The 57,671-nt window shown below is 35.8% G+C and carries 49 protein-coding genes and 1 pseudogene (2 of these 50 only partly in view); 20 read left to right on the top strand and 30 right to left on the bottom strand.

What is annotated here, in order from left to right:
- The 7 genes from serS to MHHB_RS03795 form a co-directional block, all read right to left on the bottom strand.
- Positions 1-369, bottom strand: the beginning of a protein-coding gene (serS, locus tag MHHB_RS03765) for a serine--tRNA ligase (protein WP_131007271.1). It extends 1,170 nt beyond the left edge of the window; the window shows 369 of its 1,539 coding nt (coding positions 1-369); its start codon is at positions 367-369; the stop codon falls past the left edge of the window.
- 144 nt (positions 370-513) lie between these two features.
- Positions 514-1,047: an acetolactate synthase small subunit gene (gene ilvN, locus MHHB_RS03770; protein ID WP_131007272.1), complete on the bottom strand. Its 534-nt coding sequence runs from the start codon at positions 1,045-1,047 to the stop codon at positions 514-516.
- An 11-nt stretch (positions 1,048-1,058) separates the two neighbouring features.
- Entirely contained in the window at positions 1,059-2,909 is a 1,851-nt protein-coding gene (locus MHHB_RS03775; RefSeq protein WP_131007273.1) for an acetolactate synthase large subunit, read from the bottom strand.
- A gap of 467 nt (positions 2,910-3,376) precedes the next feature.
- Positions 3,377-4,159 (bottom strand): class I SAM-dependent methyltransferase, encoded by a 783-nt coding sequence (locus MHHB_RS03780; RefSeq protein ID WP_131007274.1) that lies wholly within the window; start codon positions 4,157-4,159, stop codon positions 3,377-3,379.
- A gap of 35 nt (positions 4,160-4,194) precedes the next feature.
- Positions 4,195-5,049 (bottom strand): carboxylating nicotinate-nucleotide diphosphorylase, encoded by an 855-nt coding sequence (gene nadC / locus MHHB_RS03785; protein ID WP_131007275.1) that lies wholly within the window; start codon positions 5,047-5,049, stop codon positions 4,195-4,197.
- Positions 5,050-5,285: 236 nt separating this feature from the next.
- Entirely contained in the window at positions 5,286-5,474 is a 189-nt protein-coding gene (locus MHHB_RS03790; protein ID WP_131007276.1) for a 4Fe-4S dicluster domain-containing protein, read from the bottom strand.
- A 500-nt stretch (positions 5,475-5,974) separates the two neighbouring features.
- Positions 5,975-7,381, bottom strand: a complete 1,407-nt coding sequence (locus tag MHHB_RS03795; protein ID WP_131007277.1) for an FAD-dependent oxidoreductase — start codon at positions 7,379-7,381, stop codon at positions 5,975-5,977.
- Positions 7,382-7,784: 403 nt separating this feature from the next.
- Between MHHB_RS03795 and bioD the strand changes: the two genes are divergently transcribed.
- Positions 7,785-8,432 carry a dethiobiotin synthase gene (gene bioD / locus MHHB_RS03800; protein WP_131007278.1) on the top strand — a complete coding sequence of 216 codons (648 nt, stop codon included), beginning with the start codon at positions 7,785-7,787 and terminating at the stop codon, positions 8,430-8,432.
- On the opposite strand, the gene MHHB_RS06655 is transcribed toward bioD, so the two are convergent.
- Positions 8,421-10,466 (bottom strand): magnesium chelatase subunit D family protein, encoded by a 2,046-nt coding sequence (locus tag MHHB_RS06655; protein ID WP_394342769.1) that lies wholly within the window; start codon positions 10,464-10,466, stop codon positions 8,421-8,423. The genes bioD and MHHB_RS06655 overlap by 12 nt on opposite strands.
- Before the next feature lie 165 nt (positions 10,467-10,631).
- Between MHHB_RS06655 and cobN the strand changes: the two genes are divergently transcribed.
- The 5 genes from cobN to pssA all read left to right on the top strand — a co-directional run bounded on the left by cobN (position 10,632) and on the right by pssA (position 17,356).
- A complete protein-coding gene (gene cobN / locus MHHB_RS03810; protein WP_131007279.1) occupies positions 10,632-14,258 on the top strand; it encodes a cobaltochelatase subunit CobN in 3,627 nt (1,208 codons plus the stop codon).
- 16 nt (positions 14,259-14,274) lie between these two features.
- Positions 14,275-14,934, top strand: a complete 660-nt coding sequence (thiE, locus tag MHHB_RS03815) for a thiamine phosphate synthase (RefSeq protein ID WP_131007280.1) — start codon at positions 14,275-14,277, stop codon at positions 14,932-14,934.
- 127 nt (positions 14,935-15,061) lie between these two features.
- Positions 15,062-15,922, top strand: coding sequence for an ATP-binding cassette domain-containing protein (locus MHHB_RS03820; RefSeq protein WP_131007281.1), 861 nt, complete (start codon positions 15,062-15,064; stop codon positions 15,920-15,922).
- An 11-nt stretch (positions 15,923-15,933) separates the two neighbouring features.
- Positions 15,934-16,716: an ATP-binding protein gene (locus MHHB_RS03825; protein WP_131007282.1), complete on the top strand. Its 783-nt coding sequence runs from the start codon at positions 15,934-15,936 to the stop codon at positions 16,714-16,716.
- 1 nt (position 16,717) lies between these two features.
- A complete protein-coding gene (pssA, locus tag MHHB_RS03830) occupies positions 16,718-17,356 on the top strand; it encodes a CDP-diacylglycerol--serine O-phosphatidyltransferase (protein ID WP_131007425.1) in 639 nt (212 codons plus the stop codon).
- A 400-nt stretch (positions 17,357-17,756) separates the two neighbouring features.
- On the opposite strand, the gene MHHB_RS03835 is transcribed toward pssA, so the two are convergent.
- The gene (locus MHHB_RS03835) at positions 17,757-19,082 is read right to left on the bottom strand and encodes an ornithine cyclodeaminase (protein WP_131007283.1); all 1,326 of its coding nucleotides are present in this window, start codon (positions 19,080-19,082) and stop codon (positions 17,757-17,759) included.
- A gap of 110 nt (positions 19,083-19,192) precedes the next feature.
- Here MHHB_RS03835 and MHHB_RS03840 point away from each other — a divergent pair, with 110 nt between their 5' ends.
- On the top strand, positions 19,193-19,795 hold the full coding sequence (locus MHHB_RS03840; protein WP_131007284.1) for a TIGR00296 family protein: 603 nt from the start codon (positions 19,193-19,195) through the stop codon (positions 19,793-19,795).
- 14 nt (positions 19,796-19,809) lie between these two features.
- Positions 19,810-20,889, top strand: coding sequence for a THUMP domain-containing protein (locus MHHB_RS03845; RefSeq protein WP_131007285.1), 1,080 nt, complete (start codon positions 19,810-19,812; stop codon positions 20,887-20,889).
- Here the strand turns inward: MHHB_RS03845 and MHHB_RS03850 are convergent.
- Both MHHB_RS03850 and MHHB_RS03855 read right to left on the bottom strand, forming a co-directional pair.
- The gene (locus MHHB_RS03850; RefSeq protein ID WP_131007286.1) at positions 20,879-21,223 is read right to left on the bottom strand and encodes a DUF192 domain-containing protein; all 345 of its coding nucleotides are present in this window, start codon (positions 21,221-21,223) and stop codon (positions 20,879-20,881) included. The two genes, MHHB_RS03845 and MHHB_RS03850, sit on opposite strands and share 11 nt — an antisense overlap.
- A complete protein-coding gene (locus tag MHHB_RS03855; RefSeq protein ID WP_131007287.1) occupies positions 21,204-22,040 on the bottom strand; it encodes an SDH family Clp fold serine proteinase in 837 nt (278 codons plus the stop codon). Before MHHB_RS03855 ends, MHHB_RS03850 begins: the two co-directional genes overlap by 20 nt.
- 284 nt (positions 22,041-22,324) lie before the next feature.
- Here MHHB_RS03855 and MHHB_RS03860 point away from each other — a divergent pair, with 284 nt between their 5' ends.
- Positions 22,325-23,443, top strand: coding sequence for an AAA family ATPase (locus MHHB_RS03860; RefSeq protein ID WP_131007288.1), 1,119 nt, complete (start codon positions 22,325-22,327; stop codon positions 23,441-23,443).
- 89 nt (positions 23,444-23,532) lie between these two features.
- Here the strand turns inward: MHHB_RS03860 and trxR are convergent, their stop codons facing one another.
- The 8 genes from trxR to hisF form a co-directional block, all read right to left on the bottom strand.
- Positions 23,533-24,447: a F420-dependent thioredoxin reductase gene (trxR, locus tag MHHB_RS03865; protein ID WP_131007289.1), complete on the bottom strand. Its 915-nt coding sequence runs from the start codon at positions 24,445-24,447 to the stop codon at positions 23,533-23,535.
- A gap of 219 nt (positions 24,448-24,666) precedes the next feature.
- Positions 24,667-27,792, bottom strand: a complete 3,126-nt coding sequence (gene ileS, locus MHHB_RS03870) for an isoleucine--tRNA ligase (protein WP_131007290.1) — start codon at positions 27,790-27,792, stop codon at positions 24,667-24,669.
- A 16-nt stretch (positions 27,793-27,808) separates the two neighbouring features.
- Positions 27,809-28,843, bottom strand: coding sequence for an AmmeMemoRadiSam system radical SAM enzyme (gene amrS / locus MHHB_RS03875; RefSeq protein ID WP_131007291.1), 1,035 nt, complete (start codon positions 28,841-28,843; stop codon positions 27,809-27,811).
- Between the two features lie 12 nt (positions 28,844-28,855).
- Positions 28,856-29,362, bottom strand: a complete 507-nt coding sequence (locus MHHB_RS03880) for a chorismate--pyruvate lyase family protein (RefSeq protein ID WP_131007292.1) — start codon at positions 29,360-29,362, stop codon at positions 28,856-28,858.
- Positions 29,363-29,702: 340 nt separating this feature from the next.
- Positions 29,703-30,299 (bottom strand): adenosylcobinamide-phosphate guanylyltransferase, encoded by a 597-nt coding sequence (gene cobY / locus MHHB_RS03885; RefSeq protein ID WP_131007293.1) that lies wholly within the window; start codon positions 30,297-30,299, stop codon positions 29,703-29,705.
- Positions 30,300-30,529: 230 nt separating this feature from the next.
- Positions 30,530-31,933, bottom strand: a complete 1,404-nt coding sequence (gene bioA / locus MHHB_RS03890) for an adenosylmethionine--8-amino-7-oxononanoate transaminase (protein WP_131007294.1) — start codon at positions 31,931-31,933, stop codon at positions 30,530-30,532.
- A 288-nt stretch (positions 31,934-32,221) separates the two neighbouring features.
- A complete protein-coding gene (gene rpiA / locus MHHB_RS03895; RefSeq protein ID WP_131007295.1) occupies positions 32,222-32,941 on the bottom strand; it encodes a ribose-5-phosphate isomerase RpiA in 720 nt (239 codons plus the stop codon).
- Positions 32,942-32,951: 10 nt separating this feature from the next.
- Positions 32,952-33,776, bottom strand: a complete 825-nt coding sequence (hisF, locus tag MHHB_RS03900) for an imidazole glycerol phosphate synthase subunit HisF (RefSeq protein WP_131007427.1) — start codon at positions 33,774-33,776, stop codon at positions 32,952-32,954.
- A 212-nt stretch (positions 33,777-33,988) separates the two neighbouring features.
- On the opposite strand from hisF, the gene MHHB_RS03905 reads away from it, so the two are divergent.
- Entirely contained in the window at positions 33,989-34,462 is a 474-nt protein-coding gene (locus tag MHHB_RS03905) for a YqaA family protein (RefSeq protein ID WP_131007296.1), read from the top strand.
- Between the two features lie 118 nt (positions 34,463-34,580).
- Entirely contained in the window at positions 34,581-37,658 is a 3,078-nt protein-coding gene (locus tag MHHB_RS03910) for a HEAT repeat domain-containing protein (protein ID WP_131007297.1), read from the top strand.
- Here MHHB_RS03910 and pdxT read toward each other — a convergent pair.
- From pdxT to MHHB_RS03940, 6 genes and pseudogenes are all read right to left on the bottom strand, one after another.
- Positions 37,648-38,211 carry a pyridoxal 5'-phosphate synthase glutaminase subunit PdxT gene (pdxT, locus tag MHHB_RS03915; RefSeq protein ID WP_131007298.1) on the bottom strand — a complete coding sequence of 188 codons (564 nt, stop codon included), beginning with the start codon at positions 38,209-38,211 and terminating at the stop codon, positions 37,648-37,650. The two genes, MHHB_RS03910 and pdxT, sit on opposite strands and share 11 nt — an antisense overlap.
- A 427-nt stretch (positions 38,212-38,638) precedes the next feature.
- Positions 38,639-38,776, bottom strand: coding sequence for a flavodoxin domain-containing protein (locus MHHB_RS06550; protein ID WP_394342773.1), 138 nt, complete (start codon positions 38,774-38,776; stop codon positions 38,639-38,641).
- Positions 38,777-38,894: 118 nt separating this feature from the next.
- On the bottom strand, positions 38,895-39,548 hold the full coding sequence (locus MHHB_RS03925; protein ID WP_131007429.1) for a peroxiredoxin: 654 nt from the start codon (positions 39,546-39,548) through the stop codon (positions 38,895-38,897).
- Between the two features lie 59 nt (positions 39,549-39,607).
- A pseudogene (locus tag MHHB_RS03930) lies at positions 39,608-39,792 on the bottom strand (rubredoxin-like domain-containing protein).
- 11 nt (positions 39,793-39,803) lie between these two features.
- On the bottom strand, positions 39,804-39,959 hold the full coding sequence (locus MHHB_RS03935) for a rubredoxin (protein WP_131007299.1): 156 nt from the start codon (positions 39,957-39,959) through the stop codon (positions 39,804-39,806).
- 111 nt (positions 39,960-40,070) lie between these two features.
- Positions 40,071-40,385: a carboxymuconolactone decarboxylase family protein gene (locus MHHB_RS03940; RefSeq protein ID WP_131007300.1), complete on the bottom strand. Its 315-nt coding sequence runs from the start codon at positions 40,383-40,385 to the stop codon at positions 40,071-40,073.
- A 210-nt stretch (positions 40,386-40,595) separates the two neighbouring features.
- On the opposite strand from MHHB_RS03940, the gene MHHB_RS03945 reads away from it, so the two are divergent.
- Positions 40,596-42,332 carry an ATP-dependent DNA ligase gene (locus MHHB_RS03945; protein ID WP_131007301.1) on the top strand — a complete coding sequence of 579 codons (1,737 nt, stop codon included), beginning with the start codon at positions 40,596-40,598 and terminating at the stop codon, positions 42,330-42,332.
- 345 nt (positions 42,333-42,677) lie between these two features.
- Here the strand turns inward: MHHB_RS03945 and ilvC are convergent, their stop codons facing one another.
- Complete coding sequence (ilvC, locus tag MHHB_RS03950; RefSeq protein ID WP_131007302.1) at positions 42,678-43,676, bottom strand: ketol-acid reductoisomerase; 999 nt, start codon at positions 43,674-43,676, stop codon at positions 42,678-42,680.
- A 537-nt stretch (positions 43,677-44,213) separates the two neighbouring features.
- On the opposite strand from ilvC, the gene MHHB_RS03955 reads away from it, so the two are divergent.
- On the top strand, positions 44,214-45,029 hold the full coding sequence (locus MHHB_RS03955; RefSeq protein ID WP_131007303.1) for a DUF63 family protein: 816 nt from the start codon (positions 44,214-44,216) through the stop codon (positions 45,027-45,029).
- Here the strand turns inward: MHHB_RS03955 and MHHB_RS03960 are convergent.
- A complete protein-coding gene (locus MHHB_RS03960) occupies positions 45,026-45,409 on the bottom strand; it encodes a metal-dependent transcriptional regulator (protein WP_131007304.1) in 384 nt (127 codons plus the stop codon). The genes MHHB_RS03955 and MHHB_RS03960 overlap by 4 nt on opposite strands.
- Before the next feature lie 466 nt (positions 45,410-45,875).
- Between MHHB_RS03960 and eno the strand changes: the two genes are divergently transcribed.
- From eno to MHHB_RS03980, 4 genes are all read left to right on the top strand, one after another.
- Positions 45,876-47,156 (top strand): phosphopyruvate hydratase, encoded by a 1,281-nt coding sequence (gene eno / locus MHHB_RS03965; RefSeq protein WP_192893822.1) that lies wholly within the window; start codon positions 45,876-45,878, stop codon positions 47,154-47,156.
- A 156-nt stretch (positions 47,157-47,312) separates the two neighbouring features.
- Positions 47,313-48,194 carry a radical SAM protein gene (locus MHHB_RS03970; RefSeq protein ID WP_394342770.1) on the top strand — a complete coding sequence of 294 codons (882 nt, stop codon included), beginning with the start codon at positions 47,313-47,315 and terminating at the stop codon, positions 48,192-48,194.
- Positions 48,195-48,213: 19 nt separating this feature from the next.
- Positions 48,214-48,486 carry an ACT domain-containing protein gene (locus MHHB_RS03975; RefSeq protein ID WP_131007306.1) on the top strand — a complete coding sequence of 91 codons (273 nt, stop codon included), beginning with the start codon at positions 48,214-48,216 and terminating at the stop codon, positions 48,484-48,486.
- A 293-nt stretch (positions 48,487-48,779) separates the two neighbouring features.
- Positions 48,780-49,931, top strand: coding sequence for an inositol-3-phosphate synthase (locus tag MHHB_RS03980; RefSeq protein WP_131007307.1), 1,152 nt, complete (start codon positions 48,780-48,782; stop codon positions 49,929-49,931).
- A 501-nt stretch (positions 49,932-50,432) separates the two neighbouring features.
- On the opposite strand, the gene MHHB_RS03985 is transcribed toward MHHB_RS03980, so the two are convergent.
- Both MHHB_RS03985 and MHHB_RS03990 read right to left on the bottom strand, forming a co-directional pair.
- Positions 50,433-52,313, bottom strand: coding sequence for a threonine--tRNA ligase (locus MHHB_RS03985; RefSeq protein ID WP_131007308.1), 1,881 nt, complete (start codon positions 52,311-52,313; stop codon positions 50,433-50,435).
- 134 nt (positions 52,314-52,447) lie between these two features.
- Positions 52,448-52,903, bottom strand: a complete 456-nt coding sequence (locus MHHB_RS03990) for an adenylyltransferase/cytidyltransferase family protein (protein ID WP_131007309.1) — start codon at positions 52,901-52,903, stop codon at positions 52,448-52,450.
- Between the two features lie 320 nt (positions 52,904-53,223).
- On the opposite strand from MHHB_RS03990, the gene mobB reads away from it, so the two are divergent.
- A complete protein-coding gene (mobB, locus tag MHHB_RS03995; protein ID WP_131007310.1) occupies positions 53,224-53,916 on the top strand; it encodes a molybdopterin-guanine dinucleotide biosynthesis protein B in 693 nt (230 codons plus the stop codon).
- Here the strand turns inward: mobB and MHHB_RS04000 are convergent.
- Positions 53,897-54,112: a hypothetical protein gene (locus MHHB_RS04000; RefSeq protein WP_131007311.1), complete on the bottom strand. Its 216-nt coding sequence runs from the start codon at positions 54,110-54,112 to the stop codon at positions 53,897-53,899. The genes mobB and MHHB_RS04000 overlap by 20 nt on opposite strands.
- A gap of 214 nt (positions 54,113-54,326) precedes the next feature.
- Here MHHB_RS04000 and MHHB_RS04005 point away from each other — a divergent pair, with 214 nt between their 5' ends.
- Together MHHB_RS04005 and MHHB_RS04010 are read left to right on the top strand one after the other, a co-directional pair.
- Positions 54,327-57,242 (top strand): DUF1156 domain-containing protein, encoded by a 2,916-nt coding sequence (locus MHHB_RS04005; RefSeq protein WP_192893815.1) that lies wholly within the window; start codon positions 54,327-54,329, stop codon positions 57,240-57,242.
- Positions 57,243-57,608: 366 nt separating this feature from the next.
- Positions 57,609-57,671: the start of a DUF499 domain-containing protein gene (locus MHHB_RS04010; protein WP_131007313.1), read on the top strand. Its footprint extends 3,342 nt past the window's final position; the window shows 63 of its 3,405 coding nt (coding positions 1-63); its start codon is at positions 57,609-57,611; its stop codon lies off the right edge, out of view.

The following is a 57,671-nucleotide window of genomic DNA, read 5'->3' on the forward strand; positions in this document are numbered from 1 at the left end:
CTCCTCACATTCAGGTACTTTTATATCTTTCACTGTATTGCTTTCAACAGGTATGGATATCTCGTAGTTCTCAATGAGAATACTTCTAATACCTATTCTGTGTTTTCTCCCAATCTTCTCTACAATAGGTTTTTTCAACCTTATAAGGGCGTCATGTGCTCTAGTGTATCTACCTGATACAATATGTAGCACAAGTTCGTTACCTTGAAATACATAATCCACTATCTTAGATGCTTCCTCTTCCTTTCCCTTAGGGACACCTTTTAGGAAAAACTCTCTACTACTTTTGAGAACCTCTTCTATATCCTCTATTATCTCACTGTTTAACTCTTTACTAAATATAATTTTCCCCCTTAGATCAAACCTCACTCTTTCACCTATTATAAGTTATAAAAACGGTTTAAATCCTTATACCTTAAAGCAAGTACTATCTACATTAATTACACTGTTCTCCCAGTATCTAAATTTTAATATATTTTTAAAATTATCATAATAATAAAATTTATTAAAAAATTAAGACTTCTTAGACTTCAATACCTTAGGCCCTCTCATAAGTGCAGTTAATCCAGTACGTGCTATCTCCTTAATTCCAAAGGTTCTAACTAAATCTATAAATGCATTTATCTTATCACTACTTCCCGTTATCTCCACAGTTAAGGACTCTTGGCTTAGATCCACTATTTTACCTCTGAATACGTTGGTGTATTGTATTACCTGAGATTTACTGCTCTCATCTGGCGTGTGGATTTTTATAAGACAGAGTTCTCTCTTTACACACTTATTTACATCTAAATCACTTACCTTAATAACCTCTATAAGTTTGTTAAGTTGTTTTACCACCTGTTCAAGTATCTTATTATCCCCCTTAACTACTATTGTCATCCTTGCTATATGGGGGGTCTCTGTAGTACCAACTGTTATGGAAGATATGTTATAACCTCTTCTACTGAAAAGTCCTGCTATCCTCTGAAGGACTCCTGGATTGTTCAACACAAGTACTGATATAATATGGGTAGAAATTTCTTCCTTTTTTGGATGTCTTCTCATGAGATCACCTTTTAATATATCTCCCTCTCTACAGGAGAGTTGAGATCCTGAAGAGTTTCCTTAGTGTTATCCCTTTCTTTAGAATCCTCCAATAACTTACTCTTTATCTCATTGAAACATGGGATCTTCTCCTTAGGACGTTCCCTAACTGGATCTATTATATTCTTCAATTTTCCACCTGGGGGTACCATAGGTAGACCTTCTGCAGGATCTATAATAAAATCTATAAGGTAAGGTTCATCGCTGAGAAGGGCCTCCTTAAGTGCCTCCTTTATATCCTTAGGATCTGTCACCTTCTGGGCCTTTATACCGTAGCCCTTTGCAACCTTTACAAAGTCTGGACTATCTCCAAAGTTAACATTACACTGTCTCTTTCCATAGAAGAGATTCTGCCACTGATAAACCATTCCTAACGTCCTATTGTCAAATACACATATTACAACAGGTATCCCATAGTCTGCAACAGTTCCTAACTCCTGGATATTCATCATCAATCCTCCATCCCCAGTAACACATATAACTTTGGAATCTGGCTTTGCTATCTTAGCCCCTATTGCAGAAGGTAGTCCAAAGCCCATAGTACCTAAACCTCCAGAAGACAGAAATGTCCTTGGTAGATGTACCTTGAAGTAGTGGGCCATCCACATCTGATTCTGTCCAACATCTGTTGTTATAATATATCTATCCTTTAACTTCAACTCCTCGATTACATTCATAAGCTCCTTTACGATTCTCTGGGGCTTTATTGGAATGTCGTCGTAGTTCATCTTTGGAATTTTGGATCTCTTCAGGGATTCCAGATACTCCAACCACTCTCTCCTACCGTCATTACTTAATTCCTTACCACCTTCCCTACACATCTTAAGGAAGTAGGATATCATATCCCCCAATACAACTTTTGCATCCCCTACTATCGGTATATCAACATCTACGTTTTTCCCGATCTCGGCGGGATCTATATCTATATGTATGATCTTTGCATAGGGTGCAAAACTACTGATATCCCCAGTTATCCTATCTGAGAACCTACAACCTATGGCTATCAGTAGATCACACTCTGACACTGCATAATTTGCAGGTTTTGTTCCATGCATTCCAACCATTCCAAGAGAAAGTGGATGATCCTCGGGAAAACTTCCCTTTCCCATTAAGGTAGTACATACAGGGATACTACATAACTCTGCAAGTTTTAAAAGTTCTTCTGTTGCATTGGCTATATTTACACCACCACCTGCTATAATTACAGGCCTCTCCGCAGTCATGATGGCATTTACAGCCATTTTAATTTGCTTAGGATGTCCCTTTATAGTAGGTTTGTATCCAGGAAGATCTATCTTTGCAGGTATTGGGTTTTCTTCTATATCAAACTCCTCCTCCTGGACATCCTTCGGTAGATCTATATGTACCGGTCCTGGTCTTCCAGTTTTTGCTATCTCAAAGGCACTCCTAACTATTGCAGGTATATCCTTGCTCCTCCTTATCTGGAAGTTATGCTTTACTATTGGCATAAATATACCTAAGGCGTCTATCTCCTGAAAGGCATCGTTTCCTATTAACCTTGTAGGTACCTGGCCAGTAATTGCAATTATAGGAGAAGAATCTGCATAAGCTGTGGCAACACCAGTTACTAAGTTTGTAGCTCCTGGGCCTGAGGTTCCAACACATATCCCTACCTTTCCACTAGCCCTGGCGTATCCATCTGCTGCATGGGCTGCCCCTTGCTCATGCCTTGTAAGTATATGTATAAGATCACTGTCGTAGAGTGCATCGTAGAAGGGAAGTAGAGCTCCACCTGGATATCCAAATATAACCTTTACTCCTTCATACTCCAGTGCCTTTATAAGGGCTTCTGCTCCTCTCATGACATCACCGTTGATATTTAAAAGATTGAAAAATAGAGTTATTGTATAACTTATAAATAAGTTACTTTACTGACTAACTCATTATATCCATAATTCTTTTTTATATATTGATCCAATTTTTTTATAATTACTACACTACCACTGGAAAGGAAGAAATATAAATATTCTCCCTGCTACCCTGGACACTAGAATGATAAGGGAACTTTTCTTAACACGATTAGGTACTATGAACTCTGTTTATACTCATCAAATAATCTTTAAAATAATAAATCTATAATAAAAATAAACAATAAAATAACCATAATAGCGATTAAATTAATAACAAAAGAGACAAAAAACTTCTAAGAATGGATAAGAAAGATTAATAAAAATCCTATCCAATTTCCCAGTGCCCAGTGTAATCCAGAAAATAAAAGTTTATTTTACTTTATTTACTTCTTTTTTTAATTTTAATTATTTTTTATTTATTATTTTTTATTCAAAATCTCGACAGTTGTTTGTTTTTTATTATTATTTTTAGGTTTATTGTACTGACTTTTTCTTAAAACCACACATAGGAACTGCCCCTTACCTTTAAAAAGATCTCTTAATCTGTATTCTAACTTTAAGTATATTTTATCTATGAAACAATTAAGGATAAACACTGGAAGTATCTTAAAGATAGGTGGTAGAAAATAAAATGTAGTATATTTTACTATCTCAAAACCATCAACTTCGAAATTCTTAAGAGATAGCCCCCTATGGTATATCCTAAACTCGTTGAATATCTCTTCCCTTATTATACTTTCTCTATTGACTACTACCACTAAAAGAATACCTTTATCTTTTAACACCCTATGAAATTCCTTCAGCGCTCTATCGATATCCTTCACATGCTCCAAGACGTTTATACAGAGAAGAAGGTCAAATGTATTGTCTTTAAAGGGAAGATTTAATATATCGCCACAGATTCTATTACTACGAAGTCCATATATCTTCCCAAATCTTTTAAGCTGGTTGTAAGATAGATCGAGATAGAGGGTATTTAGATCCTTAGTTAGGGAGTAATAAGATCCGAATCCGCAGCCACAGTCCAATACCATACCTCTTTTCCTTTTAATATCTCTATACTCCTCTAAATTTTCTATAATACCCACTACCAACATCTCTTCCAAATTCATAAGGGTTTTAATATAACCTGGAAATGTTTCAGGAAACCAGGTGTCGTAAAACTTTCTTATATCTTCTCTGATACTCTTTTTTCTATTCATAGTAGCTAAGATGTGAAGAAGTATATATGTTGTCGTTATTCTCTTTTAAAAATGCTTAAACTTATATCCACCGCTGGAGCAGAGTGTATAAGGCATCCCATAGATATTATATCCACCTCGTATTTCGCATACTCCAAGATGTTATTTTCCTTAATACCTCCACTAACCTCAACTAAGGGCCTATATCCCACTTTATCCTCGAAGGCACCTATCACTTCTAAGGCTTCCTCTACCTCTTTAGGTTTGAAGTTGTCCAAGAGCACTATATCAGGTCTGTAGGGAAGCACCTTCTCCAATAGATGTATACTATCTACCTCTATCTCTACCTTCTTTGTGAAACTAACCTTCTTCACTCTCTTGAAACATTCCTCCACTCCAAGGGCTTCTATATGGTTATCTTTTATCATCACCATATCGTCCAACCTGAATCTATGACTATCCCCTCCTCCCACAACTACAGCGTACTTTTCAAGGGGCGAAAGTAGAGGTAGTGTCTTTCTAGTACAGGCTATTCTAACTTTCTTATTTATCTCCCTTACCTTCTTCACAACTCTATAGGTCTTAGTTGCTATACCTGATAAGTGCATCAAAAAGTTTAGAATAGTTCTTTCAAGTGTTAATATTTTTCTTGTGTTGCCTTCTATCTCCATAACTTTACTGTCTCTCTCTATAAACTCTCCTTCCTTTACACGTAGATTACACTTTAAGTGATAATCCTTTAAAAAATCTAAGATGAAATTTAAACCACAGATTACAGCGTCCTCCTTAATAACTATCTCTCCCTTGGAGTTATGATTTTCTGGAATAACCAACTCTGTAGTGATATCTCCATACCCTACATCGTTTATAAGAGATTCATTTAGTACCTTTTTGGCGTATAGAGAGAGCATAGAATCACCAATCTTCAAGTGCACAGTTTCCTATCACTCTTAAAGTGAGTGATCTTAGTCCTATCTAAGATCTTATATTTAGTTTTGTTTTTTAGCACTGGGAAACATTCCAGAGAACAACAATAGAAACAAAAAGATATTTCTATCTTTAATGTGTTTTTGCTTCTTTACATTTATTAAAGGCTGTATTATCTCCAAGGGTTTTAAAAAATTTAAAATATAATAAAAATATAGTATTACTCATCTCTAACCTCTATGGCGTTCTCTAAACACACGTCTTCACAAACCCTACAGAAGGTACAGACATCCTCGTTTGATACTACAACTTTATCTTTCTCTATTTTAAACACCTCCATAGGACATACATTTACACACTCTGCACAATCTAACCCTTTACACTTACTGTAGTCTATTATTACAACCACTTACATCACCTTAATTTTTATTGCAATATATCGTATTATTTTTTATTTTTTTATAATTTTACACTAAATGGTCTTCACTAAAAATCCTATTTAGGAATCCTTGCTGTGATATCTAAATATTTAGTATTTTTTCAATCTTCTTCTTTTAAAATTTTATATTTAGGATTTTTTATTATGAAATGTTTTTTTATTCTAATTTTTATTTTAATATATTATTATAATCCCTAACATTAACATAACTTTTTAAACCAACAATAAAAAATAATAATCATAACTATAAAAGTATAAAAAATAATAAAACAAAAGAAAAAAACAGAAAAGATAAGAAGAGATCCAACAGGGATCTTACATATTTTCCCAATATTGGTGTAGTCTGGGAAAATAATAGATATACTTGCCTTTCATCCATAGTGTATTACTTTATTTAGGTGTTTTAATATTTTTTATCTAATTTTTGGTCTCTATAGTTATTATTACCTTTGATGGAAACTATAGTAATTCTATTTTTTCAATAATGATCTCTCAAACTCAGATAGCATCACTTCGACAGAGTACGCTGCCCTTGTGATACCCATACTCCTCGGATCTGCATCTGTACCTACAACATAGAAGTCATCCCTTATCTTGGGATATACGAAATACTGCCCTACAACACATGACGCCTGCTCGGGGACACACTCCTGAAAATGTATCATGTGAGCCTTATCTATATCTATGTTTAACTTGTTCTCGATAATACTTAAGGACTCCTTTTTCTTAGTATTTACAAAGGAGAAACCTAGGAGATGTTTTCCAGGAGGTGCCAAACTTTTATCGTAGTTGGTTACGCAGGTCGCCCAGCAGGGATGATCTATCCATATCTCTGAACCTAAGTAAGGAAGAGGATTCTCATCGTATCCTATCCATACCGTGAGAGACTTTGTAAATTTTATACTCCTTAACTTATCCTCCCTTTCCTGGATCTCAGGAATATCTGTAATATCTGGAAGAAACTTTGAAGGGGCGGAATATATAACCACATCACAGTAGTAACTGTTATCTTGGGTATAGATGATATAACCAGGGTTTTTCTCATCTTCCCTGTATTGAGATATCTCTACAACCTTTTCTCCTTCTATGATCTCTGTTCTATCTAAGGAGTAAAGTATAGAGTTGCATATTGATTGGACCCCTCCGAGAGGGTATCCCTGGGTCCAATATTTTGGCCTCTTTATAAATTTACTTAAGTACTTTTTAGATTCGTTCTTTATCGAATATAGAAAACCATCCTTCAGGATTTTTTTAATCTTCTCCCCCCTTATCTTTTTAAATAGTACCGTCTTTAATGGGTTTATCTTCAGATCTTCGTAATATATGAAAGGTAGAATATCGTCTTCTGGAATATATCCTGCTCCTGTAAATAGTCTCCAGAGAGGAGTTTTTTTCATATCTTCTCCACTTAGGAAATAACAGATAGTGTTGAAAAAGTCTATAGATACCTTACTTAGGTTCATATCCTTTATAACATCGTAAACAGAAGTATCTTTAGAGAATCCAGAAGTCATAAGATCTATCATCTTACTTATGACAAGAACCTTATCCCTATTGGGAATTATAGAAGTAGATGTCCACTCCTGCATAGAGATTGGGATACTGTAAAGTTTATCTAACCTAACGTAGTAGTCTCCATAGGGCCTAAAGTTTGGGATATATTTTGCATATTTCTTCAGTAGTCTTATAAGGGGTCCGTCGTTCAACATGGTAATTGCATGAACTCCTATATCCACTGTGTAGCCGTCGATATACTCGCTTCTACAGAGGCCTCCTACCTTATTTTTCTCTATAACTGTAACATCATGTCCCATTTTTTCCAGTGCTAATGCAGAGAGTAATCCAGATGTCCCTCCTCCAACGATCCCTATTTTCATCATATCACCTTTTTGATAGTAAGTTTTCTATCGAAGTATATTTAGAATAAAAACTGTTTATAACAACAACATCTCGAAGAGTACTACACCTAAAATGAGAGGAGTAAATGGCGTAAAAGAGTGGAGATTTCTGTGTTCTCTTTTCAGGATACCCTAAATACTGGAGAAAAGATAATATCTTCCATCATGAATAGACTTAACACCTTTCTCCATGGAAGAGAAAACCCAGAGTTATCCGGGAAGGATAACAGTGGGATTTTGTCTTTCTTAATATTTATCAGTAATCTTAGAGATTTTTCTATTTTTTCTATTTTTATTATTTTATTATATGGCTTTATTAAGTATTCTTAATTTATTAATAATTTATTAAATAATTATAACACTTATCATAAGGTGAAATCCCATGATATTCATCACAGGAACAGATACCGGAATTGGAAAAACTTACGTCTCTTCTATAATTGGAAGCCATTTAAAATATAAAGAAAATGTGGATGTAGGTTATTTAAAACCTATAGAAACTGGAGGCATGGAAGACACCTTAACACTTAAAAACACATTAAACTTAGAAGAAGATCTAAGTATTCTAAATCCCATAAACCTGAAGAGCCCCTTATCTCCAAATATAGCCTTTGAGATCGAAGGATACGACATAACCTTAGACGAAATAAAAGAGAGAATAAAAATGTCCTTCGATGTACTAAGTAAAAAATATCGATACCTCATAGTTGAAGGGGCAGGAGGTGTTGCAGTACCTATAAAGGATAACTTCGTAATGTCAGATTTGATAAAGTTCTTAGATCTCCCTGCACTTATCGTCTCTAAGCCTAACTTAGGCACTATAAACCATACACTCCTTACAGTTGAACATCTGAGGAATAAAGGAATTGAGGTTAAAGGAATTGTCATCAACTGTATAACTAAATTGGAGGATGTTTTATACTATGAAAAAACCTTTGAAACGATTGAAAAATACGGGGACGTAGAGATACTGGGAATAGTAAAGAGTAAAGAGGATTATAACATCCAGTTTAAAAAATTACTGGAGTAACGCCAGTATACTTTCAGAGGTAAGTTTATCTATATGGTAGTATGGAAAACCAAATTTTTCCCCTATTTTCTTTCCAATACCTATCTTCACAAAGGAATCAGCTTCTGTATCTATAAGTATAACGTTTATACCATCTTCTACAAATTTTTCACATACTTGGTATATCTCCTCCAGATAGTCCTTACCGACAGCTACGTTAGGCTTGAAATCACTTATAAATATAACTATAGGTATAATATTTGGATCCCTCCTGATGGCACTTTTAATAACCTCGTAGGATTTTAAGAAGGCCTTTGAAAGGGGTGTCCTACCTCCAGTAGGAATATCCCTTAAACACTTCTCTGCCAGCTCCACCGAAGAGGTAAAGGGTAATATTATCTCGGCGTCTTTACCCCTAAATGCTATCATACCTACTCTGTTCCTCTTCTGATAGGCATCCATGAGAATGGAGAGAATAGTCCCCTTAACAGCCTCCATTCTCTTCATGACTCCCATGGAACCACTTGCATCTACAACGAAGAGTATATTTGTAAGTATCTTCTTCTTTCTAACTTTCTCCCTTATATCCTCTTCTTTGATTATTAATTTCACATCTTTTCGGGATTTCTCTAACCTACTTCTCTGACAGGGAGCACTTGCCTTGATGGTGGCATCTAATGCTATATCTCTTACCTTACCTTTAGGTATCCTATAACTTACATACCTCCCCCTTCTACTTAGACTATCCACATGTCTCCCTTGGAAGTTTCTAAGGGTGTCGTCCCTAAGTTTAACCTTTAGTATATTCCTGGGATCTATCCCACCTTTGGCATCAAATACTCTTTCAGAGGAGCCTTTTTCATCTTCCCTATCCTTCCCTCCTTGAATATCCCTGTATCCCTCACCTCTATCCCCTTCACCCTCTCTATCCCTTTTATCCCCTTCATGCCCTCTACTTTCAGTACTTTCAACTTCTACACTTTCAGAGGAGTTTTTTTTTAGATCCTTCTCACTATCTTTATTCCCTGGATCATTTCTATTTTTAAAATCTTCAATTATCTCATTTATTCTCTCATGGTTCAACTGTGGAGGTTCAAAAGGTTTTCTCCTCATCCTATGAGGTAGTGCCAACTCACAGGCCTCCTTAATATCATCGATATTTACGTAAGTTCTTCCATTGAAGGCTGCTATTGCCTTTGCAGTTCTCGCCACCGTTATATCTGCCCTACTTGTTGGAATGTTCAACTCAATACAGATCCTGGCGATCAACTCCAATAGATCATCTTTAATTATAACATCCTTTAGAATTTTCCTCCCATTTTCAATCTTTTTTCTTAGTTTGTTCTGTTCTTCCTCAAATTTCTTATAGAACCCCTCCGGGTCTCTGTTAAACTTTTCAACCCTCTTAACAACCTCCACTCTATCTTTAACATCCTCTAAACCTTCTACATCAACCATTAAACCGAACCTATCCAGTATCTGAGGTCTAAGTTCCCCCTCTTCGGGATTCATAGTACCTACAAGTATGAACCTTGAAGGATGCCTTATCTTTATACCTTCTCTTTCTATGATATTCCAACCCATAGCTGCAACATCCAACAGGATATCTACTATATGATCATCTAAGAGATTTACCTCGTCTATGTAGAGTATATTACCGTTAGCTTCTGCAAGTATTCCCGGTTCTAATGCTTTTACACCCTCTTTTATAGCCCTCTCTATGTCTAATGTGCCTATTACCCTATCTTCTGTACAGCCTATCGGCAGATCTACAACTTTCATCTTCCTTTTAACAGTTTTTAGATTTCCCTTTTTAATATTCTCCCTACAGATATCACATAGGTCTCCATCAATAGTACAGTTAAATGGACAATTTTCCACAACCTCTATCTCCGGTAGAAGATCTGCCAGAGCTCTAACTGCAGTGGATTTTGCAGTACCCTTTTCACCTCTTATTAAAACTCCACCGATCTTTGGATTAATAGCATTTAGGATTAACGCCTTCTTCATCTTCTCCTGTCCAACTATTGCAGTAAATGGAAATACCTTGTTCATACCCTCCCTCTTTTTATTCTTTTTATGATATTTTTTATATGTATTTGTAATAATTAATAATTAACAATATTACTTTTTTGTATATTTTAATATTACTATAATAAAAATTAATATTATTATAATATTTAATAATTATTTAAAATCAAAATTAAACTGGTGATTAGTATGAAGAGTATTAAAATCACCACCTTAATGTGGGCCTCTTACTGCTCCATACTGGATAGGGCCTATAAATCTCTAAAGAAGTTCTTGAGGGATAACTACAATGTAGATCTCCAAATGAAGATATACTCTACAAGGGATATAGAGGAAAAATTTGAGAGATTTTTAAGAGATACTAAAGAATCTCATCTAGTACTTATCTATAGGATATCTTCAGAGATTTACGATAGAATACCTATTTTAGAGAATTCTATAGTTATAGGACAGGATCCTCAATACTGGAACTCCAAGCTGTCTCCAAAGGCATATCTATATACTGTGTATGGGGGAATTGAGAACTTCAAGAATCTTATACTTTATTTATTAGCTAACAGTAGTGTGGTGGAAAGTATTGAATACAGTGAACCTCTGAAGTTTCCCTTCCAAGGTATATATCTAAAGGAAGATGGGAATATTAAAATATATGAGAATCTCCAGGACTTTTTAAAGGATAAAGAATTTAACAAGAAATACACTGTTGGAGTTTTATTCTCAAGGCACTACTTGATAAACGAGGATATGGAAGTTATAGATATGTTAATAGATAAGTTAGAGGAACACTTCAACGTTATTCCTGTATTTACCTATGGAGCGAAGGATGAAGATTTAGGGGCATGGGGTAGTGGTGAATGTGTAATGAGATACTTTTTTAAAGATAATAAACCTGTTATCGATGCTCTAATCAACTTGCTGTCCTTTCCTTTAGGTACTACGAAAGAGGGAGGAGCACTTAAAAAGATGGATGGTGTAGATATTCTAAAGAAGTTAGATGTTCCAGTTTTTCATCCAGTTGTAAGTTATTATAAATCCTATGAGGAGTGGGAAAGAGATAAAAATGGGCTGTCCTTTGAAATAGGTTGGAATGTTGCACTTCCAGAGTTGGAAGGTGTTATTGAACCTATAATAGTGGGAACTACTGAGAAGGTAGGATGTTTAGAGAAGAAGAAACCTATTGAAGATAGAATAGATAAGTTAGTTAGAAGAATAAAGAGATGGACAGAGTTAAAGTATAAGGATAGGAGTGATAGAAAGGTAATATTTATACTCCACAGTAATGCCTGTGCCTCCCTCGAGGCTACCGTTGGTAGTGCTGCCCATTTAGACACCTTTCAGAGTCTAATTAACATTATGAGGAGATTGAAGGAGAATGGTTATACTGTAGAGAATATTCCAGAGAGTGGTGATCAACTGGCAAAGATGATACTGGAAAAAAAGGCTATCTCTGAATTTAGATGGACATCTGTAGAGGAGATAGTATCTAAGGGGGGAGCTCTCTACCTCATGGATGAATCTGAGTACTGGAAGTACTTCAACAGTCTCCCTGAAGAGGTTAAAAGGAAAGTGTTGGAAACCTGGAAGGATTTAAATACTGGAGGTATGGTGTATAGGGATAGGGATGGTAGGAAGAAGATAGTAATTACCGGTTTAAGATTTGGAAACATCTATGTTGCTGTACAGCCAAAGAGAGGCTGTGTAGGTGCTAGATGTGATGGAAGTGTATGTAAGATACTCCACGATCCAGAGTGTCCTCCAACCCATCACTACATCGCTACCTACAGGTACTTCAACGAAATTGGGGATGTAATTGTCCATGTGGGTACCCATGGAAGTTTGGAATTCCTACCTGGTAAAAATGTGGGTCTTTCAGGCAAGTGTTATCCAGATATCTTAATAGATGATATACCACATATCTATATATATAACTCAGATAACCCTCCAGAAGGTACAGTAGCTAAGAGAAGAAGTTATTCTACTTTAATAGATCACATGCAGGTCCTCATGATTGATGCCTTCCCTTCAGAGTTGGAGAAACTAAGTAATTACGTTGAAGAGTATCTGAAGGAGATGGATATATCTAGAAGGCATCAGTTGGAACATCTTATCCTTGAAGAAGTAAAGAGAGTCAATATAATAAATCTTTCTAAAAGGGTTAAAGAGATGGAGAAGAAAGGTACTCTTCATGAAGAGTTTAAAGAGATATTCCAGGATATAAGAAATGCCTTAGAGATACTAAAATCTTCAAAGTGTAACGACGGTATGCATGTATTTGGTACCATCCCAGAAGGTGAGAGGAGGGTAGAATATATTTACTCCATACTGGAGTTTAAGCATGGCAGGAGTAAGAGGTTGAGAAAAGATATTGAAGATGTAATATCAGGTAGAAATATTGAAGATAGGGAGTTAAAAGAGAAGATATTGGATATAAACAAGAGGATAGAGGATTCAAGGGAGATAGATAGTCTATTGAGAGTATTTGATGGGAGATATATAGAACCAGGTCCTTCAGGTTTAATAACCCGTGGAAAGATAGATATACTTCCCACAGGGAGGAACTTCTACTCCTTAGATCCCTATACTATACCAACAGAGGCCAGTTATCGTGTAGGCTGTATTCTCGCTGAAAAGCTTATTCATAAGTATTTGGAGGAAGAGGGAAGATATCCAGAGAATGTGGCTATATACTGGATGTGTTCAGATATCATGTGGTCAGATGGAGAGGTCATGGCTCAGATACTATATCTTTTAGGGGTGAAACCAAGGTGGAGAAAGGGTAAGGTGGTGGGAGTAGATATAATACCATTAGAGGAGCTGAAGAGGCCAAGAATAGATGTAACCTTGAGAGTAAGTGGAATACTGAGGGATAACTTCCCAAACTGTATGGATATAGTTGATGAGGCTATAGTTAAGGTTGCTAAACTTGAAGAACCTCCTGAGATGAACTTCGTAAGGAAACATGTGCTAGAGGGTATAAAAGAGGGCCTCTCATTTAGAGAAGCTACCTACAGGATCTTTTCTTCGAAACCAGGTACCTATGGAAATGGTGTAAAGTACGCTATATACGCCAGTGCATGGGAGAACGAGGAGGATCTAAAGGATGCTTTTGTACTCTGGAACTCCTACGCCTATGGGAAGGGAGTATATGGAGAAAAGGCAAAGAGATCCTTTGAGATGTTATTGAAAACTGTAGATGTAACTTACAACAAGGTTGTGAGTGACGAGTACGATCTCTTAGGATGTTGCTGTTACTTCGGTGTCCATGGGGGTTTAATTAACGCTGTAAAGGTTATCTCTGGTAAAGATGTTAAATCCTACTACGGAGATACTAGAAGGTTGGAAAATATAACTGTAAGGACACTTAAGGAGGAGATTGAAAGGGTAACTTTATCGAAACTCTTAAATCCAAAGTGGATAGAATCTATGGAAAGACATGGGTACAAGGGAGTAGGTGATATCTCCAAGAGGATAGGGAGGGTATTTGGATGGAGTGCAACAACTAAGGAGGTGGATAGTTGGATATTCGATGGAATATACTCCACCTTTATTAAAGATGAAAAAAATAGAGAGTTCTTTAAGAGAAACAACCCTTACGCACTTGAGGAGATTGGAAGGAGATTACTTGAGGCCTATCAGAGAGGTCTCTGGAATACGGATGAGGAGACTGTAGAGGATTTAAAGAGAATATATATGGAAGTTGAAGGATATATCGAAGATACTTACGATGGAATAGACATGGGAGATATCCAGGGAGGAAGTATAGATATAAGTATGGAGTGGAAGGAGAAATTGATAGCATCATATAAAAATAGGTGAAAAATTAGGTGAAAATTTGAACCTGAGGGAAAAACTTAAACTCTACGTCATAACAGATAGGAGGCTTAGGAATGAGGTGGAAAGTGTAAAGGAGGCTTTAGAGGGAGGGGCAACTGCAATACAGTTGAGACTCAAAGGAGTACCAACAAGGGAAATGGTGGAAGTAGGTAAAAAGATTAGAAAACTAACTGAAGATTACGACACTCTGTACATTGTAAATGATAGAGTAGATGTTGCCCTGGCTGTAGATGCTGATGGAGTGCATGTGGGACAGGAGGACATGCCGGTAGATGTAGTCAAGGAGATAGCACCAAATTTGATAGTAGGTGTTTCAGCATCAAACCTAAGAGAAGCTCTAGAAGGTGAGAGAAAGGGGGCAGACTATATAGGTGCTGGAAGTGTGTTTCCTACAAGGACCAAGGAAGATGCCAGACTTTTAGGTTTAGGGGGATTAAGAGAGATAGTAGAGAATGTTCATATCCCAGTTGTTGCAATAGGTGGTATAAACCATGAGAATATTAGGGAAGTTCTAAAAGTTGGTATAGATGGAGTGGCTGTCATCTCTGCAATAGTAGGGACTAAGAATATAGTTGAGGCTACGAGAAGGATGAAAGAAGTAATAGAAGAGTACAAGGGTAGAGGTACCAAACAACTTACGATAATCTTAATAAATTAATATTATATTAAATTAAAATTATTTTATTAAATTAAATATTATTTCTTTTCTTTTAATCACTACTTTAATGATGGGAACTGGAACAGTTAATTAGTTTAAGCATGTTTTAACTAATAGAGGTGAATCTATGTCAGAAGATAAAGTTATCTTAGAGGCAAGGGATGTATATTACAAATATCCAGATGGAACCTTAGCCCTGAAAGGGGTAAATTTTAAAGTTAAAAGAGGTGAAATGGTAGCACTCTTAGGTCCCAACGGTGCAGGAAAATCTACCCTATTTTTACACTTCAACGGGATATTAAAACCCCATAAGGGAGAGATTCTGATAAAGGACAAACCTATAAAGTACGACAGTGGATCCCTCTTAGAGGTTAGAAAAACTGTAGGGATAGTTTTTCAGAATCCAGATGATCAACTTTTTGCCCCAACTGTGATGGAAGATGTGGCATTTGGGCCCTTAAATCTGGGATACAGTGAGGAGGAAACTAAGAAAATAGTTAAAGAGGCCCTAAAAGCTGTAGGAATGGAAGAATATGAAGATAAACCTCCCCATCACCTAAGTGGAGGAGAAAAGAAGAGGGTAGCCATAGCAGGAATACTGGCTATGAAACCTGAAGTGATGGTACTCGATGAGCCTACAGCAGGTTTAGATCCCATAGGGGCCTCCAAGATTATGGAGTTGCTCTACAAGTTGAACAGGGAGGGAATGACTGTAATAATCTCCACTCATGATGTGGATCTAGTGCCTGTGTATGCAGATAGGGTTTATGTTATGAATGATGGAAAAATTATAACAGAAGGTACTCCATGGGAGGTGTTCAGTAAAATAGATCTGATAAGGAGGGCAAATTTAAGACTCCCCAGGGTAGCCCATCTAGTAGAGATACTGAACAAGAGGGATAACATACCTATAGAGATGGGGTACACTATTGGAGAGGTGAGAGACAATATATTGGAGTATCTTAAGAGAGAGTGTCAGAAAACATAATCGGTGATATCTTGAAGATAGCCATCTCTGGGAAAGGGGGAGTTGGTAAAACCTTCATAGCCTCTACACTTGCTAGACTCTTTGAGAAAAGCAACTACAAGGTTATCGCAGTTGATGCAGATCCAGATATGAACCTCGCCTGTGCCTTAGGGATAGAAGAGGAAATCACTCCTATATCTAAGAGAGAGGACCTTATAGAGGAACGTACAGGTGCAAAGGTTGGAGAATATGGAAGTATATTTAAGATAAACCCCAAGGTAGATGATATAATAGATAAGTATTCCTACAAGATAGGTAATATATACCTCTTGGCAATGGGAACTATAGAGCAGGGAGGAGAAGGGTGTGTATGTCCTGCATCAGTCCTTCTTAGGCGACTTTTAAGACATCTTATATTGAAGAGGGATGAAGTTGTAATTATGGATATGGAAGCAGGTATTGAACACCTGGGGAGAAAAACCACGGAGAACGTAGATATGATGCTGGTGGTGGTGGAGCCCTCTAAGAAGGCTACTCTAACTGCGAAGAGAATAAAGAAATTGGCAGAAGATCTAGGTATTCCAAGGATTTACGCCGTTGTAAATAAGGTAAGAGAGAATATAAACAGTGAAAAATTTAAGGAGATCTTTGAGGAGGAGGTAGGTATTCCCATACTTAAATTCTTACCTTACAGTGAGGATGTTGTATATATGGATCTAAAGGGAAAACCTGTAGATCTAAACTCTCCTATTGGAAGGGAGATGGAAATCCTATTTAAGAAGATAGTGGAGGTTGTTCATGGGGAGAAAATTTAAGATATTCAGGATAAGGGGGATGATTACAGTCTCAGACTATCTCACGATGATAAATATCGTACTGGGGATGTTGGCAGTGTTCTTCCAGGACTTTAGATTTATATACCTCGCACTAGTGTTCGATGCCTTAGATGGATATGTAGCCAGAAAAACCAATACAGTCACAGATTTTGGAGCCCAGTTAGACAGTTTATGTGACGTTGTCAGTTTTGGAGTAGCGCCTTCCTATCTACTATACCACTACTTTGGGAGTACGTGGAGTTTAGTAACTTCTCTTATCTTCCTACTATGTGGAGCCCTAAGACTGGCAAGGTTTAATACACTGGATGTTAAGGATTTTGTAGGCCTACCTATACCTGCCGGAGCCCTTCTCCTCTCCACATTTTCTGAAATGATTTTAAAATATGATAAAATGTTGAGACATTATTACTGGGATATAGATATCTTCATCTTTGGAACACTGATAGGATTCCTAATGATAAGTGATATAATATATCCTAAGTATCCAAGAAGATGGTACCTGGTAATCTTTGGAATCTCCTTAGTATTATCTCTCTTTAACATTCCCGAAGGTTTATTTATCTGTGCTATAGGTTACGCACTTTATGGGGTGTTTCACCAGGTAAAATCTCATCTTTAGGGTAGGTAGTAATTAGTTTCTCCTCTGGCTTTTATATTAATGTTTATTATTGGCAGGATTTTCTAATGGAAACCAAGATATTTTTTTAAACTATTATTTGAGGAGAAATGGAATTATTTATAGAATTATAAAAAAGGAAATTAATAGACTGATAATTGTCTCTGAATACTCCTGAGTTCTTTAGGAAAAGGCTGATCTTTTTCCCAACAGGACAGATAATGAACTCATAATGACTAGAAATCTCTTCTTTTTATTGTGTATTTAATAAACTCTATACTTCCTATTATTTTACAGTTTGATAAGTATTGATGTGTAGGTGATTTCCATATCCATAATTAATGACTTGTTTTAATTTATTATTAATTTAAGAGCCTGCTCCAGATGTGTGGAAAAATAATTTTTAACCTTTATTAACATTCTTTGCAAGTTCTTTAATCCGACTAAATTCTTTTTCATCCGTTTCTTTTTCAACTTTTTGGGAATTCTTCCTCTCCAGCCTTTCCAGTTCCTCCACCAGACAAGTGATAAATACTCCAACATCTGTAACAACCCCTATAGCCTGGGAAGTTCCCCTATCCATTAACTTCGTTACAGCATCTGAATTGATATCTACACAGATAGTTTTTATATAAGAGGGCATCAAATTACCAGTTGCTATGGAGTGGAGCAGTGTAGCCATCATTAGGACCATCTTCTTATCTAAAAGTAACTCTCTCATCTTATCCTGAGCTTCTACAACGTCGGTTATAACATCAGGAAGGGGTCCATCATCCCTTATACTCCCAGCTAATACATAGGGAATGTTGTTCTTTATACACTCGTACATTATACCTTTTTTTATTATTCCCTGTTCCACAGCCTTTCTGATACTCCCAGCTTTCATAATAGTATTTATGGCGTATAGATGATGTTTATGTCCTCCCAATACAGGTTTTCCTGTTGAGATATCTACACCTAAGGAAGTACCATATAAGACACTCTCTATATCGTGAGTTGCAAGGGCATTACCTGCAAAGAGTGCTTGAACGTATCCCATCCTTATCAACTTTGCGAGTGCAGGACCTCCTCCAGTGTGTATCACCGCAGGACCTGCCACCACCACTATACCTCCCTTCCCACTTCTCCTGTATTCCTCCCTTATCTTATACATCTCCCTCGCTATCTTCTTTATAATAGCCTCTTTCGGTTTCTCCGCAGAGACCTCTGACTTCATAAACTCAAATAACTGTCCCTTTTCCCTAGGCCTTTCCGGTGGTATAACCCTTATACCTTTATGACCTACAACTACCAGATCTCCCTTTTTAACCTCCCTTATAACTTTAGTCTCCGCCCTCATCTCCTCTGGATAAACAACGATAATCCCGTCCATCTTAGGTTTTTCAACTTCTATCCACTGTCCCTTGTACTTTATATAAGTTGGATGATTAGTTGTAGAGTAGAATCCATCTGGTAGTACCTTATCCCTCTCAACCTGCTTCACCTCAACATCTTCGATTTCTGGAATTTCCGCCCCAATATTCTGCAACTCCTCAAGTATCTTATCTAGATGTGCCTGATCCTTTCCTATTACAAGAATCCTCGCATAGGAAATATCAGTTTTCCTCTTACCTATGTTAAACTCCAATACTTTGTAATCCCCCCCTAGTTCCAATATAGTGTCAAATGCCTTTGGTAGAATAAGGTTGTCTATTATATGTCCCTTTAACTCGATCTCCCTTGCAAACATTGAATCACCTTATAAATAATAACAAATTAATAATAATCTTTATTATAAATATGACATACAATTATAATATAATATTATAATAATTATTTCAAAAAAATTGGGGAGATAGTATGGATAGATTAACCTTAGAAGAAGGTACATATGCTGTAAAGTACGCCAGGGCAGTTATTGAAAATTATCTAACTGGTAAGAATATCGTGGTAGTAAATTATCCCAAAAAATTTGATAAATATAGAGGAGTTTTTGTAACTCTTCATACTTATCCAGATCATACATTAAGAGGCTGTATTGGAGTACCTGAACCTACTATGCCCCTTATAGAAGCTCTCAAGGAGGCAGCGATAAGTGCTGCAGTTAACGATCCAAGATTTCCCCCTGTAACCATCGATGAGATGGACAACATAGTAGTGGAGGTTAGTGTATTAACTCCACCTAAGTTGATAGAGGTAGAAGATCCCTCGGAATATTTGGATAAAATAGAGATAGGGAGGGATGGATTGATAATAGAGTATGGTATCTATAGAGGCCTACTGCTACCTCAAGTTCCAGTGGAGCAGGAATGGGAAGTTCCTGAGTATCTATCCAACTTATGTCTCAAGGCATCCCTATCTCCAGATGCCTGGCTCAGGTATCCTGTAAAGATATACTCCTTCCAGGCCCAAATATTTGAAGAGATCAGGCCCAGAGGACAGGTGGTTGAGAAGACTCTATAAGGTAAGGGGTGGTTATGGAGGCTGGATTTTTACTTTTAAAGGAGCATGAAACACTTCCAGTATCTGAGTTAAAGGCACTCTTGGAGATCTATCCACTAGGAGGTAAGGTGGAGGTTCTTAACAACTACGGGACGGTATCATCTTCCTTAGATAAACCCACCCTGGTTAAGTATATAAATAGAATTATTGAAAGAGGGGCCTATATTGAGGAAGGGCATCTTATAGTTACCGGGGTGAAATACAGTAGATCCCTAAAGGAAGGTCTTGAGAAACTTCTTAAGAGATTGGAGGAATTCTCATCTGAAGAACTCTTTAACTTTCTTCAGATAGATCCATCTAGGGATACCTTTGCAGTTAGGACTGTAAAAATAAATGGCAATGGAGATATAAGTTCGCCGACTATCGAGAGGATCGTTGGAGGTGTCCTAAAGGAGAAAACAGGTGCAAAGGTGAACCTCAAGGAACCCTCCAAGGTTATAAAAGTAGTGATACTTCAAAATAAGATATACTTAGGATTACTTGTGAGGAAGAGGGATAGAAAGTACTTCTACAACAACAGGCCCCATCTAAGGACGTACTTCCATCCTGGAAGTATCCTCCCAAAACTTGCAAGAGGGATGGTAAACCTAGCCAGGTTGAAAGAGGGGGAAATAATTTTAGATCCCTTCTGTGGAGTAGGTGGGTTTTTAATAGAGGGGGGGATGATAGGTTGTAAGTTGATAGGTTGTGATATAGACGGTAGGATGGTAAGAGGCACATTGATAAATTTAAAATCTTACAACTTGGAGGACAGTGTATTAGAGATAAAGAGGATGGATGCTAAAGATGTTGTAGATTACCTGAGATCTAAAGGTATTAACAGTGTAGATGCCATCGTTACAGATCCTCCCTATGGAATACTAACATCTGTAAAAGGAGATATTATAAGTATACTGGAAAAACTTGGAGATATTCTGAAGGATGGAGGGTATATGGTATTTGCCTTTCCTAGAAAGGTAGATCTAAATCTGAAGTTGATGGAGATACATAAGTTGTATGTCCATGGTAGTTTAACTAGACATATACATGTATATAAGAAGGAGTCTACTTCCTGATCTCTATTTTATCTCCTACACTTATCTCTAACTTATCATCGCTCCTTATTTCTATCATAGAGTTGGAGTACACCTTGGATTTATAAGTCCTCCAAGGTTTCAAATCTCTAACTACTTCTACAACTCTATTATCCAGCAAAAATATAACATCTATTGGAAATCTCATAAAAAATGTGTGGATGTGGAGTTTTCGCTTTTTATAGTAGAATATCATCCCCTCATTTTTCCCTATATCTCTAAACATTAAACCTAAGGCTCTCTTAAAAAAGTTATCTGCGACATGGAGATCGTATTCTTTATAACCTTCTTTACTTTTAAATCTTACCTTTAACATGATCCACCTTTCTGTAAGGTACAGGTATGTACTGCACAGATGGTCTCTGAGTTGTTGGCTGCTTGTAGAGATCGAAGAGTTTGTATACTAACTTTGGAACGTTGGTATTTACTTCTATACCTAACTCTCTCAACTTGTCCACAGTCAGTGGGTAGTCGTGGGTCCATCTTCCTGTAGATAGGATCTCTGCAACTTCTCTGGCTTTCTCCTCTGGCATTTTATCCTTCAGGAGGTTATATACAAACTCCTTCACTTGTGATATCGCTTTCCTGGATATATCTGCAAGTATCAAGGTCTCGTCATCAAGTTGATCTATGTACTTAGTCTCCACCACTTTTAAGATAGAAGCTGCTGGATAGTTACCTATCTGAGGATCCACAGGTCCCAATACAGCATTTTTATCCATAATAATCTCATCTGCAGCCAGGGCTATTAAAGTACCTCCACTCATGGCATAGTGCGGTACAATTACTGTAGTTTTGGCCTTGTGTTCCTTCAACGCCATAGCTATCTGCTCACTGGCTAATACTAATCCTCCTGGTGTATGTAGTATGAGATCTATAGGCATATCTTCAGGTGTCATTCTTATTGCCCTAAGTACTTCTTCACTGTCCTCTATAGTTATAAATCTATAGATGGGGATACCAAAGAGTGTCAGTTGTTCCTGTCTATGTATCATTACAATTACTCTGGTTTTTCTCTCCTTCTCCAACCTCTTTATACAGCTATATCTCTGGATCAGTTTCATTCTAAAGGCAGTTTGGGAGTATAAGATAAGTAATATAAAGAAAATCCAAAAAATAACTGTAGGGTCCATACTTACACCGTAGGTATTGTTATTATTGTAATAATTATTTTATATGATTTTATATGATTATTGTTATTATCTAGATAATCTTATAAAATAGGTAATAAGAGGTTACTATAGGATGACAATTAATTTTAATTATCTCATTTTTCATTATTAAATATCTCGTGTAGTAACTGTTGTAGGTAAAAGTTATATAAACTTATATAATAATTTTATATAATAAACGGAATTACTTATTTACTTTGATAATATCTTGATAATATCTTGATAATATCTTTGAGGTGTTCTTCATGAACAGGATAAACTTAAGCACCATAAAGTTAAAATCCTTAGTTTCTGAAACTGCGAAGATATCTGACAAAGTTATAGCACTAAAGTATGTTATAATAAAACCTGTGGGATTCCCAATTAAAATAAACAGTGAGAATCTAAAGGTTACTATAGACGATCCTACTTTATTTAACGTATATGCGAGAGAGCAGTGGGAAGGCGAGACTGTAAAGGAGGGGGATTATCTCTTTGACAACACCATAATTCCAGATTATGCATTCAAAGTTGTATCTACATATCCATCTGATGGAGGTATAATCACAAGGGATACTCTATTTAAAATTATAACTGAGAGAGATGTAGGAAATAAGCCCTTTAAAAAGGTAAGATTTGACGAGATAATAGGCCAGGAACACGCAAAGAAAAAGTGTAAAATCATTATAAAGTACCTTAAACAGCCTGAACTGTTTGGAGAGTGGGCTCCAAAGAACATCCTCTTCTACGGACCTCCAGGAACTGGAAAGACACTGATGGCAAGGGCTCTAGCAACTGAAACTGACGTACCTCTCTACTTAATAAAGGCCACCGAGCTGATAGGGGAGCACGTTGGAGACGGTGCCAAACAGATAGAACAACTGTACAGTAGGGCATTGGAGAACAAGCCATGTATTGTATTCATCGATGAATTAGATGCAATAGCCCTTAGTAGACAGTACCAATCCCTAAGAGGGGATGTGTCGGAGGTTGTAAATGCCCTATTAACAGAGTTAGATGGCATACATGATAACGACGGAGTGGTGACCATAGGAGCTACCAACAATCCAGATATCCTAGACAGTGCCATAAGGAGTAGATTCGAGGAAGAGATAAAATTTGAACTACCAGATGACAAGGAGAGATTACAGATTATGGAACTCTATAGGAAAAAGATGCCTCTAGAGATCAGGGCAGATTTGAGAAAGTATGTAGAGAAGACAAAAGGTATGAGTGGAAGAGATATAAAGGAGAAGTTCTTGAAACCAGCTCTCCACAGGGCTATACTAGAAGATAAAAAGTACATAGATGAGAAAGATCTAGATGCAGTGTTAGGGGAGTTGAACAAGTCTAAGAAGGAAGCACCTCTGCATCTCTACAGATAATTTTGATAGGAATAATAAAAAAACCTTCATGGCCATTTGTAGAGAAAACTTTTTATTTTTCTTTTTATTGTTAAATCTGTCTGAAGTTATTAATTTTTATCCAATCTGTTCAAATACTTCACAACACCTACCATCGCAACAGCCCCCTCTCCAACAGCCTTTGACACCTGTAAGACCCCTCCTGTAATATCTCCACAAGCAAATATACCATCTATGTTAGTCCTACATCTCCTATCTACTTTTACAAATCCATTGATTAACTCCACCCCACTACCCTCTAAGAACTGGGAATTAGGTTCGTGCCCCATACTTATAAAGATCCCATCGCCTTTAATAACTCTTTCTTCACCGTCCAGAGATATCAATACACCTTCTGCCTTCTCCTCTCCAAGTATCTTTATAATCTTTGCATTTTTTATTACGTCAATATTCTCTGCATCCTTTAACCTATCTAACATGATCCTCTCAGCAGATTTTAATTCCTTTTTATCTGTAATCACTGTTACTTTCTTTGCAATATCCTTTAAATTCAGTGCAGACATGACGGCTGGTGTATCTCTACCGATTACTATTACATCCTTATTTAGATAGAAGAAGGCATCACATGTGGTACAATAGGAGACTCCTTTTCCAATAAATTCATCTTCATTCAATCCCAATTTCTTCTCTCTTGTTCCAGTTGCAATTACAACACTTTTAGTGATATAGGTGTTATTCTCTCCTATCACCTTAAAAGGCCTATCCTCTGTGTCTATCTTTACAATGGTATCATATACAATCTCTAAATTAAATTTCTTAGCATGTTTCACAAATCTCTCTGCCAATTCATACCCTTTAATATCTTCAAAACCTGGATAATTTTCTACAACACCTGCCTCCGCTATTTTCCCTCCTTCCCTTTCCTTCTCAATACATACGGTCTTTAACTTTGCCCTCATGGCATATATTCCTGCAGTCAATCCAGCAGGACCTCCCCCTATTATCACTACATCGTAGATATCCATTTTTTACACCTTAGTTTTAACTCTTATTGGAAAGACTAGAAATTTTGTAATAACGTTTGTTTTTTAACGTTTTAATTTTATAGTTAAGCGACATATCTCTTTTGTATGTATTTAACAGTCCTAGGAGTTCTGTTTTTATTATTATTTTATTTTTTATAATTATTATACTTCTAATTTTTATTATCCATTTGGAAATATAGATTGAGAAAGGAGATTTAATTATTCCTTCTTACACCTTTCTATACCTATCTCCACCTTATACTTCCTGTTATCCGGTGTTTTTATCTCCCATACCTTTCTATAATCTGCATCTACCTCGTCAAGAAACTTACCTCTTACCTCCCTCTCTATATATTCTAAGGTATCCCTATCGAAGGATACACCTTCCATCTTTATATTAACCCACTCTTCGATATTCAGGTCCATATCCTTCCTCATAGCTTGTATTCTCCTTATAACTTCCCTCATAAGTCCTTCTTTAATGATATCTTCAGTTAATTTAATATCCATATATACACTTCCCTTGGAGAACTCCACTCCAATTATATTCTCCGGTATCTCCATCTTAAACTGTATATATTCAGGTTTTATCTCGTATTCTCCAATTTTAACAACACCTTCTTTTTCCAGTTTTTCCTTAAGTATCTTGGGATCTACAGACTTTATAACCTCTACAACCTTTGGAACCTCACTTTTGAATACCTTACCTAACTCTCTGTAGTTTGGTTTTACAGATATATTACCCTGGAACTCTGTAACTTCTATCTCCTTGACATTCCCTTGCTCCTTTATGATATGGCTGTATTTGCTTACTATATCTTCTACAGTTTTTGGCAATATTATCTTCCATATTGGATACCTGAGAGTATATTTTGCCTTATCCCTCCCTCTCAATATAGCATCTACTATCTCTCTAATTACTTCCATCTCATTCTCTAAGGTTCTGTCTATATACTTTTCATCTACAGTTATCCTGTTCATGAATATACTCTCTGGCATTCCCTCAGTCTTCAAGTTCTGGTATATTTTCTCACTTATATGTGGAACCACTGGAGACAGTAAGAGTATCAGTTTCATCAGCACGTAGTACAGTGTCTGATAGGCAGAGAGTTTTTCTGGATCCTCACTCTCCTTCCAGGTTCTACCCCTTATAAGTCTAATATACCATCTACTTAGATCCTCAAGTATGAAATCCCTCAACTTCCAAGTATAGGAGTGGAGATGTGGTATTTCTAGATCCTCTACTATCTCCTTGGTTAATGTGTTTATCCTACTTATTATCCATCTATCTTCATCCTTAAGGTACTTCATATATTCATCATTAGGCTGAAAGTTGTCAAGTACCATGTAGTTAACCGCAAATGCGTAGGCGTTCCACAATGTGTTAAATAGATTTCTAACATCCTTCAACTCAGTATAGGAGAACTTTATATCCTCCCATGCCTTGTTTGCACTTAGAAGGTAGAACCTCAGTATATCTGCCCCGTACTCTTCTACAACATCATCTGGATTAACTATGTTCCCTAAACTCTTACTCATCTTATTTCCTTTCTCGTCGAGGGCGAAACCATGCATCATACACTTCTTATATGGTACGTCGTTGAAGAGGATAGTGCTTAGGGCATGTTGGGAGTAAAACCACTTTGTAACCTGATCGTGTCCCTCCACTATGAAGTCAGCCTTTTTAAGTTTCCTCAGATTCATAGAAGCGTAAGGTGCTAAACCTGAGTCAAACCATACATCTAAGACATCTGGCACTCTCTTCATAGTACCTCCACAATGACACCTGAGAAGCACCTTATCTACAGTAGGTTTATGTAGATCCTCCAGATCTACTTCATTTATCATCTTCTCTTTCAACTCTTCGACACTTCCAATAACCTCGTAGGAACCACATTTCTCACAGATCCAGATTGGAATAGGTATACCCCAGTACCTCTGTCTACTTATGTTCCAGTCTCCTACGTACTTTACTCCATTTATATACCTAGTTTCTACCCAACCTGGTATCCAATGGACACTCTTAGCCTGTTCTATTATTTCATCCTTTATCTTAGATATCTTCAGGAACCACTGTTCTGTAGCTCTGAAAAGTAGTGGAGTTTTACACCTCCAACAGTGTGGATAGGAGTGTTTTATCTTACCCTCGGAGAGAAGTAGCCCTTTCTCCTTCAATCTCTCTATTATATACCTATCTGCCTCCTTTACGAAGATACCTTTCCATAATCCTTCAGTATATCTACCTCTATCATCTATTGGGGAGTATATAGGAATACTGTATCTCTCACCAACCTCAAAGTCTTCCTCACCAAAACCTGTTGCTGTATGTACCAAACCTGTACCCTCTTCTAGAGAAACATGCTCTCCCAATACTATAGTATGGACCTTCTCCATCTCGGAGAACTCTTTAAGTTTTTCGTTCTCTTCTAAGAGGGGAGTAATATACTTTAAACCCTCCAATTCACTACCTTTAACAGTTTTTACAACCTCGTAGTGTTTTATGTTATAAATCTTCTCAGCCTTCTTTACAACACTCTCAACTAACGGTTCTCCTATTATCCAATACTCTTCAATCTCTTCCCCTCCAGTCTCTAAGGTTACCTTAACATAGGCGTAGTTGAAGTCAGGATGGACGGCGACCAGCATGTTTGCTATTAAAGTCCAGGGAGTAGTTGTCCAGATTATAAGGTATGTATTCTCCTTATCCTTCAAGGGGAATTTAACGTAGATAGAAGGATCTACTACCTCCTTGTATTCTCCTCTTACTTCATGCTCTGCCAAGGATGTTTCACACCTTGGACACCAATAACCTACCCTAAGATCCTTTGAGAGGAGGCCCCTCTTATGAGCCTTCTTTAAGGTCCACCATCCAGTTTCTATATAGTCCCTCTCTATCGGCATATAGGCGTTTTCCCAGTCAAGCCATACCCCTAAGTTCTTGAACTGTCTTTCCATAACCTCTCTATTCCTCAGTGCAAACTCCTTACACTTTTCTATAAATCTCTCAGTGCCAATTTTCTTCTCTATGTCCTTCTTTGAATTTATTTTAAACTCTTCCTCTACCTTCACCTCTATTGGAAGACCATGCATATCCCAGCCAGCTTTATCCAATACGTTATAACCTTGTAATCTCTTGAATCTCAATACAGTATCCTTTATTATCTTATTCCATGCTGTTCCGAGGTGTATGGCTCCTGAACAGTATGGAGGTCCATCTACAAAGTAATATTCTGGACCATGTTCTAAAGATCTCTTTACCTTTCTATATATGTTATTCTTCTCCCAGAACTTCTTTATTTCCAGATCTATCTCCCTAAAATTGACCTCTGTCCTTACCTCCTCCATAGCATCACCTTTTAGATTATAGCACGATATCAATTATCTCTCCACAGTTAGGACACTGTGGAACTCCAGAACTTGTATCGATGTTATTAACTATCACGGAAAATTTCGATCTATCAATAAGTAAAGTCTTACAGTTAGGACAGTAGGTATTCTCTCCTTCGTGCCCTGGGACGTTTCCTATGTAAACATACTTTAAACCTTCCTCCAGGGCTAAGTTTCTCGCACTTTCTAAAACTTCCAGAGGTGTTGGAGGAATATCTAACAACTTATATCGTGGAAAGAATCTTGTGAAGTGGAGAGGGGTCTCTTTACCCAGGTAATCTCTTACGAAGTGTATGAGATTTAGAATATCTTCCATGTTGTCGTTGTAGGTAGGTATTATAAGGTTGGTTATCTCCACATGGATACCTATTTTCTTGGCTACTATAGCAGTCCTTAGAACTGGCTCTAAGGTTCCATGACATACTTCTCTGTAAAACTTTTCATTGCCCTTTATATCTATATTCATCCCATCTATCTTTAAGTTTCTTAGAGGTTCCTCGTTTATATATCCATTTGTTATCATGACGTTGTATAAGCCCTTTTTCCTAGCGATACTCACAGTGTCATACATAAGTTCGTAGAAGACAGTAGGTTCAGTATAGGTATAGGCTATACCGTCACACCTGTATTCTAAGGCCATTCTTACTATATCCTCAGGGTATAGGGTATTGTAGATAATATCATCAGGAGAAACCTGACTGATCTCCCAGTTTTGACAGTGCTTACACCTAAAGTTACATCCTGCAGTAGCTATAGAGAATGTTATAGAACTAGGATGAAAGTGATAGAGGGGCTTTTTTTCAACAGGATCTACAGCAGCTGAGCAAACCTTACCATAGTTTATGGTATAGAGTTTTCCACCTATGTTCTCCCTGCATCTACAGAAACCTCTCTTCCCAGGAGGAATTACGCAGTATCTAGGACATAAGGTACATTTAACTATCTTATTATCCATAGGTTCATAGTACATAGCTTCGTAGGATTCTCCGTAACTTCTGATGGCACTCATAGTATCCCAACTCTATAGGTAATCCCCAATGTTAAAAATCTCGGTAATCTCCATAAGTACTTTACCTCTATATATAATATTGTAGGTTCTCTGAGGAAGGATTCTCCTCTCCGTATTTAGATACCTTCTAATTGATTCTTCTACCTCTTTATAGGATATATCCACTATTTCCCGCCGAGTTTCTAAGTTGTGCATCTTCAGAATTTTCCCTATAGGTATATCTGCAGAGAGTAAATCTCTCTTAATACTGTCTCTCAGAGTTTCATCACCAATATTCTTCAGAGGTATCTTTGAAGTGGCGTATACTAAAGGAGTGTCTCCGATCTTGAGGATTACACTTCTGTAATTTACACCGTTTACTATTTTCTGACTGATAGTTTTTACAGTGATCTCACCGTTGAACAGTATCTCCAGAAGGTTGGTAACACTTCCGTCAGTACCTAATAACATCTTCTCTTCATTTCTAAGGGGGTACCTTTTGGATAACTCGTTTATAATTCTGTAAGGCTTTAACACCATTAGATACCTCACCTAATTGGGAGAATTATTAATTTTCCTTATTATCTTGATAGATAGTATTTTTTATCTATTTTATCTTTTTAAGTATTTTATTTATACTATTTTTAATTTGTTATATAATTGATCCTAATATTATCTTAATTCCTACCAGAAGTAGCGATTAAAAGGATATCAATTATACAATAATTATAACTAAAATTATAACTAATAGAATAAAATATATCCCAGAATGTTTTTTCGACATTGAAATAGGGTAGGAAATACCTTTTGTAATATCCACAGTTGTATCATTTAGAATTTTACTTATTTTATCTTATCTCAACAGTCCCAGCTAATTTATTTATAGTCTATAACTACTAATAAACGACTCTACTATTTTCTTCTCTTCTAACGTATTCACATTTAATACGGGCTCCTTTAAGACATACAGCTTTTCCACCTGTTCTCTATTCACTGGACAAAGTATGTTTATACCTATAGGGATGTAATTATCAATTGCTATAGTAGAACTGCTTAGATATTTATTCTTCTCCACCACTACACAGAGGGTCTCCAAATTCATATTCTTAGACCTTAGAGTGTAATATTCATCTATAATTTCATCTATAACTTTAGGTGTTATAGTAGGTATATCACAGCATATTACCATGAAAGGCTCTGAGAAATATCTCATAGAATAGTTTATATCATGAATATAACCCTTACCAGGAGTGTCTATTATTTTTATTCTTTTTTTATTACAATATTTCTTAAATAGATACTTCTTAGTTTTCCTGGTATTCGGAGATACTGCGATATATATATTCTCTATCTTAGAGTTTAAAAGGGACTGGATTACATAGTCTATCATAGGTTTTTTTAAAATTGGTAGTAGTGGTTTTTCTACATCAGCCTTTAACCTCGTACCTTTTCCACCAGCCATAAGTAAGGCGTCCATATTTCCACGTAAGTAGATAGCTAGTTTTATCAAAATTAATGGATTTAAAAGAGGATTAATAAAAATAATAAAGAGTATCATAACAAAAAATATAATCTATGGTAATAACATTTTTAAGCTATATAAATATATAAATTATAATATTATAATATATTTAATTATATGATTTAATTATTTTTTCAACTTATTTTTTTATTGAGATCTCGAAGTTGTTATTGCTATAACACAAATTATCCTAAGGTTTCCCGAATCGCATCGTAGAGATTTCTACACAGGATTTCTATTTCATTCTCTGTAATAGTTAGAGGAGGAACTAATATTATAGTGTTAAGAATAGGTCTCATATATATGCCCCTCTTAAGTAGGTTCTCTGCAACCCTATACGCTACCTTCTCCCTGTATGAATATGGTTCCTTGGTCTTCTTATCCTTCACCAACTCAATACCTACCATAAAACCCTTCTTCCTGACATCGCCCACATGTTCCAACTCCTTCAATTTGTCTAACTCTCTATGAAACATCTCTATCTTCTTATTTACTTTCTTAAAGAAGTCCTTCTCTCCCAGTATTTCCAAGGTAGCAAGTGCTGAAGTACATAATAACTGATTTCCCGTATAAGTGTGCCCATGGAAGAAGTGTCTGAGCTCTTCAAAGTCCCCTAAGAATTGGTTGTATATCTCGTCAGTTGTCATGGTAACTGCCAAGGGCAGATAACCTCCAGTTATACCCTTCCCGATTGTAATTATATCTGGTTTAGATATACTTTTTAACTCCTCCCTCTCTGAATAAAGATATCTACCAAGTCTCCCAAAGGTTGCAACTTCATCTAATATAAATACTATACCTTCTTCCTTAGATCTCCTTGCCAACTCCTCTATATAGTTATCAGGGTATGGAATCATCCCGGCAGAACCCATTATTCCCCCTTCCAGTATTATACAGAAGAGCTCATCCTTAGCCTCCTCTAAGAGTTTCAGCATATCTTCGAGACAGTCCATACTGCATCCCATCTCCATCCTCTCATCTGTATCCCTGAAGTTGTGGCCGTATCTACACCTGTAGCAGTAGGGAGGGTTTCCATGGTATCCCTTAAATAGGAGGGGCTTAAATAAACCATGGAAAATCTCACTACCCCCTACACTCATGGCTCCAAAGGTATCTCCATGATAGCCATCCTTTACAGAGAGGAACTTAGTCCTCTTTTTATTACCTTCAGGATCCTTTAACTGGTAATACTGAAAGGCTATCTTAAGAGCAATTTCAACAGCCTCTGAACCATCCTCCGAGTAGAACACCTTAGTTAGATGGGGGGGAGTGATCTCAACAAGTTTCTTTGCCAGGAGTATAGAAGGTACATTACCACATCCTAACAGTGTAGAGTGACATATCTTATCTGCCTGTCTCTTTATTTCCTCAATAATCCTCCTCTCACTGTGGCCAAAGAGATTACACCATATAGAAGACACAGCATCTAGGTATTTATTTCCATAGATATCTATAAGGTAGTTACCTTCACCTCTCTCTATTATCAGATTTTTAAAGGGAGGATCGTACTCCCTCATTTGAGTATATGGATGCCATAGGTATTTTTTATCCCATTCAACAAGTTCTTTGGGAGTGTAACCTTTAGCCATAATCTATCACCTTTATATCCTGTTAAATGGATCGTATAAAAATTTAATATAAAAATAATAGTAATAAAATAATAGTAATATGGATAAAACTATTCGTACTAAACAACAACTATCGAGAACCTTGAATAAAAATAATAATTATAAAAATAATAAAGAAGAATTTAAAGAGCTAATACCGTTAAAAAGTAAAATGTTATTATTTGTAGGAGATTGATACATCTTTTAAGAATATTCTTTTAATCTCTCCTTTAATGGAAACCAGAATTGTTGAAAATCAGGATTTTGTATCTACTCTTTCTGTAGTATCTCCACCTTATTTTTATGTCCAACGATAACTTTATTCACCTTTGTAAAGATACCGTTCTCCACAACTCCCGGTATGGTATTTAACTCCATCTCCATCTTTTCAGGCTCCTTCAGGTCCATGAATACATCTATTATTATATTACCGTTATCTGTGATTACTGGGCCTCTCTTCCTCTCAGCCATCCTTATAGAAGGTGCCGCATCCCTTCTAAGTAACTCCTTTAATACAAAAGAATACGCAGAAGGTAGTACCTCTAGGGGCACAGGTGTCTTATTTCCCAGCATATCCACGACTTTACTACTATCTACTATGACTACAAACTCCTCTGCGTAGTAATCCACTATTTTCTCCATCGTATGGCAGCCTCCTCCCCCTTTTATGAGATTTAGGGATTTTCTCTCAACCTCGTCGGCACCATCTACTGCAATATCTATAACATCACACTGATCTAAGGACACTATCGGTATTCCATTTTTGATGGCCAATATACGGGATTCAAAGGATGTAGGCACTCCAAATATACTTAACTCTTCTTCGGTGATCTTCTTACCTAACTCCTCTATAAATATGTTGGTTGTTGTACCTGAACCTAAACCTACTATCATCCCATCTTTTATAAGATTAAGAGCCTCCCTTGCGGCCATGTATTTCTCATGTTCAGTATTTGTAGTTTTTGACTTCGATCTTCTACCCTTAGCCATATCTACCCCCTTATAATCTAACTGGAATCCCTCTATTTAACAGATACTCTTTAATCTCCCTGATGGAATATTCCCTGTAGTGAAGAATACTTGCCATTAATGCAGCATCTGCCTTTCCATATTCAAATACCTCGTAGATATGTTCCAGTGTTCCACAGCCTCCACTTGCTATAACAGGTATTCCAACGTTCTCAGACATTAATCTTGTTAATTGGATATCGTAGCCCTTCTTAGTACCGTCTGCATCTATACTGGTAAGGAGTATCTCTCCAGCACCCAACTCCCATACCTTCCTACCCCACTCTATAGCATCTATTCCAGTCCCCTTTCTACCTCCATATATATAAACCTCAAACCAGCAGTATCTACTATCAACTTTTACAACGTTTCTACCCCTCTCCCTAGCAGCATCTACCTCTTCTCCTTCTACATATCTCCTTTTTGCATCTATAGCAACTACAACACACTGGGAACCAAAAATCTCACTGGCTTCCTTTATCAGCTCAGGAGTCTTAACTGCAGCTGTATTTACAGATACCTTATCAGCACCTGCTCTAAGTAGTCTCCGGAAATCTTCAACTGTCCTAACACCACCTCCAACAGTTAAAGGTATAAATACCTGCTCAGCTGTCTTCTCAACTAAATCTATAAGTATACGTCTCTTCTCGTAAGATGCGGTAATATCTAGAAATACCAACTCATCTGCACCTTCTTCATCATATACCTTGGACAATTCTACAGGATCTCCTGCATCCTTTAAGTGGACGAATTTAGTCCCCTTTACAACCCTGCCCTCCTTTATATCTAGACAGGGAATTATCCTCTTCGTTAAGATTTTATCACCTATAATACTTATACCAGGAATTTTAAATAATAACATTATATATTTATGTATCTCCTTAGATGCTGTTTGATACTGAATTTTTAACTATCATTATTATTAATAATATTAACATAATAAATAACTTATTTGTAATATTTTTATTTGTAATATTTGGTCTATAATTTATATTAACATCTTTACAACAAGGCACTGAGTAAGATACTATGGACATCAATATACTGATAGGGGATTTAATAAGATATTATGGATACCTCGGCCTCTTTGTAGTAGCGTTCTCTGAGTCGATAATCCAACCTGTACCCCCAGATATCTTTATATTAGGTGCCTCTATCTTTGGTTTAGATCCCTTAATATGTGCGGTGATCTCAACTGTAGGTTCGGTGTTGGGAGGAATAACTGGTTATATATTAGGTTATAAACTTGGGACGCCAGTTTTTATCAGATTGTTTGGAGAAAAGTACTTTAGAATGGGAGAAAGGTTTTTTGAAAAGTACGGTGTTTTGGGCGTGGTAATTGCAGGATTTACTCCTTTGCCGTATAAAATTGTAGCCTGGCTCTCAGGGATTTTTGACATGGGTGTTTTAAAATTTACAGTTGGGACCTTGATAGGGAGATTTTCCCGATTTCTCCTTATAGCTTATTTTGGACATGGAGTTTCTATGTATTTTGGTATTTAAAGTTAGTATTTATTATAAATGGGGTAATAAATTTATTAATTGCAAAAATTATTAAAATATACTAAAATAAATTATATTATTTATTGAGGAAATGATATCGAAAAACGGTGGGTTTTTTATGAATGCTTACAATTATAATACCTCTGCTAATAGGGAACTTTCACAACTTTTCCTTGAATATTACAAACAAGACTGGAAGAAACGATCTGAAGCTGCTAGGATATTAGGATATATCAATGATCAGGAAACAATAGAAAAATTAACTCCATATATTGTCGAGTTAGCCTTAGATACAAATAGATTCATTAGAATAAATCTAGCCCACTCCTTAAAGAAAATAGTGTTGGAATACAATATTGTAAATGAAGATATTTTTTTCCTGTTGTATTCTTTGGCCTACGATTCCTACGAGCCTGTCTCCAGTTTAATGATAAATATTATAAAATCGATGGAGGATTATAAAGTAATCAAATTCGTTTCATCTATCTCTAAGAAGTTGGGATCTTCAAATAACTATGAAATACTCTACTCCCTAGTATCCATAGGGTTGATATCCAGTATAACACCGGAATATCTTGTAGATGCACTGCCTAAACTTATGTTGTTGGCAAATACCAACAGGTATAAAATAATTCAGATCATCGCTGTTGAAATACTGGGAGAATTTAAATCTTTAAATAGAGAGTACTTAACTGAGCTGTACTATTTCTACTATATAAGATATCGTTACAAAGAGATATTTCAAAACTTAAGGGGTGATGATTTTAATAAGTACTTTGACAAAATTAAATATTACGACATCTATTTAAAAAAGAATGTTTCTAAAGACGATATTGTAGAAGTTATTAATACAATAAAAGATAGTAAATATGAATATGACGATACGTTGAAAACCCTTAAGATGTCCATTTTATACACCCACTTCAAGCCTCTCAGGGAGTTGTTAAATGAAGATGAAAACCTCGGTAAGGTACTACTGGAGGAAGTTCTAAACAATATAGAAAGTGACAACTTTCTCGTCAAACTCTCTGCAATACTACTCTTCTCAAAAATCATAACTGTAGAAAAAGTCTATAAAAATCTAAGTAAAAATGATATTGACAATTTCTTTAAGGTGATAGAAGATAATTTAGTTAAGGGAAATTATCTCCTCAAAGGATTTTCCCTTGAGGCACTGTGCAATCTTGTGAAATGGGGTAATTCTCAATATATGCTGAAGAAGATAGAGGAAGTGATTGATAAGGTTGATATGGAGAAGGTTATGAGTGAGGGTTATCTATGTTACTATTACGGTATATATTTAATGTACTATTTTAAAAAATTACAGTGTATCTCTGCTAGACATTCACCAAATATAACTAAAGAACTTCTTGAAAAGTTCAGAGATTTAGGACTTTATAAATTGCAGGAACTTATCAAAAGTATCTATTTAGGCATAAAAAAGAGAGAATGGTTAGATAGGTTCTACTCTGGGAAGTTTTTAGGCAATATACTATGTTCACGAATAAGATACAATCCACAGATGTTTGAGATAGTTAATAGGTTGTTATACGATTCCAATTACTTGAATAGAAACATTGGGATATGGTTATTTAGATTGATAATAGAGATTGAAGATAAACCTCCTTCCAATATTAATCCAATAATTAAGACCACATTTCTCTTCGATGACTGGTATTTTGGGACTAGGGTAGAGTACTTGTTGTTTTACAGTACTTTAATCAGTAAATTTCCTAAGAATATCCAAGTAAATAGTATAAAGACAGGTCTGATCTCAACAATTTTAACAAAGTGTTTAACTGATAAAAATAGATTTATAAAATACATAAGTAGAGAGTTGTTCTATAAACTTGTAGATGATGTATCTGAGTACTTTGAACTGTTAGACTACCACAACAGAGAATCTGAAGAACGAATCTCTATAATCGATAAATATATTAGATATCCTGAAACAAGAAAGGCTGCAATAATGTTAATTAAAAATGAATTAGAAAGATACATCAAAAATAAAAAAGGAGATAAAAAATATATCGAAACACTCTTAAGAATAATTTACAACAACATCTGTGAAGAGACTATCTATGTCCTCTTTGAAATTATAAAGTTAAAGAAGAGAAATTTCCCACTCTCTGCAGAAATTGTCAAATCCTATATAGAGAGGTATCCTAAGTTACCTAGGACTATGGCAGACGTTCTCTACAAGTTCGTAAACGAGCATGTTTTTAGGATAAGATGTATCCACCTACTTGAAGTGTTGGCATATGTTGAGGAGAGAATTATAATACAGAGGAGAATACTAAATAGAATTAAAGAGTTGGTTGTATATGCAGATTCTTATTCCCAAGATATTAAAATAGCGATGAAGATACTTAATAGAATAGAAGAACCTGAATGTAAGGCTATAGTAGAAGAAAAAGAAAGGATATTCAGTAAATATTTTAAAGATGGATTTATAGAGATACATCTTAATTCAGTTGAGATAAGATACATACCAGTATTGGATATCATTGAAATTATGAATAGTGAAAATACCCCTATATCTGAAATAATTATCCAGATATTAGAGTCTGAGGGAATGACAATTCCAAAAATAATGGTTCTTGATTATTTTATTAACGAAATTATATCTGACGATAATCTATTAGATGAAATTTTATCCATTAAAAACATCTTTGACATACTGGCAAAGTTAGCGATACTTCCTGGTTACAGTCTAATATCCAAGAAGGCTCTAACTATACTTGAAGAGATAAGTATTAAAAAAAGCGACTGGCTAAAAGACAATTTAATAAGTAATTTTGATAAAAAATCTACTCCATCTCTTATAAAAAGACTTTTAAAATCTGTGTCAAGCCCTTTTGTCGAATTAGAGATTATAGAAGCGTATAACTACCTAATAGATAAAAACATGTTAAAATGCAGTGAATCTAAAAACATGAAAAAAGGATTGTATAGAGTTATACATGATACTTATAGTGAGCAGCCCTGGGTAATATTCAGAAAAATAGTTGATATTGTAAAGAAGTGTCCTGAATTAAAAGAAGATAGGGAATTTTTAAACGTTCTATCTAAGAAAATAATGAATTTTATAGAATGGGAAACTTCCCCTACTGCCAAGACATACTTACTTAGTATATTAGAGAAGTTACATGAAGAAGAGATAGAATATGTAGAGAAAGAGACTATTAATCTCTAACGTTACAAACCTTCTCTACAAAGTAGTTGTATACTTTATATCCATCATCTGACAACTCTGGGTGGAAGGCAACTGCCATATATCTCTCTTCTTTTACACCTACTATGTTATCATTTTCTTTTGCAATTATCTCCACCTTGTCATTTAAAATCCTATCAACTATAGGAGCCCTTATAAATATTCCTTTAATCTTCTCTCCATTGAAGTATACATCATCCTCGAAACTCTCCCTCTGACTACCGTAGGCGTTTCTTTTTACTGTTATATCCATTAATCCCAGTAGAGGCTGTTTTTTCCCAGTACCTTTTGATAACAGTACCATCCCTGCACAGATACCTAAGATAGGCATATCTGAATTTCTCAATACCTCCATAAACCCGTACTTTTCCATCAGTTTTCCTATAGTTGTGCTCTCACCACCAGGTATTATTAGAGCATCTATCTTAGATAGATCCTCCACCCTTCTAATTCTTATAGGGTTATGGCCGATTTTTCTAATCATCTCTTCCTGTTCGTCAATATCTCCCTGAATTCCCAATACACCTATGTTCATGATTCCACCATTTGTTGTTGATTCATTTTTAAAATTAGGGAAAAATATTATTTATTTTTTATTTTTTATTTTTAAGTAATTTATAGTAAATAAGATAAAGAAGACATCTATAGAACAGGAATGAAAAACCCAATCTACACAATAGTTTCAATTAAATGATAGTTAAAATTATTATAAAAATAATAAGGTAAAAATAATGGAGAAATCGTTAAAAAAATAATGATCTTCCCAACAAGATTAGTATTATTTTTCCCTTTAGTGTTCAATAAATACCGTGAAATATTCGATGATTTATTTTATCATTATTTATTATTAGCCCTGAACAAACATTTTTTAAATTAACAATTACTATGAAAATCTCTACAATAAAAACAATAATTATAATTAAATTAATGTAGGACAGGATTTTTTCTATTAATCTAATTTCTTAAAAATCCCTCATGATCTTATTCATGGGAGTTTTTGACACATTGTATATATTAACTTCAACCCCACTTTCCATTAAACCATTTCCTATACTGTAAGCCATCTTCTTCGTGGAGTTATACATGGTGTCATATACAATTTTTCTATTGTTTTTTTACCCATATTATCCCACTTACTCCTTAAAATGCTGATAATAAAAATAATAAAATAATAATATAAAAAAATAAAAATAAAAAAATAAAAAATTTATAAAGAACTTATTCTAATTTCTTGTAGCAGAACCACCAGTCGTAGCATTCGATTTCTCCCTTTTCAGCAGCCTTCTTTCTCTTTTCTGCCTCCTGGATAGTTGATGCTGGTGGTATGATTACCTTATCTCCTATTAACTCGTTATTGGGCCAGTTCTCTGGAGTTGCAACTCCTTTCTCATCTGCAGTTTGGAGTGCCTTAACTAATCTTACTATCTCTTCTACATTTCTACCTACTTCCTGTGGGTAATACACTATAGCTCTTATTATCCCATTGTTGTCTACAACAAATACTGCCCTAACTGTGTTGTTTCCCTTGTAAGGACTGATCATACCTAAGATCTCTGCTAACTCCCCCCTGTCATCCGCAATTACTGGAAATTCAATATCTACATTTAATTTTTCCTTTATCCACTCGATCCACTTTATATGGCTGAATACCTGATCTATACTCAATCCAATTAACTCTGTATTTAACTCTCTGAATTTATCATACTTCTTCTGGAATGCTACAAACTCCGTAGTACATACAGGTGTAAAATCTGCTGGATGGCTGAAGAGTACAAACCACTTACCTTTCTCTACGTAGTAGTCTGGCAACTTTATTGTTCCCAGAGTTGTATGTACTTCTATCTCTGGGAACTTTTCACCTATTACAGGCATTCCTATGTAGCTTTCTAATCCATTTTCTTCTCCGCACATTGTTATCCTCCTTTTATTTTTTAGAATCTACTTTCATTGGAAGGAGATCTTGCAACTAACTTGGGATCGTACCCTGTAAACCCACATTCAGGGGTGTAACAGGATACGTCAAAAAAGGTGCACTCCTCTCCACAGTTAGGACACCTATCAGGTAAGGTATCCCCTTAAAGATATATCCACAGTTAGAACATTTCCACCATGTCATAAACATCCCGATTAGATCTTTCTAAATGCATTCTTCCCCAAGCCACACTGGGGACATTGGAAGGTTTCAGGTAGATCTTCAAATTTAGTACCTGGTGATATATTTTGAGAAGGTTCTCCTTCATTCTCGTCGTATATCCATCCACACATACACTGGTACTTTGCCATACCTTAATCCTCCTATTCAATTTTTATTACGATAAAAATATTTATCTCCACTTTTTTGTTATATATAATTAATTATGCAGATTTCGGTATATATTTCCAAATCTGAGACGATTATAATTCATTTAATATCCTTACAGCCTTGATAAAGGAAGGCATCCCAGAGGTTAAAAGTACTACCTTTAAGGCGTCAAATATCTCTTCCTTTGTAATGCCTAACTCAGAGATACCACTGGACATCTGTTTTTTAGTAGCTCTTTCATCCCCTGAAGCTGCAGTTATGGCTATCGCTATTAATTTCTGGGTTTTATAATCCAGTACTTTTCCAGTATATACCTCGTTATTTAGATCTACTATTATTTTGTACAATTCGGGATAATGCTCCTTGACGTATTTCATCCCCTCTCCTACGAATACCTCATTTTTCATATTTTTCACCTATTTGTACATCTTTTGGTTAATTAGTTTGTAAATATCACTATAAATAGTTTTTGATATTTTTTTAGATGAATTTAAAATTTTTGAATGCATTAAAATTTTTTAATTATAGATAATAATTAAAAATAACGGTTAAAATGGAAATCTTTTATTTTTATTGATTTTATAATAATTAATAACAAAAAAAATAGGTGAAAGTTTATGCTATTTTTAGATGTTTGTAAAATATTCAAAAAGATAGAGGATACTACAAAAAGAATAAACAAGATGTATCACTTTATGAAGTTAATAAGGATGGCGGAGAAAGAAAACTCCCCATCGAGTTTAAGAAAGATATGTTATCTCTCCATCGGTAGAGTATACCCAGAGTATGAAAATAAGGAATTAGGTATAGGCCCAAATATGTTAATAGAGGCGGTTAAAGGCATAGGCATTAAGGAAAAAGATTTACTAGAATCCATTAAAAAAACTGGAGATATAGCCCTATCCATTGAGAAGTTAAGCCCCCAGATAAAACAGGTTTCTCTCTTCCAAAGACAGTTAACCCTTCACGATGTATACGATACCTTGAAGAAGGTAGGTGAGATAGAAGGAGAGAGTTCCCAGAAAAAAAAGATAAGGTATATTTCTAACTTATTATTAACGGCAACACCTCTTGAAAGGAGGTATATTGCCAGGATCATCTTAGAAGATATGAGGATAGGAATGAACGTCCCAACTATTCTAAGTGCCTTCTCAAAATACTTCAGTATTCCAAAAGAGAAGTTGGAGAAGATTTATGCAGTTGTGAATGATATCGGTCTCGTTGGAGAGAAGTTATTAATGGGAGTCGATATAGACAGGGACGAGGATCTAAAGTTAAAACTCTTTAGACCTATAAGGCCCATGTTGGCCCAGATTGCCCCATCTATAAAGGAGGCTATAGAAGAGATAGGTACTCCACAGTTTGAGACGAAGTACGACGGTGCAAGAGTACAGATACACAGGAGTGGAGATGAGGTTAAAATATACACCAGGAAATTAGAGGATATCACCAACTCACTACCTGAGATTGTAGAAGAGATAAAGAAGATAGACAGGGATAACTTTATAATGGAAGGAGAATGTGTAGCCATAGATCTAAATACTGGACATCCAAGACCCTTCCAGGATATTCTCAGGAGACTTAGACGGAAGTATAACATCGAGAAAATGAAGGAGGAGGTTAATCTAAGGGTTTATCTCTTTGATATTTTATATTACAATGAACCTCTGTTAGATGTTCCGCTGAAGGAACGGAGGAAGGTTTTGGAGGAGATTCTCTCTGAGGATAACGACTGGGAGAAGAAGAGGGAGAAGATAGAGAGGGAGATCAGATCGGATAAGAAGATAGATATATCCTACAAGTTAGTAACTAGGGATGTGGAGAAGGCAGAGGAGTTCTATAAGTGGAGTTTAGGCATAGGGCATGAAGGTGTTATGATAAAAAACCTAAAGGCTCCATATACCCCTGGAAGTAGAGTTAGAACTATGTATAAGTTTAAACCTACACTGGAGAGTCTAGACGTAGTTATTACAAAGGCAAAAATAGGGATGGGGAAGAGGAAGGACTGGTATGGATCCTTTGAGATAGCAGTTAAGGACGAGGATGGAAACCTTCACCCTATAGGACATGTTGGTAGTGGTTTAAGTGAGGATGAGTTAGATAGGTTGAGTAAAATGATAGAGTCTATAAAGGTAAAGGAGGTAGGAGATGAAGTAATAGTAGAGCCAAAGATTGTATTGGAAGTTACCTACGAAGAGATACAGGAGTCTGATAAATACAGTTGTGGTTATGCATTGAGATTCCCAAGGGTTGTGGAAATAAGGGAAGATCGATCTCCAGAGGATATAAACACCTTGGAAGATGTTAAAAGGATATTCCAGATACAGAAAGGAAGAAGTAGTAATAAATTTTAAATTATAAATATATCTGCAAGTCATAATAATAAAAATAGAAAATTAATAACAAAACAATATCTGCCCTTTATTCACTCTTTACTAGTTTTCAAGGATTCAGAACCATATCTCTTTTCTTGACAAAAGTTTTTATTTATTAATTCCAAGAAAATAAGCTTAATTTATTTCTCCAAACAACTTCTCTTTTAAAAAATCCTTCATTAGTATAGAGATAATTATAAATTTCCATCAAAGTTGGTTATTTTTCTAATCATATTTTTTCACTAAGTACTAAAAAATAGGCTGAATTCAACGGTGTTCTTACTTGGAATAAAAAAGAAGGATTTTTAGAAAAAAATTATAAAATTATTGATCGTCCTTCTCCAATCCACACATCTTTCTAAGTTTTTTCCCTACTGTCTCAATTAAATGCTCCCTCTCCAATCTTCTCATTGCATTTAAATGTGCCCTGCCACTCATGTTCTCCAATGCCCATTCTCTTGCAAACCTCCCATCCTGGATCTCTTTTAAGATTTCCTTCATAGCCTTCCTAGATTCCTCGTTTATTACCCTACTTCTCCTAGTTAATCCCCCATACTCTGCAGTATTGGAGACGTTCTCCCACATTCCACTGAGCCCCTTCTCATATATAAGATCTACAATTAACTTCAACTCGTTACATGTCTCGAAGTATGCCATCTCTGGAGAGTATCCAGCTTCAACAAGTGTTTCAAAGGCTGCCTTTATCAACTCAGTTACTCCTCCACAGAGTACGACCTGCTCTCCAAAGAGATCAGTCTCTGTCTCCTCCTTGAAGGTAGTTTTAATAACCCCTGCTCTAGTTAGACCCTGTGCCTTTGCCATTCCAAGGGCGATATCCCAGGCATCTCCAGTTTCATCCCTCTCAACACATACTAATCCAGGCACTCCGAACCCTTGGAGGTACATCTTTCTGACCATAACCCCTGGAGCCTTCGGGGCAACCATTATAACATTTATCCCGTTAGGTGGAACGATAAATCCATAGTGTATATTGTAGCCATGAGAGAATCCTAAGGTTTTTCCCTCCTTTAGGAAAGGTTTTATCTGTTTTTCATAGACTGTTGGCTGAACCTCATCTGGTATAAGTATGTGGATTACATCTGCCTCTTTACTAGCTTCTTCTATAGTCATCACTGTATGTCCATCAGATTTTGCCTTCTCCCATGATGGGCCGTTGGGTCTTAGTCCTATTATTACATTTAATCCACTATCTTTCATATTTAGAGACTGTGCTCTCCCCTGATTTCCATATCCTATAACTGCAATAACTTTGTCCTTTACTCCATCCAATGTAACATCTTTGTCGTAGTATATCTCCACCATCTTATACACCTGCTTATTTTTATAATAATCTTGGAATTCCAAATTTTATTATTTAATCCTATCGGCGAGAAGTTAGCCAGAGCGTAATATCTCAAATCCTCCATACTGATATCTTACTGTCTACTTTCGGCTGTTATTAACTCTTTACATTTTCTCCTTTATCTTTTAGACTTTTGAGTAATTTCTCTACTATATTCTTGAATACATCACCTACGATGACGGTAGTTTTCCACCCTTTTCTATCTAACTTTCATCTTTTCGAGAACTTCTTCCTAAGTTTCTAAATCAAATACTACTATTTTATTTTTTAATATTATTTATATTATTAAAGTTATTAAAGTTTATTAATTTATGATTTTCCATATTAACTAAGTATTTAATAAATACGTTTGGCTTTTAAAAGTTATATTTTCAGTCTCAAAGTTAATATTAATGTTTTATACTATAATTCTTATATTCTTAGTGAATCTTTATAGTTAATAAAAATTTATAATTCCAATCCCTTGGAACTTAGACCAACAATAACTTGGTGAATATATGGGTTTATTGGATATCAAAAGTTTTATTTATAAGTACTATATAGAACCTATAGATAAACAGTCAGGTTATAACTATATCCAGGAAATAACTTATGGCATCTTACTGTTTTTTATGGTGTATCTGTTCTACAAGGTATGTAAAATATTCCATATTGAAATAGAGAGAAAGTTTGCAATTGTTACTGTATTTTACATAGTTCTTATATCTCTTATAAGGGCCCTCGTAGATGGTGGATACATCCCTCATACATACTACACTGTAACACCCGGTATTGTAGTAGTAGTAGGTATCTACTACATGATAGCAATAATTCTATCAGGTTTAATACTTAAAGAGAGATATTACATATTAGCAACAGTTATGGCAGTATTACCTATTACTTACTTGGCAGTTATCTTTTTAAAAAATACGGTTCATCTCGAGGCACTCTTGTACGTCTTATCTATAGTGATTTTAATATACAGTATCTTTAACTACCTTTGTGAAAAGATAAAGCCCCTAAAGGATACCTTACAGTTTCAATCCATAGACAGATACGTTATACTATCCCAACTTATAGATGGTGTATCTACCGCCATTGGAATTGGATTGTACGGTTATTGGGAGCAGCATCCCTTACCAAGACTCTTCATGGACTACTTTGGACCCTATATTATGATACCTTTAAAATTGGTAGCAGTTACAATTGTACTCTATGTCCTTAATAAAGAAGTAGAAAATAGAGATCTGAGAAATATCTTGAAAATTGCAATTATGGCCTTAGGTCTTGCCCCTGGACTTAGAGATCTATTTAGAATTATAATGGGTGTTTAACTCTTCTTACACTTTATACAATCCTCTACAAATTCTTTAAATCTCCTAAATACTCTATCAGACATGGCATGTTCCAATTTACAAGCCTCTCTATAGGCTACTTCCTTTTCCAATCCTAAACACTCGACTAAGAATGCCTCAATGATATTGTGTTTATCTATGATAACCTTTGCCTTCTTTATACCTTTTTCCGTTAGCCTTATACCTATATAAGGTTCATACTCCACATAACCTAATTTATGGAGTTTTTTAGCCATGTTTGTAACAGCAGGAGGTTTTATATTCAGCAGTTTAGCCAATTCGGTAGTTTTTATAGGCCTGTTTTTATCCTTGGTAAATAGATAGACCTTCTCTAAGAAATTTTCTATACTCTCAGACATTGGATCACCATAAGGGTAGTATAAATTATTTTAATTTTAATCATTATAATTTTTTATACCTTAATTCTCATTAAAGCAGATAATCTAATCATAAAGATATTCTAAATAGAATAATGAATAAACCATTGAATATCTACAAATCCTAAACACTGAAATAAAGACGAAAATCTGAAATGGTATAAAAATATCTAACGGTTATAGTTATAAGGTATTCAGAGAACCCCTTTCCTCCAACGTTTAGAGGTAAGGAGAAAAATCTCCATCTGTTTTTTTTAATAACTATCACATTATTCTTAACCCTATTATTTCTAACTATCACCTTGATGGGAACCAGAGTTAAATAAAATATATTTTTATTACATAACAATTATTTTTGAATTCTGGACTTATTAAAAAAGTATAAAAATTTAAAGGATATTATAATAAACTCTAATAAATGGAAACAGGTGATACATTGCTAAAAAACATAGATGAATCATTTGAAATAAAGGATATGATAGGTAGAGAAGTTATAGACTCCAGGGGAAATCCCACAGTAGAAGTTGAAGTTATAACAAAAGGTGGTGGATACGGTAGGGCTATAGTACCTAGTGGTGCCTCAAGAGGGGCTCATGAAGCTATAGAACTTAGAGATAAAGAGATGAGATTTGGAGGTAAAGGGGTGCTCCTAGCAGTGGATAATATTAACTCCATAATAAAACCTGAGTTGATAGGGTTTGATTCACGTATGCAGAGAGAGATCGACATGTTAATGAAGGAACTTGACTCCACAGAGAACAAGCGTAAATTAGGTGCTAACGCCATTCTTGCAGTATCTCTTGCAGTTGCAAAGGCTGCTGCAGATACCGCATCCCTCCCCCTCTACAAGTATATTGGAGGCTGCAACTCCTACGTTATGCCAGTTCCAATGATGAATATACTCAACGGAGGGGTTCATGGAGGTAATCAGTTGGAGTTCCAAGAGTTCATGATAATGCCTGTAGGTGCAGATTCTATCTCTGAGGCTATAAGAATATCTTCAGAGGTTTATCACACGTTAAAAAAAGTTATCTTAGATAAATATGGAAAAGATGCGATAAACGTTGGAGATGAAGGAGGATTTGCCCCACCTGTAAAGGAGATCAGAGAGGCGTTAGATCTACTGGAGAGGGCTGTAAAGTTGGTAGGGTATGAAGATAAGATAGTATATGCTATAGACTGTGCAGCCACAGAGTTCTACAACAGAGAAAAAGACTGTTATATCCTCCAGGGTAAGGAGTTGTCTACAGATGATCTTATATCTCTTTACAGAGAGATAGTAGATGAGTATAACATAGTCTCAATTGAAGATCCTCTTCATGAGGATGACTTTGAAGGTTTTGCAAGGATTACAAAGGAGTTGAAGGGGATACAGATAGTAGGAGACGACTTATTTGTAACGAACACTGAGAGGTTGAGAGAAGGTATTAAAAAAGGTGCTGCAAATGCACTACTTTTGAAGGTGAATCAGATAGGGACGTTGACAGAGGCTATAGATGCGGCAAATTTAGCCTTTAGAAGTGGTTATGGGGTTATAGTATCCCATAGAAGTGGAGAATCTGAGGATACAACTATTGCAGATCTTTCAGTTGCTCTAAACACTGGCCAGATAAAAACTGGGGCACCTGCAAGGGGAGAAAGGACAGCAAAGTACAACCAACTTATAAGAATCGAGGAAGAGTTAGGGTGTCCCAAATACGCAGGGAAGAATTTCAGATGTCCATTTTAAATATTTTTATCTCTCCAATTTATCTCTCCAAAAGGATTAGTTAAAAAAATAATAAAGAGTAAAGAATTATAATTAAGGAGAGAGATCTACTAAGGTTTTTTAATCATTAATAGCGATGGAGTTTGTTTTTTATTCTATCCATTTATAGGTGGAAGGATGGGTGGCAAAAGTAGTAAAAAAATATCCATGTCTAAGTTTGCTCATATACTGAAGGTACATCCTTGTTACAACGAGAAGCTTCACGATAAGGTAGGTAGGGTCCATCTACCTGTTGCTCCTAAGTGTAACATTGCCTGTAAGTTCTGTAGGAGGAGCATAGATAAAGAGTGTTGTGAGGAGAGACCTGGAGTGGCAAAACGTATTATGAAACCTGAAGATGTTGAAGACTACCTACAAGAGTTAACCAAAAAGATGTCAAATTTAAAGGTTGTAGGTATAGCAGGTCCAGGAGATAGCTTATTCAATAAGGAAACCTTTGAAACCTTGGAGATCATAGGTGAGAAGTTCCCAGATTTAATAAAGTGTATATCTACCAACGGCCTACTACTTCCAAAGTATGCCAAGAAACTTTCAGACTTAGAAGTTAAGACTGTAACAGTTACTGTAAATGCCATAGATCCAAAGATACTTAAGAATATTGTAGAGTGGATATACTACGATGGGAAGATATACAGGGGGGAGGAAGGGGCATCTATCCTTATTAAGAATCAGATGGAAGGTATCAAGAAGGCTCATGATTTAGGACTGATAGTAAAGATAAACACTGTATTAATACCTGAGATAAATATGGATCATATTGTAGATATTGCCAGAACCTTTAAGGATATTGCATATCTCCAGAATATAATCCCTCTTATACCACTGTACAAGATGGAGAATCTAAGACCCCCAACCTGTGAAGAGATAAAGAGTATAAGGGAAAAATGTGAAAGATACCTGCCTCAGTTTAGGGCATGTCAACAGTGTAGATCAGATGCTGTAGGATTGATATCCGAAAAGAGACTGAATATATTCGATCTAAAGCACTTCTCCCATTAAAAGAATTAGGTGGTATTTAATGGAAAGGGTTGTTATAACGGTAACTGGGAGGGATAAGGTAGGGATTGTAGCAAAAATAGCCTCTACACTTGCAGAGAACAATGTGAATATATTGGATATAAGGCAGTCTATTATGGAAGATCTGTTCACCATGATAATGCTCGTGGATATATCAAAGTCAAAAAGTGAATTTGAGGAGTTAATAAAGGAGTTACATGCTGTTGGTGAGGAGATAGGAGTAAAGGTGATCGTACAACATGAAAATATATTTAAGTATATGCATAGAATATAAGCAATATTTTAAATTTTTAAATCTATTTTATATTTATTATTTTATATTTTATCTTTCTATAGAAGCTCTTAAAAATTAGAGTTAAGAATTCTCAAAAAAGGAATAGATTTCCCTATTCTTCAACTATATAATATTTTACCAACTATATTTCATAATTTGGAATCTTAACACCCTACTAATGAGATTTAAGTATCTTTACTGTATAAAAAACCAAAAATTATATTAATTAGTTTATAATAATATTTAATATTGTTATTAATTTAATTAAATAGAAAATATAGAGGTGGGGAGGAATGGTGAGGGTTGTTATACTTGGGCAAGGATACGTGGGAAGTGTATTTGCAATAGGTGTTGAGAGGATTAAAAATGGAGAATTAGGATACTACGGAATCCCCCTGGCAAATGAGTTACCTATAAAAGTAGAAAACATTAAGATAGTTGGTTCTTACGATGTAGATACAGATAAAATTGGAAAGAACCTCTATGAAGTTGTAAAAAGATACGATGGAAATAAGATCCCAGAAAGTCTTAAAAATATAGTGGTAAGAAAAGGAATACACCTGAAAAGTCTCCGTAATCTACCAATTAGAGCAGAAGGTTTAGAAGACGATAGATCTCTTACAGAAGCCATAGATAAGATCGTTGAAGAATGGAAAAAGATGAAGGCTGATGTTATCATTAACGTTTGTACAACTGAAGCATTTAGGCCGTTTAACAATAAAGAGGAATTGATTAAAGCCATAGAAAATGACGATAGAGAGAGACTAACCGCAACACAGGCATATACTTACGCTGCTTCACTCTACGCCAAGGATGTAGGTGGAGCTGTATTTATAAATGCAATTCCAACTCTTATAGCAAATGATAATGCATTCCTCGAACTTGCCAAGGAGAGTAATTTAATTATCTTTGGTGACGATGGGGCTACTGGTGCAACACCTTTAACGGCAGATGTCTTAGCCCACTTGGCTCAGAGAAATAGATACGTGAGAAGTATAGTCCAGTTTAACATAGGTGGAAATACGGACTTCTTAGCATTGACACATAAGGAGAGAAATAGAAGTAAAGAGTATACAAAATCAAGCATTGTAAAGGATATCTTAGGTTATGAAGTACCTCACTATATAAAACCAACTGGATACCTTGAGCCTCTTGGAGATAGGAAGTTTATATCTATGCATATTGAATACGTCAGTTTCAACGGTGCCTTAGATGAACTTGTTATAAATGGAAGGATAAATGATAGTCCAGCATTAGCCGGGTTACTCGTTGATTTAGTAAGATTAGGAAAGATAGCTATTGAGAGAGAAGAGTGGGGTACTGTGTATGAGGTTAATGCATTCTATATGAAGAACCCAGGACCTGCAGAGAAGGGTAACATACCAAGGATTATAGCCTATGAAAAGATGCGCCAGTGGGCAGGACTTAAAACTAAGTGGTTGTAACTTCTCCAATTTCTATTTTTTGATATACACAATCTTTTATCCTCTGTTTTTAGAGAAGGAAACTTAATTTAACTAAACTTCTACACCTGAAGATTTTTGACACCTAAATCCAATTTAAGATTTTTTAGAGTATTGAATAACCATGGGCTTTATAGTAATATCGGGAACCTATTTACTGGATCTCGAAAATCCAGACAAATGAATTTCTTTTTTAATTTTTTTTTTAATTATAACTAACTTCAGAAAAGAGAAGGATATAACCACTCAGATCTAATGAACTGTTCAAATAATAGTAGTATGCATGAAAACTGGATTTATACACATCATGGATATAGCCATGAACAAAAGGAGAATACAAACCATGTGGAAATCGGAGCTAGGAAAATTCCCCATGTTAATAGAGAACAATGAGAAGAGATAAGAGAATGATATTTAATCTTCTTAGAACTTGTGAAATCTCCTCTTTTTTAGATGTATTTAAGAATAGATAGTTTCTACAATTCACTTGAATATCGGCTGTAAAGAGCAGTATTTAGGTAAGGTTAAGGGCCTATATGGATATTCTTTAGTTTCTTCCTTTATCCTTTTTATTAACTCATCAACTTTCATCTTCTCTTTATGGTTACTCTTCAAGGTAGATTTTTCCCTAACTGTAACAGTTAAAATATTCTCCTCCACTTCCCTGTTTCCTATCACTATTACATAGGGGATCCAGTCCTTTCCAGCATTTCTTATCTTTTTACCAACACTTTCATCCCTATCGTCCAAATCTGCCCTGATATTGTTCTCTCTTAATTTATTAACGATCTCTAAGGCGTAGTTCTTATGGGTTTCAGATACAGGTATTACCCTAACCTGGACAGGAGATAGCCAGAGGGGTAGTATTGGAAGTTTACCCTTCTCAAGATCCTTATAGGCCTTCTCTAATAATGCACATATTACTCTCTCGATACTTCCAGTTGGGGAACAGTGAAGTATCACAGGGTATACCTCTTTATCTCCATCATGCACCTTTATCTCGAACCTTTTGGCACTTTCAATATCTATCTGTACAGTTGGATTTTCAATAGGCCTACCGAGACTGTCAATTACAGCCATATCCGCCTTTCCAACCCAGTAGTGCTTCCTCTCAGGTAGTAATTCAATAAGTACGTCTTTTTTGTATTTTTCTTTATATTTCTTAGCCAGTTTAAAGAACCACTTCCTATTTTCCTGGAAGAAATCCTCTGTGAATCTGAATATTACAGAGTAAGGTATATTTAGATCTTCTCCAGTTTTCAAACACATCCAGAATTGATTCTCAAACTCCTCCATAGCCTGTTCCATATCTAAGCATACAGTATGCATGTCAGGCATTGTGAAGGCCCTAAGTCTCTTTAAACCTACAAGTTCCCCCCTCTGTTCATATCTAAAACTATATGTTGAGAGTTCGTACAACTTAAGAGGTAGATACCTTGGAAGGATATACATGTCTCTCTTCATCATAAACTGTCCGAAGCATGCTGCAAATCTAAGCATCAACTCCCTATCTCCCTGGGTAAATCTATACTGTCTCTCTCCAAACTTATCTGCATGTTCCCTTATTGCCCTGTTCTCTAAGTTATACATAACTGGTGTCTCTACAGGCATCCCTCCATATTCTACAACTATCTTATATACGTAATCTTCTAAGAGATCCCTAATAAGTTTCCCCTTTGGATACCACCTGAAGTGACCTGAATCTGAAGAAGGTTCGTAATCACAGATTTCTTTTTCCCTTATATACTTTACATGAGGTGGCTCTCCCTTTTCCTCTCCTTTTCCTTTTATACCAAGTTCTTTATAGGCGAGAGCTTTTAAATCCTCATCTTTTATAACTTCATCGATATTATCCTCTCTTAACTCAACAAGTTCCTCCCCATCAACATCTAAGAGATATATTTTTGATTCACTTTTTTCTTTCTCTTTTTCATCTCTTTCTTTCATATCACAGGTAATTTTCCTGGACAACTCACTTAGTGGATGCCCCTTACAACTGATCTTAAATGACTTATACCATCCAAAGGGCGCCCTAAGTACGTTATAACCTACCTCCTTTAATCTCTTCTCCATCTCAATAAGTATCTCCTTAGCAACCTTTGGAGAAGCCAGATCACTTGATAGGTGAGCGTAGGGATAAACTACTATATTGTTAACTTTGAGATTTTTAGCAACCTTTATTATCTCATCTAGAGCATTTTTTACAATTATCTCCTGATTTTTTTCGTCTCCTTTTTCAACTGCGGTGAATACTGTCAAACATTCCTCCATTTTTCCCTCTAATCTATCAGTATCCTCAGCAATTTTTGTCTTCTCTGTAGCTTTAAATTCTAGATAGTCAGAGTGTATCAGTAGTAATTTCACATTATCCCTCTGTCTTTGTAGATGTTTAGTTTATATTTTTTATAACAGGTTGTATCGGTGTTTCTTAGAGATCAATAACAACTTAGATTATTTTATATATCGACTCAAAGTGTTTAAGAATTTTTACGATTTTTTTATTCCTCAAACTCTCCTCTTTTCCATCTATCTATTACCTCCTTGACGATATCGTAGGAACTGTGGAAGGGACACTTTACATACTCTTTACACTTTACAATATTTACATTTAGACCGTATCTTTTTAACTCTTCCTTTAGCTGTTCTGTATCAAAAGTCCTCTGATCAGGGCCTAAGACTATAATATCTGGTCTGATATTTAATATTGGCTCCAATTTATTATTTAAACTTCCAAGTATAGCCTTATCTACAGGTTTAAGTGTCTCTACCATAAATCTACGTTGTTCTTCTGGTATAATAGGTTTCCTACCTTTAATTTTTTTAACAGTCTCATCTCTTGCTACTATGACAATGAGTTTATCTCCCAAACTTTTAGCATATTTAAGGGTGTTATAGTGTCCTGGATGTAAGATATCAAAAGTACCTGCAGTTACTACTATCTTTTCTTTTTTCATAATACTCACATAGAAGTTATGTGATATAAAAATATAGGTAAAAAATTTTATTGATACAAATAGATTTTTATTAGGAATAAAAATTTTGTTATATCTTGAAGTATGTCTAAGTTGAAAGATAACAATATCAATCCAGTTAGGAAGTGTACTATTTCTTCAATCAAGAGTAGAGGAAAGATTTCTATCTGTTTTTTTTCTTTTTAATAACATCTCCATTATTTATAAAATTTATTATAATAATTTATTACAATAAATTTTTATTATTTTTTTAACTATCATTGGATAGGAACTGGTGTTGATTTATTTATATAGGTGATAATGTGAGGGTTGTTGGGGTAATAGGTCCTAAGAACTCTGGTAAAACTACTTTAATATGTGATGTTTTAAAAGTCCTAAAGAAGAAAGGAATTGAAGTTGCTACAGTAAAACACAGTGGTCATCCTGTAGAGATGGATAGAGAAGGGACAGATACCTATAGATTTAAAAAATATACAAATATATCAGTTTTTTCAGATGTTAGAGGTGAAACTACATTTTTCTATAGAAGTATGGGATTGGAAGAGATACTTTCTAAATTAGATAGTGATTTAGTGATAGTAGAAGGATTTAAAGAAAAGTTGAGGGAGTTAAATATACCGAAGATAGTGACAGTTAGGGATAGAAAAGGGAGAGAATTTGTAGATTCCCACACTATAATGGTAGTTGAGAATATGGAATACGAAGTGGAAGATGTTGTCAGAGAGATTCTAAATAAGAGTGTTATCCCTACATACAACCTCAACTGTGGGCACTGTGGCTACAACTGTAAAGAATTTGTTGAGAGATTAATTAGAGGAGAGTTAAATTGGAAGGATTGTGTGTTATCTACAGATGTAGAACTTGTAGTAAATGGAAAGACAATACCTTTAAATCCCTTTGTTTCAAAGATTATTAAAAATACCGTTGTTGGGCTGGTATCTTCTCTGAAAGGTGTTGAGGATACAAGAGATATCTCTATAAGGATAAAGAGATAAAACCAATATTGTAGATGATTTTGGTATTTATAGAATTTTTGATTTTGATAAAGAAAAAAAGGATTAACATTCTAAAGTAAATTTCCCAATTAACATCGTACCAAGCTTTATCTACAATTAACTTAGCTGCTTGAGCTAGAAAGGCTCTCTCTAACCGTTCCTTTTCTGTAGCTGGCTTAAACTCGTCCTCAAACATGATGTCACCAAGAATTAAAGACACTTAATATAAACCTTACTTCCCACCAAAAGTAAATATAAATTAACAATAATCCAGTGGAATTATGGATTTAATGGATATAATGTATTATATATATTATTATAAAATTTCTTGTAATAACGTTATAATATAACAACTATTAATTAATAAAATTTATGAGTCTTATGCAAGAAAATTAAGTCAGGTGGTCAAAGTGTCTAATACAAAGAGACTTGTAGAGACTACGAAAATATATGAGGTCATTAATAAGATCAATGAGAAGTCTGGTAAGGAAAAGCAGGGTGGTGCTCGCCCTCCTCACTGGGAAATGGTCTTCTGGTGGACGAGGAAACCTTTGATAGGTGCAAGGGCAGTTATCGTTGCATCACTTTTGCCCGAACTTGTAGATATCAAAGATTTCAGGAGGATGATTCGTCTTGATGCAAATACACCGCATAGGGAACCTGTTTACATTCCCGAAAGCCTTAAGGGCTATTTTAATGAGATAAAGCTTCTTGATCCGTTTGCAGGCTTTGGCTCAATACCACTTGAAGCGATGAGGATGGGTCTGGATGTTACAGCTGTTGAGTTGTTGCCAACCGCTTACATTTTCCTTAAAGCTGTTTTGGAATACCCTGCGAAGTTTAGAGAAACTGTTGAGGCTGTAAAAGATAGAAGACGTGTGCTAATGAGCAGATTAATTTATGATGTCGAGAGATGGGGACAGTGGGTTACTGAAAGGTTGAAAGAAGATGAAGATATAAGAGAGCTATACGATGAGGATGTAGCTGTTTACATAGGTAGCTGGGAGGTTAAGTGTCCGCATTGCAATAAATGGACACCTGTCGTAGGAAACTGGTGGCTTGCGAGGGTAAAGGGTAACAGGGGCTATAAGAGGCTTGCATATATGGAACCAGTAAAGCAGGGAGATAGGATAGAGATTAGAGTTGTTGATGTTAATAAGGAAGTTGGAAACGTTCAAACTGCTAAGGTAGATACAAAAAATGGAGTGATAGAGGTTAAAGGTAAGAAGTTTGTAGTCCCTAAGCCAAATATAGTAGCTAGAAGGAATGAGGCAAGATGTCTGCATTGCGGAAACGTGATTAAATACGTAGATGAGAGTGGAACTCATTACGTTAGTAGAGGTAGTAGAAGAAACTTGGAATGGTATATAAAATGGGCTTTAAAGAAGTATAACGAAGGAGATGAGAGGTTTGCCAGGCAGAGGTTGCTTGTTAAGGTTAAGGTTGATAAAGAGCTTGTTTTCGAGCCGTGCAGCGATGAGGATAATTTAAAGCTTGAAAGGGCTAAGGAGAAGGTTAAGAAGTTGATTGATGAAGGGGATGCGGATGTTCCATTAGAGGAAATTCCACAATATGACCCAAGAAGTATATGGGTTGTAAATTATGGATTTGTTAGATGGATGCACTTGTTTAATCCACGCCAGCTCCTCACCCTCGTCAAGCTGGTTAAGCTGATAAGAGAGGTCGGAAAGAGGGTTGAGAAGGAGAAGTTGGTTGAAGGCTGGAGTGAGGATAAGGCTTTCAGTTATGCTGAGGCTATTGCTACTTATCTGGCTATTGCTTTGTGTAAATATGCGGATTTTCTTACTCTTTCAACAGCATATAACGTTGGTTTTCTTATAGTACAACATACCTTAGCTTTGAGAGGAATTGCCATGAATTGGAATTGGACAGATGCAAATCCATTTGCCAACATCACTGGCTCACTTATTCGGTCATTAAATAACTCTTTTAACGGCTTAGATTACATTGTCTCTTCGCTGAATTCAGCCACTCCTCACAATCAAGAAAAAGAAATCCAAATTAAAACACTACTCGATGACGCCACAACCCTAAACAAACTCAACGAAAAGTTCGACATCATCGTAACAGATCCTCCATATGCTTACGATGTAGCTTACACAGAGCTCTCAGACTTCTACTACGTCTGGCTTAAGCGAGCTTTGAGCGATTCAGATGGCAAAAAACTCATTCCACGCTTCCATAAAGAAGCTTTCTTTAAGAAGGTAGGAGCAAAGCTTGTTGAAATCAAGACTCAATGGCAAGAGTTTGCGAAGAGGGAGATTTCAGAGAATCCAGGTAGATTTCTTGATGAAGAGAACAGAAGTGAAGTGGCAAGGAAGCACTTTGGAGAACTCTTCTCTCAAGCCCTCATTTCAATCAGAGAACATCTAAAAGAGGATGGAATAATCGCTCTTTACTACGCTCACACATCCTTTGAAGCGTGGGCGAATCTGATAGATGCTGTCAGGAAAGCTGGACTTCAGATCGTCAATACCTTCCCCCTCACGACTGAGTCACAGCAGAGCATCGTTAGGAGAGGCAAACTCTCCCTCGATACATCTATCGTAGTCGTTTGCAGGAGATTAACCGAAAAGAAAGAGGCTATGCTCACCGACATTTTACCAGAGCTCGAAAGAGAGACGAGGAAATACGCAGAATTCCTTGTTAGTAGAAACTTCGTCGGTGCCGACGTTCTGGTCGGGACTATGACTGGTGCGCTTAAGATCCTAACCAAATACTCCAGAATACTGACTCCCGCTGGAGAAATTTCCACTGTCAAGATTCTGGAAGAATACGTCTATCCTTACGTCGGTCAGGCTATAGCCTACGCTTACAGCAGAAAGTCAGACGTATCTCCCATCCAAGACTCCAACGCTCTACTCTACACGCTTGCAAAGGTCTTGTTCGGTAGCAACGGAGTTAAGGCGAGAAAGATGGGAAGTGGAGAAATAGTCTTACTCTGCCTTTCGACCAAAGTCGAGAGAGCCAAAGCCATGCAGTTCTTCGATAGAAACAGGGAGGAATACACGCTAAAGGAGATAAAGACGACGAATCCAAAAGAGCTAAGGAGGTTCCTAATTAGCAAAAAGATTAACCCAGACAATCCAATAATAAAGAATCCCGTCGATTTCCTGCACCTCATGTGCTACTACTCCCTTCTCATGACTCCAAACGAGCTTAGGGAAAAATACAACGAACTATCCTACAAGTATCCGAAGGAAGCGGATGAGGCTGTTAAGATGGCATACGTGTTATACTCCCTTAAAGATCCTGAAGGAGAGTTGTGTAGAAGATTTTTGAATACCCTCAGGCTTGTGAAGTGATATTAAGGAAGAGATTTTATGAGTTCATCAAAGAAAATAGGGAATTAGTTTTGTAGAGATAGAGGGTAAGTTTGGGAGTGGAAATGCAACGATAGAATTAAAAAATAATATTATTATTATATTATTATAATTATTAATATTATTATACAATGGGGACTAAAGTATGATGTAGTTGATGCCATAATTGAGCTAATCAATGAGGAAAAAATCTACGCTCAGTCGACATCATCAGTAATCTATACTTTAGATGGTAAAGCTCTAAGATTACCTATTGCTAAAGCTCCTCCAAAAGAGGGGCATAAGGAACTACACTGGTTTGCCCGTTGTATTAGATATTGAACCGCCCAAAGGAGGGAGGTGGTATTTATGGGTATTAAAGCCCTCAAGATTAGAGAAGATATCCAGAAAGGAATCGATCCAGCTCCAAAG

It is taken from the genome of Methanofervidicoccus abyssi (assembly GCF_004310395.1).
GTDB lineage: Archaea > AGJL01 > Methanococci > Methanococcales > Methanococcaceae > Methanofervidicoccus > Methanofervidicoccus abyssi.

What these genes read in the sequence shown, in the direction of transcription:
- bioA (WP_131007294.1), bottom strand. Translation starts at nt 31,933, where the DNA reads ATGGCTAAAGGTTACACTCCCAAAGAACTTGTTGAATGGGATAAAAAA.
- MHHB_RS03925 (WP_131007429.1), bottom strand. Translation starts at nt 39,548, where the DNA reads ATGCCTGTAATAGGTGAAAAGTTCCCAGAGATAGAAGTACATACAACT.
- MHHB_RS06655 (WP_394342769.1), bottom strand. Translation starts at nt 10,466, where the DNA reads ATGAACAAGGTATTTCCATTTACTGCAATAGTTGGACAGGAGAAGATG.
- ileS (WP_131007290.1), bottom strand. Translation starts at nt 27,792, where the DNA reads ATGGAGGAGGTAAGGACAGAGGTCAATTTTAGGGAGATAGATCTGGAA.
- MHHB_RS03910 (WP_131007297.1), top strand. Translation starts at nt 34,581, where the DNA reads ATGAATGCTTACAATTATAATACCTCTGCTAATAGGGAACTTTCACAA.
- rpiA (WP_131007295.1), bottom strand. Translation starts at nt 32,941, where the DNA reads ATGGCTAAGGGTAGAAGATCGAAGTCAAAAACTACAAATACTGAACAT.
- MHHB_RS03905 (WP_131007296.1), top strand. Translation starts at nt 33,989, where the DNA reads ATGGACATCAATATACTGATAGGGGATTTAATAAGATATTATGGATAC.
- MHHB_RS03820 (WP_131007281.1), top strand. Translation starts at nt 15,062, where the DNA reads ATGTCAGAAGATAAAGTTATCTTAGAGGCAAGGGATGTATATTACAAA.
- trxR (WP_131007289.1), bottom strand. Translation starts at nt 24,447, where the DNA reads ATGGATATCTACGATGTAGTGATAATAGGGGGAGGTCCTGCTGGATTG.
- pdxT (WP_131007298.1), bottom strand. Translation starts at nt 38,211, where the DNA reads ATGAACATAGGTGTATTGGGAATTCAGGGAGATATTGACGAACAGGAA.
- MHHB_RS03940 (WP_131007300.1), bottom strand. Translation starts at nt 40,385, where the DNA reads ATGAAAAATGAGGTATTCGTAGGAGAGGGGATGAAATACGTCAAGGAG.
- ilvN (WP_131007272.1), bottom strand. Translation starts at nt 1,047, where the DNA reads ATGAGAAGACATCCAAAAAAGGAAGAAATTTCTACCCATATTATATCA.
- MHHB_RS03835 (WP_131007283.1), bottom strand. Translation starts at nt 19,082, where the DNA reads ATGTTTGCAAGGGAGATCGAGTTAAAGGGACATATAATAGACAACCTT.
- MHHB_RS03980 (WP_131007307.1), top strand. Translation starts at nt 48,780, where the DNA reads ATGGTGAGGGTTGTTATACTTGGGCAAGGATACGTGGGAAGTGTATTT.
- MHHB_RS03990 (WP_131007309.1), bottom strand. Translation starts at nt 52,903, where the DNA reads ATGAAAAAAGAAAAGATAGTAGTAACTGCAGGTACTTTTGATATCTTA.
- bioD (WP_131007278.1), top strand. Translation starts at nt 7,785, where the DNA reads ATGATATTCATCACAGGAACAGATACCGGAATTGGAAAAACTTACGTC.
- MHHB_RS03855 (WP_131007287.1), bottom strand. Translation starts at nt 22,040, where the DNA reads ATGGACCCTACAGTTATTTTTTGGATTTTCTTTATATTACTTATCTTA.
- MHHB_RS03955 (WP_131007303.1), top strand. Translation starts at nt 44,214, where the DNA reads ATGGGTTTATTGGATATCAAAAGTTTTATTTATAAGTACTATATAGAA.
- MHHB_RS03840 (WP_131007284.1), top strand. Translation starts at nt 19,193, where the DNA reads ATGGATAGATTAACCTTAGAAGAAGGTACATATGCTGTAAAGTACGCC.
- MHHB_RS03975 (WP_131007306.1), top strand. Translation starts at nt 48,214, where the DNA reads ATGGAAAGGGTTGTTATAACGGTAACTGGGAGGGATAAGGTAGGGATT.
- MHHB_RS03850 (WP_131007286.1), bottom strand. Translation starts at nt 21,223, where the DNA reads ATGTTAAAGGTAAGATTTAAAAGTAAAGAAGGTTATAAAGAATACGAT.
- MHHB_RS03845 (WP_131007285.1), top strand. Translation starts at nt 19,810, where the DNA reads ATGGAGGCTGGATTTTTACTTTTAAAGGAGCATGAAACACTTCCAGTA.
- MHHB_RS03775 (WP_131007273.1), bottom strand. Translation starts at nt 2,909, where the DNA reads ATGAGAGGAGCAGAAGCCCTTATAAAGGCACTGGAGTATGAAGGAGTA.
- MHHB_RS03970 (WP_394342770.1), top strand. Translation starts at nt 47,313, where the DNA reads ATGGGTGGCAAAAGTAGTAAAAAAATATCCATGTCTAAGTTTGCTCAT.
- cobY (WP_131007293.1), bottom strand. Translation starts at nt 30,299, where the DNA reads ATGGACGCCTTACTTATGGCTGGTGGAAAAGGTACGAGGTTAAAGGCT.
- cobN (WP_131007279.1), top strand. Translation starts at nt 10,632, where the DNA reads ATGAAGAGTATTAAAATCACCACCTTAATGTGGGCCTCTTACTGCTCC.
- ilvC (WP_131007302.1), bottom strand. Translation starts at nt 43,676, where the DNA reads ATGGTGGAGATATACTACGACAAAGATGTTACATTGGATGGAGTAAAG.
- MHHB_RS03860 (WP_131007288.1), top strand. Translation starts at nt 22,325, where the DNA reads ATGAACAGGATAAACTTAAGCACCATAAAGTTAAAATCCTTAGTTTCT.
- MHHB_RS03960 (WP_131007304.1), bottom strand. Translation starts at nt 45,409, where the DNA reads ATGTCTGAGAGTATAGAAAATTTCTTAGAGAAGGTCTATCTATTTACC.
- MHHB_RS03880 (WP_131007292.1), bottom strand. Translation starts at nt 29,362, where the DNA reads ATGGTGTTAAAGCCTTACAGAATTATAAACGAGTTATCCAAAAGGTAC.
- nadC (WP_131007275.1), bottom strand. Translation starts at nt 5,049, where the DNA reads ATGCTCTCTCTATACGCCAAAAAGGTACTAAATGAATCTCTTATAAAC.
- MHHB_RS03945 (WP_131007301.1), top strand. Translation starts at nt 40,596, where the DNA reads ATGCTATTTTTAGATGTTTGTAAAATATTCAAAAAGATAGAGGATACT.
- MHHB_RS03935 (WP_131007299.1), bottom strand. Translation starts at nt 39,959, where the DNA reads ATGGCAAAGTACCAGTGTATGTGTGGATGGATATACGACGAGAATGAA.
- MHHB_RS04000 (WP_131007311.1), bottom strand. Translation starts at nt 54,112, where the DNA reads ATGTTTGAGGACGAGTTTAAGCCAGCTACAGAAAAGGAACGGTTAGAG.
- MHHB_RS03780 (WP_131007274.1), bottom strand. Translation starts at nt 4,159, where the DNA reads ATGAATAGAAAAAAGAGTATCAGAGAAGATATAAGAAAGTTTTACGAC.
- MHHB_RS03795 (WP_131007277.1), bottom strand. Translation starts at nt 7,381, where the DNA reads ATGAAAATAGGGATCGTTGGAGGAGGGACATCTGGATTACTCTCTGCA.
- amrS (WP_131007291.1), bottom strand. Translation starts at nt 28,843, where the DNA reads ATGAGTGCCATCAGAAGTTACGGAGAATCCTACGAAGCTATGTACTAT.